This window comes from Agromyces sp. NPDC058136 (genome assembly GCF_042884375.1).
Lineage (GTDB): Bacteria > Actinomycetota > Actinomycetes > Actinomycetales > Microbacteriaceae > Agromyces.
In genome coordinates, this window is record NZ_JBHVUA010000001.1 from 115,344 (window position 1) to 170,454 (window position 55,111).

Annotated in this window: 53 protein-coding genes and 4 tRNA genes (2 of these 57 only partly in view); 30 read left to right on the forward strand and 27 right to left on the reverse strand. The window is 71.0% G+C overall.

Annotated elements, in window-relative coordinates; all coding sequences use genetic code 11:
- From acnA to dut, 4 genes are all read right to left on the reverse strand, one after another.
- Nucleotides 1–1,859, reverse strand: partial view of an aconitate hydratase AcnA gene (gene acnA, locus ACFVTX_RS00535; protein ID WP_386897126.1) — the 5' portion only. The gene continues 970 nt to the left of window position 1, outside the view; the window shows 1,859 of its 2,829 coding nt (coding positions 1–1,859); the start codon lies at nt 1,857–1,859; its stop codon lies off the left edge, out of view.
- A 156-nt stretch (nt 1,860–2,015) separates the two neighbouring features.
- A complete protein-coding gene (locus tag ACFVTX_RS00540) occupies nt 2,016–2,810 on the reverse strand; it encodes a DUF3159 domain-containing protein (RefSeq protein ID WP_386897128.1) in 795 nt (264 codons plus the stop codon).
- A 2-nt stretch (nt 2,811–2,812) separates the two neighbouring features.
- Complete coding sequence (locus tag ACFVTX_RS00545) at nt 2,813–3,433, reverse strand: DUF3710 domain-containing protein (protein ID WP_386897129.1); 621 nt, start codon at nt 3,431–3,433, stop codon at nt 2,813–2,815.
- Nucleotides 3,430–3,888, reverse strand: coding sequence for a dUTP diphosphatase (gene dut / locus ACFVTX_RS00550; protein WP_386897130.1), 459 nt, complete (start codon nt 3,886–3,888; stop codon nt 3,430–3,432). Before dut ends, ACFVTX_RS00545 begins: the two co-directional genes overlap by 4 nt.
- A 95-nt stretch (nt 3,889–3,983) precedes the next feature.
- On the opposite strand from dut, the gene ACFVTX_RS00555 reads away from it, so the two are divergent.
- Nucleotides 3,984–4,448 carry a DUF3093 domain-containing protein gene (locus tag ACFVTX_RS00555; protein ID WP_386897132.1) on the forward strand — a complete coding sequence of 155 codons (465 nt, stop codon included), beginning with the start codon at nt 3,984–3,986 and terminating at the stop codon, nt 4,446–4,448.
- Here the strand turns inward: ACFVTX_RS00555 and ACFVTX_RS00560 are convergent.
- On the reverse strand, nt 4,445–4,738 hold the full coding sequence (locus ACFVTX_RS00560; RefSeq protein ID WP_386897134.1) for a DUF4193 domain-containing protein: 294 nt from the start codon (nt 4,736–4,738) through the stop codon (nt 4,445–4,447). The two genes, ACFVTX_RS00555 and ACFVTX_RS00560, sit on opposite strands and share 4 nt — an antisense overlap.
- Nucleotides 4,739–4,934: 196 nt before the next feature.
- Here ACFVTX_RS00560 and sepH point away from each other — a divergent pair, with 196 nt between their 5' ends.
- Complete coding sequence (sepH, locus tag ACFVTX_RS00565) at nt 4,935–6,068, forward strand: septation protein SepH (protein WP_386897135.1); 1,134 nt, start codon at nt 4,935–4,937, stop codon at nt 6,066–6,068.
- Nucleotides 6,069–6,244: 176 nt separating this feature from the next.
- Complete coding sequence (locus tag ACFVTX_RS00570) at nt 6,245–6,550, forward strand: DUF6504 family protein (RefSeq protein WP_386897137.1); 306 nt, start codon at nt 6,245–6,247, stop codon at nt 6,548–6,550.
- On the opposite strand, the gene ACFVTX_RS00575 is transcribed toward ACFVTX_RS00570, so the two are convergent.
- The 8 genes from ACFVTX_RS00575 to ACFVTX_RS00610 all read right to left on the reverse strand — a co-directional run bounded on the left by ACFVTX_RS00575 (nt 6,547) and on the right by ACFVTX_RS00610 (nt 13,448).
- Nucleotides 6,547–7,764, reverse strand: coding sequence for a benzoate/H(+) symporter BenE family transporter (locus tag ACFVTX_RS00575; RefSeq protein WP_386898720.1), 1,218 nt, complete (start codon nt 7,762–7,764; stop codon nt 6,547–6,549). The two genes, ACFVTX_RS00570 and ACFVTX_RS00575, sit on opposite strands and share 4 nt — an antisense overlap.
- A gap of 15 nt (nt 7,765–7,779) precedes the next feature.
- Nucleotides 7,780–9,057, reverse strand: coding sequence for an ATP-dependent Clp protease ATP-binding subunit ClpX (gene clpX, locus ACFVTX_RS00580; protein ID WP_386897138.1), 1,278 nt, complete (start codon nt 9,055–9,057; stop codon nt 7,780–7,782).
- 116 nt (nt 9,058–9,173) lie between these two features.
- Complete coding sequence (locus ACFVTX_RS00585; protein WP_386897140.1) at nt 9,174–9,932, reverse strand: AAA family ATPase; 759 nt, start codon at nt 9,930–9,932, stop codon at nt 9,174–9,176.
- Nucleotides 9,933–9,942: 10 nt separating this feature from the next.
- Entirely contained in the window at nt 9,943–10,611 is a 669-nt protein-coding gene (locus tag ACFVTX_RS00590) for an ATP-dependent Clp protease proteolytic subunit (RefSeq protein WP_386897142.1), read from the reverse strand.
- 26 nt (nt 10,612–10,637) lie between these two features.
- Nucleotides 10,638–11,222, reverse strand: a complete 585-nt coding sequence (locus tag ACFVTX_RS00595; protein ID WP_386897144.1) for an ATP-dependent Clp protease proteolytic subunit — start codon at nt 11,220–11,222, stop codon at nt 10,638–10,640.
- A 73-nt stretch (nt 11,223–11,295) separates the two neighbouring features.
- Nucleotides 11,296–11,802, reverse strand: a complete 507-nt coding sequence (locus ACFVTX_RS00600) for a tetratricopeptide repeat protein (protein ID WP_386897146.1) — start codon at nt 11,800–11,802, stop codon at nt 11,296–11,298.
- A gap of 77 nt (nt 11,803–11,879) precedes the next feature.
- Nucleotides 11,880–13,325, reverse strand: coding sequence for a trigger factor (tig, locus tag ACFVTX_RS00605; RefSeq protein ID WP_386897147.1), 1,446 nt, complete (start codon nt 13,323–13,325; stop codon nt 11,880–11,882).
- 49 nt (nt 13,326–13,374) lie between these two features.
- A tRNA-Pro gene (locus tag ACFVTX_RS00610) sits at nt 13,375–13,448 on the reverse strand.
- 181 nt (nt 13,449–13,629) lie between these two features.
- On the opposite strand from ACFVTX_RS00610, the gene ACFVTX_RS00615 reads away from it, so the two are divergent.
- The 3 genes from ACFVTX_RS00615 (at nt 13,630) to ACFVTX_RS00625 (ending at nt 18,679) form a co-directional block, all read left to right on the forward strand.
- Nucleotides 13,630–17,352: an SCO7613 C-terminal domain-containing membrane protein gene (locus ACFVTX_RS00615; RefSeq protein WP_386897149.1), complete on the forward strand. Its 3,723-nt coding sequence runs from the start codon at nt 13,630–13,632 to the stop codon at nt 17,350–17,352.
- 89 nt (nt 17,353–17,441) lie between these two features.
- Nucleotides 17,442–17,515, forward strand: a tRNA-Gly gene (locus ACFVTX_RS00620).
- A 519-nt stretch (nt 17,516–18,034) separates the two neighbouring features.
- Nucleotides 18,035–18,679, forward strand: a complete 645-nt coding sequence (locus tag ACFVTX_RS00625; RefSeq protein WP_386897151.1) for a hypothetical protein — start codon at nt 18,035–18,037, stop codon at nt 18,677–18,679.
- A gap of 163 nt (nt 18,680–18,842) precedes the next feature.
- On the opposite strand, the gene ACFVTX_RS00630 is transcribed toward ACFVTX_RS00625, so the two are convergent.
- Nucleotides 18,843–19,238 carry a PLDc N-terminal domain-containing protein gene (locus ACFVTX_RS00630; RefSeq protein WP_386897152.1) on the reverse strand — a complete coding sequence of 132 codons (396 nt, stop codon included), beginning with the start codon at nt 19,236–19,238 and terminating at the stop codon, nt 18,843–18,845.
- A gap of 171 nt (nt 19,239–19,409) precedes the next feature.
- On the opposite strand from ACFVTX_RS00630, the gene ACFVTX_RS00635 reads away from it, so the two are divergent.
- Genes ACFVTX_RS00635 through ACFVTX_RS00645 form a run of 3 tightly spaced genes read left to right on the forward strand, consistent with a single transcriptional unit; the run spans nt 19,410 to nt 21,624 of the window.
- On the forward strand, nt 19,410–19,898 hold the full coding sequence (locus ACFVTX_RS00635; protein ID WP_386897153.1) for a Dps family protein: 489 nt from the start codon (nt 19,410–19,412) through the stop codon (nt 19,896–19,898).
- A gap of 44 nt (nt 19,899–19,942) precedes the next feature.
- A complete protein-coding gene (locus ACFVTX_RS00640; RefSeq protein ID WP_386897154.1) occupies nt 19,943–20,887 on the forward strand; it encodes an alpha/beta fold hydrolase in 945 nt (314 codons plus the stop codon).
- Between the two features lie 38 nt (nt 20,888–20,925).
- Nucleotides 20,926–21,624, forward strand: a complete 699-nt coding sequence (locus tag ACFVTX_RS00645) for a hypothetical protein (protein WP_386897155.1) — start codon at nt 20,926–20,928, stop codon at nt 21,622–21,624.
- Nucleotides 21,625–21,628: 4 nt separating this feature from the next.
- Here the strand turns inward: ACFVTX_RS00645 and ACFVTX_RS00650 are convergent, their stop codons facing one another.
- The 6 genes from ACFVTX_RS00650 to ACFVTX_RS00675 all read right to left on the reverse strand — a co-directional run bounded on the left by ACFVTX_RS00650 (nt 21,629) and on the right by ACFVTX_RS00675 (nt 27,956).
- Entirely contained in the window at nt 21,629–22,288 is a 660-nt protein-coding gene (locus ACFVTX_RS00650; protein ID WP_386897157.1) for a response regulator, read from the reverse strand.
- A gap of 54 nt (nt 22,289–22,342) precedes the next feature.
- Nucleotides 22,343–23,728 carry a sensor histidine kinase gene (locus ACFVTX_RS00655; RefSeq protein WP_386897159.1) on the reverse strand — a complete coding sequence of 462 codons (1,386 nt, stop codon included), beginning with the start codon at nt 23,726–23,728 and terminating at the stop codon, nt 22,343–22,345.
- 172 nt (nt 23,729–23,900) lie between these two features.
- The gene (locus tag ACFVTX_RS00660; RefSeq protein WP_386897161.1) at nt 23,901–25,430 is read right to left on the reverse strand and encodes an amidohydrolase; all 1,530 of its coding nucleotides are present in this window, start codon (nt 25,428–25,430) and stop codon (nt 23,901–23,903) included.
- Nucleotides 25,409–26,413, reverse strand: coding sequence for an Fpg/Nei family DNA glycosylase (locus ACFVTX_RS00665; RefSeq protein ID WP_386897163.1), 1,005 nt, complete (start codon nt 26,411–26,413; stop codon nt 25,409–25,411). Before ACFVTX_RS00665 ends, ACFVTX_RS00660 begins: the two co-directional genes overlap by 22 nt.
- Nucleotides 26,414–26,420: 7 nt before the next feature.
- Nucleotides 26,421–26,945 (reverse strand): ribose-5-phosphate isomerase, encoded by a 525-nt coding sequence (locus tag ACFVTX_RS00670; RefSeq protein WP_386897165.1) that lies wholly within the window; start codon nt 26,943–26,945, stop codon nt 26,421–26,423.
- A 9-nt stretch (nt 26,946–26,954) separates the two neighbouring features.
- Nucleotides 26,955–27,956 (reverse strand): DUF2332 domain-containing protein, encoded by a 1,002-nt coding sequence (locus ACFVTX_RS00675; RefSeq protein ID WP_386897167.1) that lies wholly within the window; start codon nt 27,954–27,956, stop codon nt 26,955–26,957.
- 56 nt (nt 27,957–28,012) lie between these two features.
- On the opposite strand from ACFVTX_RS00675, the gene ACFVTX_RS00680 reads away from it, so the two are divergent.
- The gene (locus ACFVTX_RS00680) at nt 28,013–29,497 is read left to right on the forward strand and encodes an SDR family NAD(P)-dependent oxidoreductase (RefSeq protein ID WP_386897168.1); all 1,485 of its coding nucleotides are present in this window, start codon (nt 28,013–28,015) and stop codon (nt 29,495–29,497) included.
- 60 nt (nt 29,498–29,557) lie between these two features.
- Here ACFVTX_RS00680 and ACFVTX_RS00685 read toward each other — a convergent pair whose 3' ends face one another.
- Nucleotides 29,558–30,499 (reverse strand): LuxR C-terminal-related transcriptional regulator, encoded by a 942-nt coding sequence (locus ACFVTX_RS00685; RefSeq protein ID WP_386897170.1) that lies wholly within the window; start codon nt 30,497–30,499, stop codon nt 29,558–29,560.
- Nucleotides 30,500–30,675: 176 nt separating this feature from the next.
- On the opposite strand from ACFVTX_RS00685, the gene pepN (ACFVTX_RS00690) reads away from it, so the two are divergent.
- The 9 genes from pepN (ACFVTX_RS00690) (at nt 30,676) to ACFVTX_RS00730 (ending at nt 43,163) form a co-directional block, all read left to right on the forward strand.
- Nucleotides 30,676–33,246: an aminopeptidase N gene (gene pepN, locus ACFVTX_RS00690; protein WP_386897172.1), complete on the forward strand. Its 2,571-nt coding sequence runs from the start codon at nt 30,676–30,678 to the stop codon at nt 33,244–33,246.
- A 117-nt stretch (nt 33,247–33,363) separates the two neighbouring features.
- Complete coding sequence (locus tag ACFVTX_RS00695; RefSeq protein WP_386897173.1) at nt 33,364–34,275, forward strand: ABC transporter ATP-binding protein; 912 nt, start codon at nt 33,364–33,366, stop codon at nt 34,273–34,275.
- Nucleotides 34,272–35,138, forward strand: a complete 867-nt coding sequence (locus ACFVTX_RS00700; protein ID WP_386897174.1) for an ABC transporter permease — start codon at nt 34,272–34,274, stop codon at nt 35,136–35,138. The genes ACFVTX_RS00695 and ACFVTX_RS00700 overlap by 4 nt, the downstream gene beginning before the upstream one ends.
- Nucleotides 35,139–35,148: 10 nt before the next feature.
- Nucleotides 35,149–36,471, forward strand: coding sequence for a sensor histidine kinase (locus ACFVTX_RS00705; RefSeq protein ID WP_386897176.1), 1,323 nt, complete (start codon nt 35,149–35,151; stop codon nt 36,469–36,471).
- Nucleotides 36,468–37,196, forward strand: a complete 729-nt coding sequence (locus tag ACFVTX_RS00710) for a response regulator (RefSeq protein ID WP_386897178.1) — start codon at nt 36,468–36,470, stop codon at nt 37,194–37,196. The genes ACFVTX_RS00705 and ACFVTX_RS00710 overlap by 4 nt, the downstream gene beginning before the upstream one ends.
- A 36-nt stretch (nt 37,197–37,232) precedes the next feature.
- Nucleotides 37,233–39,815, forward strand: coding sequence for an aminopeptidase N (gene pepN, locus ACFVTX_RS00715; protein ID WP_386897180.1), 2,583 nt, complete (start codon nt 37,233–37,235; stop codon nt 39,813–39,815).
- Between the two features lie 11 nt (nt 39,816–39,826).
- Nucleotides 39,827–41,083, forward strand: coding sequence for a mechanosensitive ion channel family protein (locus ACFVTX_RS00720; protein WP_386897182.1), 1,257 nt, complete (start codon nt 39,827–39,829; stop codon nt 41,081–41,083).
- A complete protein-coding gene (locus ACFVTX_RS00725; protein WP_386897184.1) occupies nt 41,080–41,466 on the forward strand; it encodes a globin in 387 nt (128 codons plus the stop codon). The genes ACFVTX_RS00720 and ACFVTX_RS00725 overlap by 4 nt, the downstream gene beginning before the upstream one ends.
- Before the next feature lie 38 nt (nt 41,467–41,504).
- Nucleotides 41,505–43,163: an FAD-binding dehydrogenase gene (locus ACFVTX_RS00730; RefSeq protein WP_386897185.1), complete on the forward strand. Its 1,659-nt coding sequence runs from the start codon at nt 41,505–41,507 to the stop codon at nt 43,161–43,163.
- 3 nt (nt 43,164–43,166) lie between these two features.
- Here ACFVTX_RS00730 and ACFVTX_RS00735 read toward each other — a convergent pair whose 3' ends face one another.
- Entirely contained in the window at nt 43,167–43,847 is a 681-nt protein-coding gene (locus ACFVTX_RS00735) for a hypothetical protein (RefSeq protein WP_386897187.1), read from the reverse strand.
- Between the two features lie 90 nt (nt 43,848–43,937).
- Between ACFVTX_RS00735 and ACFVTX_RS00740 the strand changes: the two genes are divergently transcribed.
- The 3 genes from ACFVTX_RS00740 to ACFVTX_RS00750 all read left to right on the forward strand — a co-directional run bounded on the left by ACFVTX_RS00740 (nt 43,938) and on the right by ACFVTX_RS00750 (nt 45,975).
- On the forward strand, nt 43,938–44,813 hold the full coding sequence (locus ACFVTX_RS00740) for an acyl-CoA thioesterase (protein WP_386897189.1): 876 nt from the start codon (nt 43,938–43,940) through the stop codon (nt 44,811–44,813).
- Between the two features lie 95 nt (nt 44,814–44,908).
- A complete protein-coding gene (locus ACFVTX_RS00745; RefSeq protein WP_386897190.1) occupies nt 44,909–45,397 on the forward strand; it encodes a Rieske (2Fe-2S) protein in 489 nt (162 codons plus the stop codon).
- Between the two features lie 14 nt (nt 45,398–45,411).
- Nucleotides 45,412–45,975, forward strand: a complete 564-nt coding sequence (locus ACFVTX_RS00750) for a hypothetical protein (protein ID WP_386897192.1) — start codon at nt 45,412–45,414, stop codon at nt 45,973–45,975.
- Between the two features lie 33 nt (nt 45,976–46,008).
- Here ACFVTX_RS00750 and ACFVTX_RS00755 read toward each other — a convergent pair whose 3' ends face one another.
- From ACFVTX_RS00755 to ACFVTX_RS00770, 4 genes are all read right to left on the reverse strand, one after another.
- The gene (locus ACFVTX_RS00755; RefSeq protein ID WP_386897194.1) at nt 46,009–46,488 is read right to left on the reverse strand and encodes an acyl-CoA thioesterase; all 480 of its coding nucleotides are present in this window, start codon (nt 46,486–46,488) and stop codon (nt 46,009–46,011) included.
- A gap of 1 nt (nt 46,489) precedes the next feature.
- The gene (gene ettA / locus ACFVTX_RS00760; RefSeq protein WP_386897195.1) at nt 46,490–48,172 is read right to left on the reverse strand and encodes an energy-dependent translational throttle protein EttA; all 1,683 of its coding nucleotides are present in this window, start codon (nt 48,170–48,172) and stop codon (nt 46,490–46,492) included.
- A 53-nt stretch (nt 48,173–48,225) separates the two neighbouring features.
- The gene (locus ACFVTX_RS00765; RefSeq protein ID WP_386897196.1) at nt 48,226–48,723 is read right to left on the reverse strand and encodes a DUF6993 domain-containing protein; all 498 of its coding nucleotides are present in this window, start codon (nt 48,721–48,723) and stop codon (nt 48,226–48,228) included.
- Between the two features lie 86 nt (nt 48,724–48,809).
- Nucleotides 48,810–49,361 carry a single-stranded DNA-binding protein gene (locus ACFVTX_RS00770; protein ID WP_386897198.1) on the reverse strand — a complete coding sequence of 184 codons (552 nt, stop codon included), beginning with the start codon at nt 49,359–49,361 and terminating at the stop codon, nt 48,810–48,812.
- Between the two features lie 198 nt (nt 49,362–49,559).
- Here ACFVTX_RS00770 and ACFVTX_RS00775 point away from each other — a divergent pair, with 198 nt between their 5' ends.
- The 3 genes from ACFVTX_RS00775 to ACFVTX_RS00785 all read left to right on the forward strand — a co-directional run bounded on the left by ACFVTX_RS00775 (nt 49,560) and on the right by ACFVTX_RS00785 (nt 51,718).
- Nucleotides 49,560–50,567 carry an aldo/keto reductase gene (locus ACFVTX_RS00775; RefSeq protein WP_386897200.1) on the forward strand — a complete coding sequence of 336 codons (1,008 nt, stop codon included), beginning with the start codon at nt 49,560–49,562 and terminating at the stop codon, nt 50,565–50,567.
- Nucleotides 50,568–50,703: 136 nt separating this feature from the next.
- Nucleotides 50,704–50,958, forward strand: coding sequence for a hypothetical protein (locus tag ACFVTX_RS00780; protein WP_386897201.1), 255 nt, complete (start codon nt 50,704–50,706; stop codon nt 50,956–50,958).
- 76 nt (nt 50,959–51,034) lie between these two features.
- Nucleotides 51,035–51,718, forward strand: a complete 684-nt coding sequence (locus ACFVTX_RS00785) for a hypothetical protein (RefSeq protein WP_386897202.1) — start codon at nt 51,035–51,037, stop codon at nt 51,716–51,718.
- Between the two features lie 100 nt (nt 51,719–51,818).
- On the opposite strand, the gene nadE is transcribed toward ACFVTX_RS00785, so the two are convergent.
- Nucleotides 51,819–52,640, reverse strand: a complete 822-nt coding sequence (gene nadE, locus ACFVTX_RS00790; RefSeq protein WP_386897204.1) for an ammonia-dependent NAD(+) synthetase — start codon at nt 52,638–52,640, stop codon at nt 51,819–51,821.
- 90 nt (nt 52,641–52,730) lie between these two features.
- Here nadE and ACFVTX_RS00795 point away from each other — a divergent pair, with 90 nt between their 5' ends.
- The 5 genes from ACFVTX_RS00795 to ACFVTX_RS00815 form a co-directional block, all read left to right on the forward strand.
- Complete coding sequence (locus ACFVTX_RS00795; protein ID WP_386897206.1) at nt 52,731–53,948, forward strand: cation:proton antiporter; 1,218 nt, start codon at nt 52,731–52,733, stop codon at nt 53,946–53,948.
- 26 nt (nt 53,949–53,974) lie between these two features.
- A tRNA-Arg gene (locus tag ACFVTX_RS00800) sits at nt 53,975–54,050 on the forward strand.
- 60 nt (nt 54,051–54,110) lie between these two features.
- Complete coding sequence (gene orn, locus ACFVTX_RS00805; protein ID WP_386897208.1) at nt 54,111–54,737, forward strand: oligoribonuclease; 627 nt, start codon at nt 54,111–54,113, stop codon at nt 54,735–54,737.
- Nucleotides 54,738–54,781: 44 nt separating this feature from the next.
- Nucleotides 54,782–54,857: transfer RNA gene (locus ACFVTX_RS00810), tRNA-His, on the forward strand.
- Between the two features lie 102 nt (nt 54,858–54,959).
- Nucleotides 54,960–55,111 carry the 5' portion of a metallopeptidase family protein gene (locus ACFVTX_RS00815; RefSeq protein WP_386897209.1) on the forward strand. It continues 196 nt past the right edge of the window, so only the first 152 of its 348 coding nucleotides appear in the window; it begins with the start codon at nt 54,960–54,962; its stop codon lies beyond the right edge, outside the window.

Consider the following 55,111-nt stretch of genomic DNA (forward strand, 5'->3'; position numbering starts at 1 on the left):
TTCAGGAAGACGTCGTTGCCCTCGCCGTCCTTGCCGAGCGGGTCGGTCTCGAAGTCGAAGTTCATCGAACCGGCCAGCGCGTAGGCGACGACGAGCGGCGGCGACGCGAGGTAGTTCATCTTCACGTCGGGGCTGATGCGGCCCTCGAAGTTGCGGTTGCCCGAGAGCACCGCGGTGACGGCAAGGTCGTTGTCGTTGATCGCGGCCGAGACCTCTTCGATCAGCGGACCCGAGTTGCCGATGCAGATCGTGCAGCCGTAGCCGACGGTGTAGAAGCCGAGGCCCTCGAGCGACTTGTCGAGGCCCGACTTCTCGTAGTAGTCGGTGACGACCTTCGAGCCCGGGCCGAGCGTGGTCTTCACCCACGGCTTGGTCTTCAGGCCCTTCTCGAGCGCCTTGCGGGCGAGCACGCCCGCCGCGATCATGACCGACGGGTTCGAGGTGTTCGTGCATGAGGTGATCGCCGCGAGGGCGACCGAACCGTGGTTCAGCGTGAACGACGCGCCACCGGCGACCGTCACCGGCGTCGGCTTCGAGACCGTCTTCGGCGCGTGCGAGTGGTGGTGGTGCTCGTGGTGGTTCGACTCGTCTTCGGGGGTGAAGCCGGGCGGGTCGGAGGCCGGGAACGACTCGGAGATCGTCAGGTCGACGAGGTCGTGGTCGACGTCGGCGTAGTTCGTGAGGTCGAGCTCGAACTGCTCCTTCGAGCGCGACAGCAGGATGCGGTCCTGGGGGCGCTTCGGGCCGGCGATCGACGGGACGACGGTCGAGAGGTCGAGCTCCATGTACTCGCTGAACGCGGGCTCGTTGTCGGCGTCGTGCCAGAGCTTCTGCACCTTGGCGTACTGCTCGACGAGCGCGACCGCAGCCTCGTCGCGGCCGGTGAGGCGCAGGTAGTCGAGGGTCACGTCGTCGATCGGGAACATGGCCGCGGTCGAACCGAACTCGGGGCTCATGTTGCCGATGGTGGCGCGGTTCGCGAGGGGAACCGAGGCGACGCCGGCGCCGTAGAACTCGACGAACTTGCCGACGACGCCGTGCTTGCGCAGCAGGTCGGTGATCGTGAGCACGACGTCGGTCGCGGTCACGCCCGCGGGGATCTCACCCGTGAGCTTGAAGCCGACGACGCGCGGGATGAGCATCGAGACGGGCTGGCCGAGCATGGCCGCCTCGGCCTCGATGCCGCCGACGCCCCAGCCGAGCACGCCGAGGCCGTTGACCATCGTCGTGTGCGAGTCGGTGCCGACGCAGGTGTCGGGGTACGCGCGGAGCACGCCGCCGACGGTGCGGTCGTAGACGACCTTCGCGAGGTGCTCGATGTTGACCTGGTGCACGATGCCGGTGCCCGGGGGCACCACCTTGAAGTCGTTGAACGCCGTCTGGCCCCAGCGGAGGAACTGGTAGCGCTCGCCGTTGCGCTCGTACTCGATCTCGACGTTGCGCTCGAGGGCGTTCTCGGTGCCGAAGAGGTCGGCGATGACCGAGTGGTCGATGACCATCTCGGCCGGCGAGAGCGGGTTGATCTTGCTGGGGTCGCCGCCGAGGGCGGTGACCGCCTCGCGCATGGTGGCGAGGTCGACGATGCACGGCACGCCCGTGAAGTCCTGCATCACGACGCGCGCGGGCGTGAACTGGATCTCGGTGTCGGGCTCGGCCTGGGGATCCCACGAGCCGAGGGCCTCGATCTGCTCCTTGGTGACGTTCGCGCCGTCCTCGGTGCGGAGCAGGTTCTCGAGCAGCACCTTCAGGCTGAACGGAAGCTTCTCATGACCCGGCACGGTGTCGAGCCGGAAGATCTCATAGGACTCATCACCGACGCGGAGCGTGTCCTTCGCCCCGAAACTGTTCACTGCAGACACGATGTCCTCTCCTTCGCGGATGCCGGCGACGACGCGCACGACATTCCATCTTCTCCGTCAGACATGGGGCGGTACCAGCAAGGGTAACCTAAGCCGATCGCCCGCCGACAGGCCTCGCACCTCGTGCGAATTTATCTTGACGTCGAGATAACTCTATCACTCGGCCGAGCGCGCCGACGACGGATAGACGGCGCGTACGACGAGCCACGAGAAGACGAGCACGAGGGCGTAGAGCGGCACGCCCATGAGCAGGCGCATCGCGCCGAGCGCCTCGACGTTGTTCACGAGGTAGAACGGCACCTGCACGGCCAGGCGCGCCACGAAGAGCCCGATCCACACCAGGGTGAGGAACTGCGCCGCACGGTACTTGCGACGATCCTGCTTCCACGCCACGCCGTCGCCCATCAGGAATCCGACGATGAGCCCGATCGCGGGCCATCGCACGAACAGGGAGATGAGCAGCGCGAGCGCGTACGCCGCGTTCGTGATGAACCCGAGCACGTAGTTGTCGCGCGCGTCACCCGACCAGAGCGCGAGCGCCGCGGAGGCGAGCACGCCGACGAGGCCGGCGATCGCCTGCGTCGGCTGCCCCTTCACCACGACCCGCGCGATCGTGAACACCACCGCGAGGCCGACCGACGCCACGAGCGCCGGCACCAGCGCCGACTGCGCGTCCACGTCGCCGAAGCTCGTCAGCGAGCTGTAGACGACGAGGAACACGAGGCCCGGCAGCAGCGCCTCGAGGATGCCTCGCACACCGCCGACCGCGACGAGCAGGTCGCGACCGCTGAGCTTCTCATCGCGCGCGAGCGCACCGAGACCGCTCTTCTCGGCGGCGGCGGCGAGCTGACGCCCGAAGTCCGCCGCGTCGGGGGCCGGGCTCTCCGAGGCATCCCGGCTCTCGACGCCCTCATCGCCTTCGGGACGCTCGCCGCCCGCCGTCGAGGACACTGCTACGCCGTCGGCGCGCCCGCGGAGGACGCGGGCATGCGGAGCGGGATGAGGTCGCGCGGCGGCATCGGCGTCGCGCCGCGCACCACCACGATCGAACGGAACAGATCTTCGATCTGGGCCGCCGCGGCCGGATCGACCGCCGCCTGCCCGGCGATGACACCGCGGAGGAACCAGCGCGGACCGTCGACGCCGACGAAACGCGCCAGACGCATCTGGCCCTGCTGACCCTCACCGGCCGCAACCGGGATCTGGGCGAGCAGTTCGGGACCGAACGCACCCTCGCGGACCGTCGTCGTACCGCCCTGACGGGCGATCTGCTCGGCGATCTGCGCACGGATCTCGTGCCACAGCCCGCTCGACCGGGGCGCCGCGAACGGCTGCACCTGCAGCGTCGAGTTCGCATAGTCGAGCCCGATCGCCACGACGCGCTTCGTGCCCTCCTCGACTTCGAGACGGAGGTGGAGGCCCTCGCGCGGCAGCACCTTCACGCCGCCGAGGTCGACGTAGGGGCGGACCGGGTTGGCCTCCGACTCGTCGAAGGGACCTGCGCTCGACCGGTCGTCGGGTGCGGACTTGGGCTGGTCGACGGGCGTGCCGTCGGTGTTCTCGATGTCGCTCACGCGTTCACTCCTGACTTGTGCTCCCCGAATCCGGTGGAGCCGAATCCCCCGTCGCCGCGCAGGCTGCCCGGCAATTGCTCGACCTCGACGAAACGCGCCCGCACGACGGGCATGATGACGAGCTGCGCGATGCGGTCGCCGGCCTCGATCGTGTACGCCTCGCGCGCGTCGGTGTTGAGCAGTGCGACCTTGATCTCGCCGCGGTACCCCGCGTCGACCGTGCCCGGCGCATTCACGATCGTGATGCCGTGCTTGAACGCGAGCCCCGATCGGGGCACCACGAACGCGACATGCCCCGCGGGCAGCGCGATCGAGACGCCCGTGCCGACGGTCGCCCGCTCACCGGGCTCGAGCACGATCGACTCGGTGGCATGGAGGTCGGCCCCGGCGTCGCCCTCATGGGCGTAGCTCGGGACGCGTTCGGCAGCGATCAGCACGTCGACGGAATCGGTCACCGTTCGAGGATAGTGCCGAAGTCCCGAAGACCGAACGCACAGGTCACCGACCCACCCGATCAGCGGAGAGTGCCGAAGTCTGGTGGGATGGAGCCATGCCCGAATACCACGAGAGACTGTGGCCCACGCCGTGGATCTACATCGCCAGCCTGCTGCTCATCCCCGCGAGCATCCTCGTCCTGGCCCCCGTCTCGCTCCCCGCCGGCATCGCGACCGGCGTCATCCTCTATCTCGCCGCCGTCGGCGCGCTGACGCTCACCGCACCGACCGTCGAAGTCCGCGACGGCCGATTCCGTGCCGGCCGCGCCGAGATCGCAGCCGACCAGCTCGGCGAGGCCGTCGCGGCCGACGAGACCGCAGCGCGCATCGAGCGCGGCACCGGGCTCGACGCGCGCGCGTTCCTCGTGATCCGCGGCTGGGTCCGACCGGTCGTGCGGGTGCCGATCCTCGACCCCGCCGACCCGACCCCGTACTGGCTCGTCTCGAGCCGCCGGCCAAAAGAACTGGCCGCCGCGATCAACGGATCACGACGGCCTGAAAGTGGGGAGCGCGGCGACTAGGCGGCGCACTCCAGGCAGATCGGCCCGAGCTTCGTCTCGTGGTCGATCTGCGAGCGGTGCTTCACCAGGAAGCAGTTCACACAGGTGAACTCGTCGGCCTGGGGCGGAAGCACCACGACATCGAGCTCGACGTCGGAGAGGTCGGCGCCGGAGAGATCGAACCCTCCGGGGTTGTCGGCATCGTCGACATCCACCACTCCCGACATCTTGTCGGGGACGCGTTCCTTGAGGGCCTCGATCGACTCCGAGTCGTCTTCGGTCTTCCGCGGGGCGTCGTAATCCGTTGCCATTCCCATCCATTTCCTCATGCGCCGAAGATTCGGCGGCCATAGTCTGCATCAAATCCCGTACGTAAGCAAACCCTTTGCACGCCCGTTCTCCCGATGCACGCTGTTCAACTTCCGCCGCGCCCGCGCTATTCCCGCGGGCACCGTCGGCGACGTGGCATCCTTGGGCGGAGACAAAAGCACGGAAGGGCTTGTCGCGATGCAGGAACTCAAGGTAATCGGAGTCGAGAACGGCGCGTTGCTGGCCGCGTCCGACGATGGCGCACGCTTCCGGATCGAGATCGACGAGGTCCTCCAGTCGCGCATCCGTCAGGCACAGCCCGAACAGCACACCGGCCCGAAACCCTCGCCCCGCGAGGTGCAGGCGCACATCCGTGCAGGCATGTCCGCCGAGGAGGTCGCCCAGGTCACGGGCGCCGCCGTCGACTACATCCGTCGCTTCGAGGGGCCGGTGCTCGCGGAGCGCGACCACATCGTCACCTCGGCGCTCGCGGTCCCCGTCAACCTCGGCATCGAGGCCGACCCGTCCGACGAGCCCGCGACGTTCGGCGGCGTGATCCGCGACCGACTCGCGAAGCTCGGCGCGCTGGGCGAACGCTGGGCGAGCTGGAAGGACGAGGAGCGCGGCTGGATCGTCAAGCTCGAGTTCACCGCCGACACGATCGACCACGACGCACGATGGACCTTCGAGCCCAAGAAGCAGTCGCTGCAGCCGCTCAACTCCGAAGCCGTCACCCTCTCGCAGCAGGGTGAGCTCAAGGGCGGGCTCATTCCCCGCCTGCGCGCCGTCGGGCCCGACTCCGACGAGTCGCGGTTCGACAGCGGCGCGTTCACCTTCGACGAGCTCGACCACGGCGACAACGACACGGCGCCTCACCTCGAGCCGCTGCCCTACGCCCGTACCTCGCAGACCTCGAGCCCCGCGGTCGCCCGCGCGGCGATCAAGCGCGCCGACGAGCCCAAGCAGTCGCTCGGCGAGACGGCCGACCTGCTCGAGGCGCTGCGCCGCCGACGCGGTGAGCGCGAGTCGGCCAACCTCGACGGCGAGTCGCTTCGGCCCACGGCCGGACCCACTCCGCTCGCCGAGACGCCGACGCCGATCGCGCCCGTCGCCCCCGTCGCGCCCGGTGCGACGGTCGACTCGCCTGAGCCGGCCACCGAGGAGAAGCCCGGCGCCGGCGCCCGCAGCATCTGGGGCAAGGTCTCGGCGCCGCCGAGCAACGGCTCGAGCAGCGGCTCGAACAACGGTCGCGCGCAGAAGAAGGGTCGCGCGTCGATGCCGAGCTGGGACGAGATCGTCTTCGGCGCCCGCACCGACGACGATCTGGCCTGATCGGCGCGCGAGCCGCGCGAGCCGCGCGAGCCGCTCTGCCGCACCGCCGAACGCACGCAATCGAAGCCGCCCGGTCCCGACCGGGCGGCTTCGCTCGTCCCGGGCGACCCGGCCGTCGCCCGACGACGGTGGTAGCATTCGAACATCTGTTCGAATGTATTGCGCCGGGAGGCACGATGTCGCAGCTGTGCGAACCCGCCGAACTCTGGACGGACGGCGACGGCACCCCGCTCCGGCTCGTGTGGCGCGCCCGCCGATTCCGGGTGAGCGACACCCCGACGGCGCTCGTCGGCGACTGCGGCTGGTGGCGGCCGTTCGCCGAGCACGACGTCTCCCCCGGCCGTCCGCCGCTCGAGATCAGCGGCTGGCGGTTCCAGGCGAGCGGTGACGACGGCGAGACGCACGTGTTCGACCTCGAACGCGAACCGATGCCGGGCGGCGCACGATCGGGCCGCTGGCACGTCGTGCGGGTCTTCGACTAACCGCGGTCGGGCGTCGGCGCGGGCATCGGCGCGGGCGAGCTTCGGGTCGACGGCGCCGGCGTTCCGGCACCGCCCTTCGGCCGCAGCCAGAGCATCAGCACCCCGCCGACCACGAGCCCCCAGAACGCCGAGCCGATGCCGGCCACGGCGACGCCCGACGCCGTCACGAGGAACGTGCCGATCGCCGTGATGCGGTGCTCGGGCGCCTCGAGTGCGCTCGTCATCGCCGTGACGAGCGCGCCGAGCAGGGCGAGCCCCGCGACGGCGGTGATGATGATCGGCGGCGACGCCTGCACCACCGCCGCGGCGAGACCGGCGCCCACACCGAGGAGCAGGTACACCACCCCTGAGGAGACGGTCGCGATCCACCGCTTACGGGGGTCGGGGGCCGCCTCGGGGCTCGCCATGATGGCCGCGGTGATCGCCGCGAGATTGATCGCGTGCCCGCCGGTGAGCGCCGCCGCCATCGAGGCCGCACCCGACGTGACGAGCACGGGCCGCGGCGGGAGCCGATAGCCGAAGGTCGACATGACGGCGAAGCCGGGCACGTTCTGCCCCGCCATCGTCACGATGAAGAGCGGCAGCCCGAGGCTCACGATCACGAACGGGTCGAACACGGGCGCGACGAACTCGAGCCGGGGCACGACCGCGTCGTTGCCGATGACGGCCGGGCCCGCGATGATCGCGATGCCGACGACCGCCACGAGCATCGCCGCGGGGACCGCCCACCGCGGGGCGAGCCGGGCGAGCAGCAGCCACACGAGCACCATCGGGATCGCGATCGCCGGTTGCTCGATCGCCGCGGTCACCGGCGCGATGCAGATCGGGAAGAGGATGCCGGCGAGCATCGCGCTGGCGATGGGCTTCGGGATGCTCGTGATCGCACGCCCGAGTGCCGGCCAGAGGCCCGAGAGCACGATCAGCGCACCGCACACGAGGAACGCCCCCGTCGCGGCCGCGAAGTCCTGCGTGGTGCTCGCCGCGGCGACGAGCAGGGCCGCGCCCGGGGTCGACCAGGCGAACGACACGGGAATGCGCATGACGATCGGCAGCACGATGCACGTGATGCCCGTCGCGAGGCACAGCGCGAAGAGACCCGACGCGGCCTGCGCGTCGGTCGCGCCGACGGCGACGAGCCCGGCGATGACGAGCGCGAACGAACTGGCGAACCCCGTGATGGCGGCGATGACGCCGGCGACGACGGTGTGGAAGATGGGCGGGGCTCTCGCCTAGGCCGACTTCTCGGCGCGACGCTGCTTGTGCGGCACGATCGTCGGGGCCGCGTTGTCGAGCACGGCGGCCTTCGTCACGACGACCCGGGCGACACCCGTCGCGGAGGGGACCTCGAACATGATCGGCCCGAGCACCTCCTCCATGATCGCGCGGAGACCGCGGGCGCCCGTCTGTCGCAGCACGGCGAGATCGGCGATGGCCTCGAGGGCGGCCTGCTCGAAGTCGAGCTCGACGCCGTCGAGCTCGAACATGCGCTGGTACTGCTTGACGAGCGCGTTCTTCGGCTCGGTGAGGATCTCCATCAGGGCCTCCTGATCGAGCGGCGTCACCGTCGCCACGACCGGGAGCCGGCCGATGAACTCGGGGATGAGTCCGAACTTGTGGAGGTCTTCAGGAAGCACCTCGCTGAAGATGTCGGCCTCGTCCTCCTTGTTGTGGAGCGGCGCACCGAAGCCGATGCCGCGCTTGCCCGCACGCGAGGAGATGATGTCCTCGAGCCCGGCGAACGCGCCGGCCACGATGAACAGCACGTTCGTCGTGTCGATCTGGATGAACTCCTGGTGCGGGTGCTTGCGCCCGCCCTGCGGCGGTACCGAGGCGACGGTGCCCTCGAGGATCTTCAGGAGCGCCTGCTGCACGCCCTCGCCCGAGACGTCCCGTGTGATCGAGGGGTTCTCGGCCTTGCGCGCGATCTTGTCGACCTCGTCGATGTAGATGATGCCGGTCTCGGCGCGCTTGACGTCGTAGTCGGCCGCCTGGATGAGCTTCAGGAGGATGTTCTCGACGTCTTCGCCGACGTAGCCCGCCTCGGTGAGGGCGGTCGCGTCGGCGACGGCGAACGGCACGTTGAGCTGCTTCGCCAGCGTCTGCGCGAGGTACGTCTTGCCGCACCCGGTCGGGCCGATCAGCAGGATGTTCGACTTCGCGATCTCGACGTCGTCGTGGGCGCGGTCGGCGGTCGTCAGCGTCGCCTTGGCACGCACTCGCTTGTAGTGGTTGTAGACGGCGACGGCGAGGGCCTTCTTCGCGGCCTCCTGGCCGATGACGTACTCCTCGAGGAAGCCGAAGATCTCCTTCGGCTTCGGAAGCTCGAAATCACCGGTCTCGGTCTCGCCGGCCTCGGCCAGACGCTCCTCGATGATCTCGTTGCAGAGCTCCACGCACTCGTCGCAGATGTAGACGCCAGGTCCGGCGATGAGCTGCTGGACCTGCTTCTGGCTCTTTCCGCAGAAGGAGCACTTCAGCAGATCGGCGCTCTCTCCGATGCGTGCCATCGAAACCCTCCCTATCGACGAGTCTGCTCCGAGCCTAGCCCGACTTTCGGCGCTCGCGGCGTAGCCGCGGCGATTCGACACGCGGGGCCGGTTCGCCCGCCGCGAACCGCCGGGCGTCAGTCGATGAGGTGACGCAGGTACCTCCGGGGGTCGTCGAGATACGAGCGCCAGTGGGCGACGAGTTCGAGGTCCTCCCACTCGGTCTCGCGGATGCCCCACTCCCCCAGTTCGAGGATGGTCGCCCCGGGGACCGAGGCGAGGATCGGGGAGTGCGTCGCGCAGATGACCTGCGTTCCCCGGGCGACCATGCGGTCGAGGCCGGCGATCCAGCTGAGGATCGACGCGAACGACAGCGCCGCCTCGGGTTCGTCGAGGCACACGAGCCCCGCGGTGAACTGCGGATGGTTGAGCTTGTTGTCGAGGAGGTCGTTGAACGACTCGCCATGGCTCAACGAGTGCAGGTGCCGATCGGGGCTGTCGGGCAGCTCCTCGAGGTAGCTGTAGTAGCCGTGCATCGTCTCGGCCCGGAGGAAGAACCCCCATCGCGGAGCGCGGGGACTGCGCTCGATGCGGAGCCACTCGCCGAGCGGCGACTCGCTGGGGCGGGAGGCCCGGCCGCCGTTGCTGCTTCCGCCCTCGGGCGGAAGCCCGTACGCGGTCGCGATGCCCTCGAGGAGCGTCGACTTCCCGCTGCCGTTCTCGCCGACGAGGAAGGTGAGGCCCGGCATGAAGTCGAGGCCGCGAAGCTCGATGAGCTCCGCGATCGCCGGGACCGTCGCGGGCCACGCCGTGAGATCGATCGAGGCATCCGTGGAAAGCGAAACGCGGCGGATGGCCCGGCTGTCGTCCAGCCGGTCATCCGCCGCGTTCGTCACGGTGGGAGGACTACCGGGTGATCGCCGGCAGGCTCTTGCGCGAGGTGAGCACCTGGTCGATGAGGCCGTACTCGAGCGCCTCGTTCGCCGACAGGATCTTGTCGCGGTCGATGTCGGTGTTGACCTGCTCGGGCGTGCGGTTCGAGTGGTTCGAGAGCGTGCTCTCGAGCCACGTGCGCATGCGCAGGATCTCGGCCGCCTGGATCTCGATGTCGCTCGCCTGGCCGTGCCCCGCCTCGCCCATCGCGGGCTGGTGGATGAGCACGCGGGCGTTCGGCAGCGCGAGGCGCTTGCCGGGCGTACCGGCCGCGGCGATGACCGCCGCCGCCGAGGCCGCCTGGCCGAGCACGACGGTCATGATCTCGGGACGGATGTACTGCATCGTGTCGTAGATCGCCGTCATCGCGGTGAACGAGCCACCGGGCGAGTTGATGTAGAGGATGATGTCGCGGTCGGGGTCCATCGACTCGAGCACCAGGAGCTGGGCCATGATGTCGTCGGCCGAGGCGTCGTCGACCTGCACGCCGAGGAAGATGATGCGATCCTCGAAGAGCTTCGCGTACGGGTCCTGGCGCTTGTAGCCGTAGGCCGTGCGCTCCTCGAAGCTCGGCAGGATGTAGCGCGAGCCCGGTGCCTGCACGCCGTTGAAGGCGGTGCCACCGAAAGCAGGGATGTTCATTCTGACGTTCTCTCTTCTCTCGATGCCTACGCCTGGGTTCCGCCGCCGCCGGCGACGTCGAGCGCCGACTCGCGGATGTGGTCGACGAAGCCGTACTCGAGCGCCTCCTGGGCGTTGAACCAGCGGTCGCGGTCGCCGTCGGCGTTGATCTGCTCGACGGTCTTGCCCGTCTGCGCTGCAGTGATCTCGGCGAGGCGGTTCTTCATCGAGACGATGAGCTGTGCCTGCGTCTGGATGTCGCTCGCGGTGCCGCCGAAGCCGCCGTGCGGCTGGTGCAGCAGCACGCGCGCGTTCGGGGTGATGTAGCGCTTGCCCTTGGTGCCGGCGGTGAGGAGGAGCTGCCCCATCGACGCGGCCATGCCGATGCCGACGGTGACGATGTCGTTCGGCACGAACTGCATCGTGTCGTAGATCGCCATGCCGGCCGTGATCGAGCCACCGGGCGAGTTGATGTAGAGGTAGATGTCCTTCTTGGGATCCTCCGCGGCGAGCAGCAGCAGCTTCGCCGCGATCTCATTGGCGTTCTCGTCGCGCACCTCGGAGCCAAGCCAGATGATGCGGTCCTTCAGCAGTCGATCGAAAACACCGGTGCCTGGTGTCGGTTCGGCCATGTGTCGCTCCGTTTCGGTTGTCGCGTTGATTCGAATCTATCCGGTGCAACGCGCGCGAACGGGGCTGTTCGCCCTAGGCGGATGCCGCGAGTTCCGCGGCGTAAGCGGCGAGCGAGATGCGGTACCGCGGCAGATGCGGCGCGAGCGCGCCGAGAGCGTCGGATGCCGCGCGGCGGGCGTCGCCCGCGTCGACCCGTGCGAGGGCGCGGAACGCGACGACCGCGTCGCGCAGCTCGCCCGACTCTGTCTCGATCTCGTCGAGCAGCGCGATGGACTCGAGGGGCCGCCCGAGGTTTCGGATCGTCGAGGCGAGCTGGATGTGCGCCTGCACCCGCTCGGAGCCGCTGAGCCCGCCGTCGATGGCGCGCCGGTAGAGCGGCTCGGCCTCGGTCTCGAGGCCGGCGGAGTCACGGGCGCCCGCGCGTTCGAAGAGTGCGAGCGGGTCGTCGCCCGGGCGTTCGGCGGCGAGGGCGTCGATGCGTCGCACCACCTCGAGCTCGCCGAGTTCGTCGGCCGCGGCCCAGACCGCGTCGACGCGCGCCTGCCAGTCGCCGGTCGGCCCCGTGGCATCCGTGCCCATCTTCACCCTCGTCGTTCTTCTGGAGACGACGAAGGGGTCGAGCGGAACCGCTCGACCCCTTCGCACACCAAGCGGAATTACTCCGCGTCGGCCTTCTTCGGCGCGCGCTTGCGAGCCGGCTTCTTCTCCTCCGCGGGAGCCTCGGCGGCCTCCTCGGCCGGCGCCTCGGCGGCGGCCTTCTTCGGAGCGCGCTTCTTCGCGGCGGGCTTCTTCTCCTCCGCGGGAGCCTCGGCGGCCTCGTCGTCACCGACGGCGGTGAACTCGGAGAGGTCGACGGGGTTGCCCGCTGCGTCCTTCACGGTGACCTTGCCGAGCGCGATCGCGAGCGCCTTGTTGCGCGCGACCTCGCCGACCATGGCGGGGATCTGGCCCTGCTGGCTCAGGATCTGGACGAACTCGTTCGGGTCCATGCCGTACTGGGCCGCGCCCTGCACGAGGTACTGCGTGAGCTCCTCCTGGCTGACCTGGACCTTCTCGGCCTCGGCGATCGCGTCGAGCAGGATCTGCGTCTTGAACGCCTTCTCGCTCGACTCGGCGACCTCGGCGCGGTGCACGTCGTCTTCGAGACGGCCTTCGCCCTCGAGGTGACGGTGCACCTCGTCGTCGATGACGCCCTGCGCGACGGGCACGTCGGCGAGCTCGAGGAGCTTGTCGACGAGGAGGTCGCGGGCCTGGTTGCCCTGGCCGAAGACGCCGTTGCGGCCGGCCTGCTCCTTGAGCGACGCCGTCAGCTCGGCGAGGGTGTCGAACTCGCTCGCGATCTGCGCGAAGTCGTCGTCGGCCTCGGGGAGCTCGCGCTCCTTCACGGCACCGACGGTGACGGTGATCTCGGCGGTCTCGCCCTCGTGCTCGCCGCCGAGCAGCTTCGAGGCGAAGGTCGTGGTCTCACCGGCGGAGAGCGTGTCGAGCGCCTCGTCGATGCCCTCGAGCAGTTCGCCCGAGCCGAGCTCGTACGAGATGCCGCTCGCGGTGTCGACCTCGGTGCCGTCGATCGCGGCGACGAGGTCGAGGGTGACGAAGTCGCCCGACTTGGCGGGACGGTCGACGGTGACGAGCGTGCCGAAGCGGCTGCGCAGACGGTCGAGCTCGGCGTTGACCTCGTCGTCGCCGACCTCGATCGTGTCGACGGTCAGCTCGATGCCGTCGAGCGCGGGCACCTCGATCTCGGGGCGCACGTCGACCTCGATGGCGAGCAGCAGGTCGCCGGAGAAGTCCTTCTCGCTGGGCCACTCGACGATGTCGGCCTCGGGGCGGCCCATCGGGCGCAGTTCGTGCTCGGCGACGGCGGCACGGTAGAAGCCGTCGAGGCCCTCGTTGACCGCGTGCTCGAGCACGGCGGCCTTGCCGACGCGCTGGTCGATGATGGGGGGCGGCACCTTGCCCTTGCGGAAGCCGGGCACGTTGACCTGCTCGGCGATGTGCTCGTACGCGTGGGCGATGCTGGGCTTCAGCTCATCGGGCGTCACCGAGATGGTGAGCTTGGCGCGAGTGGGGCTCAGCTTCTCAACCGAAGTGGTCGGCATGGGGAAGATCTCCTGTTGTGTGGAAGTTCGTGTCGAGTCGAGGAACTCGTCGGGGCGACAGGATTCGAACCTGCGACTTCCCGCTCCCAAAGCGGGCGCTCTACCAAGCTGAGCTACGCCCCGAGTCGCCGACTCAACTCGTCGATTCACCCACGCGGGCGTGACGAAGCACGCGTCGGGCGGGTGGACCTCGGAAAGTCTACTGCACACGCGACCGCCGTCGCTGAGCGGAGCGGCGAAGCGCGCGCGGCGCGTCTGTGGATGGATCCGCAGGTCAGCGCCCCGCGGCTGGCAGAGTGTCGCCATGACCGACCGACCGACCGCCGCACCCGACGGCGTGCTGCGCTGGCCCGCGGACCCCGCACTCTTCGTCGACACGACGCGCTGCCCGGCCTGCTTCGCACCGCTGCCCTCGACGCGCTGCGCCGCGTGCGGCCTCGACCTCGGCGTGGCCGCCTCGGCGGAGCTCCTCGCGATCGGCACGCGCCTCCACGCCGAGAGCGCGACGCGCGCGCAGTTCATCGCGAGGATGCGCGAGGCGCAGGCCGCGGATGCCATGGCCGCGGCTCCAGTACGGGCCCCCGTCGCACCGCCCGCGGCTGCGCCTGCGGCGCAGGTCGCCACGCCCGAACCCGCGGCGGTCGTCGCACCGGTGCCCGTGGCATCCGCAGCGCCGATCGCGGTGCCGCCCGCCGTCGAACCGGCCGCGGCACCGCGACCGCGCCGCTCGGGCGTGCAGGTCTTCCTGCTCGGGCTCGGCGTCGTGCTCCTCTCGATCACGGCGATCGTCTTCCTCTTCTACGCCTACCTCGTGACGAGCCTCGAGGTGCGTTCGGTCATCACCGCCGGGTTGAGCGTCGCCGTGCTCGGCATCGCGTGGCTGCTCCGGGCGCGACGGCTGCCCGGCACCGCCGAGGGCGTCGCGGCGGTCGCGGTCGTGCTGCTGCTCCTCGACGTCTGGATCGTGCGCGCCAACGACCTCTTCGGCACCGGGGCGCTCGACGCAGTCGGGTACACGGGCGGCGCGCTGCTCGTCGTCGCGGCGCTGCTCGCCGGAACGCGACGGGTCACCGGCATCCGGACGACGGGCTTCGCGGCGGCGACACTTCTGCCGGTCGCGGTGGGCCTGCTCGCCTCGCAGCTCGCACCCGAGGGCGACTGGATCACCGGCCTGTGGGCCGGCGCCCTCGCCGTCGCCGTGCTCGGTGCGGCGTCGCTCCTCCTTCCCCCGCTGCCCGAGCGCACGATCCTCCTCTCCGCGGGCTTCGCGGGGGGCGGGATCGCGCTCCTCAGCGGCGCCTTCGCGATGCCCGATCTCGAGTGGAGCTCGCTGTGGGCGCTGCTCGCGGCGGCGGGTGCCTGGCTGCTGCTCGTCGTCGCGCTCGGCCTTCGTCGCGGCACCGTCGCTCCGACGTGGCGGCCGGTCGCCGCGACGCTCTTCGGCTTCAGCGCGACGCTCGCACCGGCGGTCTCGATCGCCGTCGAACTGGAGTCGAGCCTCGCGATGTGGCTCGCGCCCGCGGTCGCGGGGGCCGTGGTCTGCCTGCTCGCGTTCGCCCTGCGCCGCGCCGGCCTGCACCGCGGCGCTGAGCTCGGCGCCTTCGTCGCCGGTGCGGTCGTCGCCGCCGGGTCGGCGGCGCCCGGCGCAGTGCTCGGGCTCGCTTCGGCGGCCGCCCGCGTGTACCTCGGCTCCGACGGCGGCGTCTGGCGCACGGCGTCCGCCTCCATGCCCGAGGCCGACCTCAGGCTGGCCATGGTGCTCACCCCCGTCGTCATCGCCGTGGGCGCCGCGGCCGTGCTCGCCGTGCTCGGGCGACTCGCGCGGTCCGCCGCGATCCCCGTCGGCGCTGCGCTCGCGGCGGCGATCGTCGCCGGCGCCGTCGTCGACTCGGTCTGGGCCACCGCGGCGATCTGGCTCGCCGTCGCGCTGGGGGCGCTCGCGTGGGCGGGCTTCGCCCGACGCACCGCCTCCTCGTTGCTGGCGGTCGCCGTCATCGCCGGAGTGTCGGCCGCGATCCTCGCCTGGTGCCTCGGCTTCACCACGCCCGACGTGTGGGCGCTCACGAGCCTCGGTGTCCTCCTCGCCGCCGTCGGCGGGCGGGCCCTCGCGACCCGCATCTGGGGCGGCAACGCGAAGGCCGTCGGTCTCGCCCATGTCGTGATCGCATCGGTGCTCGTCGTCGCGATCCTCGCCGCGCTCGTCTGGTGGCTCGAGCTGCAGGGCGTCCGCTTCGACGAGCCGGGGGCCGCACCGTGGCTCGTGCTCGGCTCGGGTTCGGCCCTCCTCGTGGGCGTCGCGGGCCTCGTGCGCGTCGGCACCGCCGGCGACCGCATCGCGTTCACGGTGCCGCTCCTCGCGAGCGCCGTGGTCGGCACGGCCGGCGTCGTCATCGAGGCGCCGGATGCCACGTGGTCCTGGCTGCCCGCGACCCTCCTCGCCGCGGCGACCGTGCCGTGGCTGCTGCCCGCAGCCCCCGCGGGCCTCCGCATCGCCGCCGCGACGATCGCACCGCTCGCCCTCGGCGCCGCGACGTGGCTGCTCACCCTCGACCTCGACGCGCGTGACGCGCTCGGGTATGCGCTCGCAGGTGCCGCTCTCGCGAGCGCGGGGCTCGCCCACCTCGTCTCCCGCGGGCGCGGCGACGCCGCGATGATCGGCTGGTCGGCCGCGGTGGGCTTGGTCGGTCTGGTCGCGCTCACCTGGTCGCTCTCGGGCACCGGCGGTTCGTTCGCCGGATCGAACGAGCCGTGGCTCGTCTTCGCGATCCTCTCCCCAGTGCCGATCGTGCTCGCAGCCCTCGCGGGCGATCCGATCGGCGGCGACAGCCCCGTGCGCCACTTCGCCTGGCTGAGCGCGGCCCTCGCCGTGTTCTCCGTCTGGAGCTGGTTCCTCGGCGACGGCGTCGACGAGGTCGAGGCCTTCACCCTGCCGCTCGCCGTCGCCCTGGTCGTGTGCGGGCTGCTCATCACGTGGCGGCGCGAGCCGGCCGGCGACGGCGCGAGCTCGCGCGGCCGCACGGCGCTGTTCGCCGTCGCCGCCGGGGTCGCGGTGCTCCCGAGCGCCGCCTCCGCCGGCGACTCGGAACTGCGCACGCTCGTGCTCGTCGCCGCGGGTGCCGTCCTCGCGCTCGCCGCCGGGTTCGCGCCGCAGCGCGTGCGCGGCGTGCCGGCGAGGTTGCTCGTCGCCGCGACCGGGTGGACGGCGTTCACCGCCGCGGCCCTCGTGCGCGGCCTCGCCGTCGCGCAGGGCGCAGACAGCGTGCTGCCGATCGAGTTCTGGCCGGCGATCGCCCTGATCGGCGGCATCCTCGTGACGGTCGTGTGGGCGCGGGCAGGTTCCCGGCCCACGCGGGTCGCCGAGGCGGGCTTCGCCGCATCGTTCGTCGCCGCCTCCCTGCCGACGCTGTACGCCGTCGTCACCGATCAGGAGCCGTCGCTGCGCGCCGCACTGCTGTTCTCGATCGTGGGCGTCGCACACGTCGTCGGCGTCGCGCTGCCCGCCCGCCCGATCGCCGGGCCGATCTTCGCGTGGACGAGCCGTGGCATCCTCGTGATCGGCGGTCTGATCGCGCTCTCGGTCGCGACCGTCGACCCGTTCGATCTCGTCACCGTGCCCGTCGCGCTCGCCTTCATCGCCGCCGGTGCGATCGCGATGCGCCGCTCCCCCGAACTCGGCAGCTGGCCGGCGCTCGGCGCGGGCCTCGCGATCCTGCTCCTGCCCGCCCTGCTGGCCGACTTCCTCGAGCCCGAGATGTGGCGCCTCGTGGCCCTCGGCGTCGTCGCGCTCGCGGTGCTGCTCGTCGGCGTGTTCCGGCGCCTGCAGGCGCCGTTCGTGCTCGGCGGCGGCGTGCTGCTCGTGCACGCGGTCGTGCAGCTCTGGCCCGCGATCACCTGGCTCTACGAGGCCGTGTGGTGGTGGCTGTGGCTCGGCATCGCCGGCATGCTGCTCGTCGTGCTCGCGGCGACGTACGAGCGGCAGCTGCGGCTCGCGCGCACGACGATCAGCTCGATCGCCGCCCTGCGGTAGACCCGACCACCGGGCGGAACGCCGGGCGCGCGTGCACGAACACGACCACCGCGTGTACTACGATGATCCAGTGCCCGCGAGCGGGTCACGGGGATGTAGCTCAATGGTAGAGCCTCAGTCTTCCAAACTGATTACGCGGGTTCGATTCCCGTCATCCCCTCCACAGAAGCCTGATCTACCGGCTGCTTCTCGAACCTCGGCGGTTCGCTCCCATCGTGAGTGCAGCCGATGGTGAACCGTCGACGGCACGCCGTTTCGGCTCCGGTACGACGCATCAGCCCACAGAGGCGATGCGAGCGCACGGGGCGTCTCTGATGCTCGCGCAGCGTACTGATGGGCGTGGGCCCGTTCGCGCGGTGGGCGCACAACTCCTGATCGGCAAGACCGACCGCCGCTGTCCCACCCGCTTCGTTATGCAGTCGAAATCCTGTGGGCGATGCCAGTCGGATAGTTTCGGGTCACCCGAACTCTCGAAAGGACCACGCCACTCGTGATCAATCGCCGCTTCGTCGCGCCTTCGTTTGCCCTTGGCCTCGCTGCCATCATCAGCTTCGGCGCCTTCGGCGCTTCCGCTTCGGCGGAGGAACTTGTTCCCGATTCCTCCGGAGTCCCCGGAGTCCCTGGATTCCCAGGTTTCCCGTCGGAGCCGCCGACGGCGCCGGCCGAAGAGACGAAGACGCTCGTGCTCTCGCCGAGCAATGCCGTCGTCGAGCCCGGCACGCCGGTCACGTTCGAGGTGACCGTCCTGGCGAGCGAGGGAGGTGCTCCGCTCGACCCTCAGCCTGAACTGACGTACACCCTCGGCACGGATGCAGGTGACGACATCGTCGACGGACTCACGGTGACCGCGACCTCCTCCGGCCCCCGCGCCGTCTTCGTCCGATCTGGCAGCCAGTACGGCTCAACGTCGCTCACCGTCATCGGCGAGCCCGTCGCAATGCAGGTCACGCCGAGCGCGCCGAGCGTCGCGCAGGGCGGCTCACTCACCTTCACGGTCACGGGCACCGACAAGTGGGGCACGCCGATCGACGGGAGCGCGGCGGTGCTCACCAGTTCGGTGGCCACCGACGTCATCGATGGTCTGAAGGTGACGTTCCCCACGGCGAGCCCGCACACGATCACGGCGACGATCGGCGGGGTGACCGCTTCGGTCACCGTCGAGGTCGTCGGGGCACCGGTGAACTCCGCCGCGCCCGCCGCGCCCGCAGGACTCGCCGAGACCGGCGCAGCGCCGCTCGGTGCCGGCCTGGTCGCGGCGACGCTGCTCCTCGCCGGTGCGGCCATTTCGGTGCTCACCATGGCACGTCGTCGCAGCCTGCATGGGTAGTCCGCGACTGACCGCATAACGCCCTCCGCGGTCGCGATGCACGGAACGGATCCGAGAGTTCGCGGCCCGATTGACCCAGCCTCCACATTTGAGAAACGGCCCGCGGCAGCGCCGCGGGCCGTTTCGCATTCCGGCGGGCCGTGACGAGCACGGCGAGCGGGGCTCAGAACTTCGCGCCGAGCGCCTTCGCCTTGAGGGCGTCGAACTCGCCCTGGGTGATGGTGCCGTCGTCGAGCATCGCCTTCGCCTTCGCGATCTCGTCGGTCGGGCTCGCGAACGACACCGACCTGATGTAGTCGTCGCTGTACTCCTCGTACTCCTGCTGCTTCCGTGCGGAGCGTTGTGCCATGCCGTCGCCGCGGGCGATGAGGTAGACGAGCGCCGTGATGAACGGTACGAAGACCAGGAAGATCACCCACACCGCCTTGAGCCACCCGTTGAGCGAGTGGTCGCGGAACACGTCGATGATGATGAAGATCAACGCGAACAGGTAGGCGACGTAGACGAACGCCCAGAACAGGAACCAGAACCAGTCCCAGAGGCTGTTGAGGAAGAACATGCGGCAAGACCCCTCTCCATCGGATTGAGCACAAACTATCGTCTGGGCAGGAGCGGGCGGAAGAGCGACGCGCGGAAGTCGAGCCCCGATCAGGCTCGCCTTCCCTTCCTTGAAATACGCGGGCATCTGCGTAGCGTTGAAGAAGACATCACTCCAGGGAAGGTGGACCAGATGACCGACATCCAGACCGCACCGAAGACCGGTTCGAACGCCGACGTGGCCGCAGGCGTCGCCCAGTACCTCACTCCCATCGTGCACGAGCTCGTCGCCCTCGCCGTCAACGGCAAGCAGGCGCACTGGCATGTTCGCGGGGCGAACTTCATCGCGGTGCACGAGCTGCTCGACGAGGTCGTGGCGCACGCGCAGGACTGGTCGGACCTCGCCGCCGAACGCGTCGTCGCCCTGGGCCTGCCGATCGACGGCCGCCTCGGCACGGTCGCCGCGAAGAGCGGCGCGAAGGACCCGAAGCTCGGGTTCCTCCCCTACGACGAGGCCATCGCCGATGTCGTGACGCAGATCGACGTCGCGACCGAGAAGGTGAACGCGGCGATCGAGGGCCTCGGCGAACTCGACCCCGCCAGCCAGGACGTCGCCATCGAGATCCGCCGCGGCCTCGACAAGGACCGCTGGTTCCTCTTCTCGCACATCGCCGTCAAGTAGACGAAACGATGGCGTCCTGACGGGCCCGGGTGCAGAATGCCGGTATGACGGCGGATGCATCCGGGCCCGCGCCGTTGGACGGTGGCGCGTCGGTCGAAGCGACGACGAGCCGGCATCGCGAGCGCAAGACGCCGCGACGCCCGCAGTCGGCGCTCGCCGAGCGCTGGACGACCGTCGACGGTCTCGACGTGTTCTACCGCGAGTCGCCCTCGCCACCGGCGGGCGCTCCAGTCGTGATGCACGTGCACGGCTTCGGGCTCTCGGGGCACTATCTGCTGCCGACGGCCGAACTCCTCGCCGACGACTTCCACACGCTCGTGCCCGACCTGCCGGGGTTCGGCCGCAGTGCGCGGCGATCGCGCAAGGAGTTGACCCTCGTCTCGCTCGCCGAAGCGGCCGCCCGGTTCCTCGATGCGCGCGGCATCGAGAAGGCCTCGCTCCTCGGCAACTCGATGGGATGCCCCGTCATCTGCGAGTTCGGTCACCACTTCCCCGACCGTCTCGAACGGGCGATGCTCGTCTCCCCGGCCGGCGGCCTGCACAATCAGCCGCTCGCCCGGGCGATGGTCCAGCTCGCGCGCGACGGCGGCCGTGAACCCACGCGCATGGTCCGGGTCGCCGCACCCGACTATCTGAAGTTCGGCGTCGCCAGCACGGTCAAGATGTTCGGTGCGCTCACCCGGTATCCGACCCTCGAGCGGCTGCTCGCTCTGCCGGTGCCGATCCTCGCCGTCCTCGGCGACCGCGACCCGCTCATGCCCGACGCCGAACGGGTGCACGAGGTCGTGGCGCACGTCGACGCCGACGTCACCGTCGTCGTGATCGAGGGCGCGGCGCACGCCATCAACTTCAGTCACCCCGGCGAGCTGGCGCACGTCATCCGTCAGTTCATGGCCGACGAGCCGATCACCGACGATCCCGGCTCCCCCGGTGCGGCGCACGTCATCGAGGTCCATCACGGACCGGGCCACGGCCCCTCCGCCGACTGAGCATGGCGGGCCGCGCGCCCCGGGTGCAGAATGCGGGTATGACGGCGGATGCTCCGCGGCCCGCGCCGTCCGACGGCGACGACGCCGCACCGCTCAGCGATGCGCAGAAGTCGCTGCGCGCCCAGATGCTCGCGACCGAGCACTGGAGCCTGCTCGCCTCCCGTTCGACGACGCAGAGCGAGGTGCTCACGCGCATCGCGATCTTCCTCACGCTCGTCTCCGCCGGGCTCGTCACCCTCGGTGTACTCGGCAACGCGACCGGGTTCAGGGGATGGTTCGGGGTCGCCGCCCTCGCCGTTCTGGCGCTCCTCGTGCTGCTCGGCGCGATCACGCAGCTGCGGGTGTTCAACACGGCGACGGAGGACCTCGCCTACGTGCTCGCGATGAACCGTCTCCGGGGCGCCTACCTCGATCTCGATCCCGGCATCGAGCGGTACCTCCTGATGGGCACGAGCGACGACGAGACCGGGATCGGCATCACCTACTACCCGTTCGCGATGCGTGATCGGTCTCAGGTGTTCGCGAGCTCGGCGATGGTCATGCTCGTCGTGAACACCGCCCTCATCGGCCTCTTCGTCGGCGCGATCGTGTCGGCGTTCGGCGGATCGCTCGCCTGGTCGATCGTGGTCGGCGCGATCGTCGCGCTCGTGCACTTCGTGCTGTGGATGCTCAAGGGGTACCGCAGCTACCGGCACATCCTCGGCGTCCACGTGCCGCTCCGGCGCGCCGCCGACTGACGGGTCAGCGCTGCAGCCAGGTGAGGACGGCGAGCACCCTGCGGTGGTCGGTGCCCGAGTCCTCGAGGGCGAGCTTCTGGAAGATGGAGGTCACGTTCTTCTCGACGGCGCCGACGCCGATGAAGAGCTGCTTCGCGATGCCCGCGTTGGTGCGGCCCTCGGCCATCAGCCCCATGACCTCGCGTTCGCGAGGCGTGAGGGAGTCGAGCGGGTCGCTTCGCCGCGAGAGCAGCTCGCGCACGACCTGCGGATCGAGCACCGTGCCGCCCTGGCTCACCCGTTCGACGGCGTCCTCGAGTTCGTCGAGCGACGCCACCCGGTCTTTCAGCAGGTACCCCATGCCACCCTCGCCCGAAGAAAGCAGCTCGTGGGCGTAGGTGCCCTCGACGTACTGGCTGAGCAGCAGCACGCCGAGCTTCGGCCGGCGCCGCCGCAGCTCGATCGCCGCGCGCACCCCCTCGTCGCGGAACGTCGGCGGCATGCGAACGTCGAGCACGGCGAGGTCGGGGTTCGTCTCGTCGATCTCCGCGAGCAGCGAGTCGGCCTCGCCGTAGGCGGCGACCGTCTCGAAGCCGGCTTCGTCGAAGAGCCGAACGAGTCCTTCGCGGAGCAGGACCGAGTCTTCGGCGAGCACGATGCGGAGCGGGCGGGCCTCGTCGGTCATGCGGTCAAGACTAGCGAGCGGGCTCCGGTGGTCGCTCGACCACCGGAGCGGTCGCTACCCGACCGGCACGTACGGGATGTGCGCGCCGACCGTCGTCGGCCCTCCTTCGGGGCTGTCGACGATGAAGATCCCCTGCAGGCCCTGCACGCGATCGGCGAGCCCCGCGAGCCCGTGCCCGGGCCGCGCCGATGCACCGCCGCGCCCGTTGTCGATCACCCAGAGATCGAGCCAGTGCCCCGTCTCGCCGGTGTCGCGCGTCGAGGCGACGAGACGGATGCCCGTCGCCTCGGCATGCTTCACCGCGTTGGTGAGGAGCTCGGCGACCACGAAGTACGCGTTCCGTTCGATCGGCGAGGGCAGCGAGGCATCCGGCAGCGCGATCTCGACCTCGACGGGGACGGGGCTGCGCGTCGCGAGCGAGCGGAGCCCGACGGCGAGTCCTCGGTCCTGCAGGATGGGCGGGGCGAAGCCCCGGGAGAGCGCCCGCAGTTCGTCGAGGGTCTCGCGGGCCTGGTCGCGCGCCTCGCCGAGGAGTTCGCGGGCGGCGTCGGGATCGCGTTCGAGCTTGCGTTCGATCGCGGCGAGATCCATCTGCAGGCGCACGAGGCGTTGCTGCGGGCCGTCGTGGATGTCGCGTTCGAGGCGTCGGAGCGAGGCATCCTCGGCCTGCACGGCCGCGCCCCGCGAGGCCGAGAGCTGCGCGACCTCGCGTTCGAGCGCCTCGGAGCGCCACGCGCCGAGGATGCCGCGGGCGATCACCTCGTGCAGCTTCGTGAGGCCGCGGAACACCAGCGGCAGCGTCGCGAGGAAGACCAGTCCGAGGATGAACTCGAACACGGCCTCCCCCGTGCGGTGGTCGATCGCCCACGTGTTGCCCGGGAAGAGGAAGTCGAGGACGACGTCGTACAGCCAGAACGCGTCCTCGTCCCGCCCGCCGGGGATGTAGCGCTGCCAGATCCAGCCGGTGAGTCCGGCGAGGGAACCCGACACCCATGTGATCGTGATACTCCACGTGAAGACGCTCACGATCGGGTTCACGACCATGCCGTGCAGCAGGTACAGCCAGTAGTGGCCGTCGACGTACGGGCCGAACACGCCGCGCCAGAAGCCGCCCTCGCCGGTGCGCTGCCACGCTGGCTGGGCGATCTCGGGGCGCCCGGCCCAGCGCAGGCGCACGAGCTCGAGCACGCCGAAGCCGCGCGCCGCGAACAGCGAGGCGGTGACGATGAAGATGCCGACGAAGACCGTGACGAGGCCGAGCCCCGTGAAGAACGCGGTCGAGAGCACGACGAGCCCCGTGATCGCGATCGGCATGGTGAGGATGAGGAAGCCGAGCTCGCGCGGCGTGCTCGCCCACATCGACCAGTAGCCGCGACGGCGCGGCGGTGCGGCGGCGGGCGCGGCGGCCTGCGGCAGGGGGGCGGTCAGCTCAGTGCTCATGGTGGGATCCTCCCGTCATCGTGGCAGACCTGGCGGGGTCGGCGGCGGTGAACCGCGGGGCGTGGTGGCGGCGCAGTGGTCGAAGCATGCCTCCAGCCTCGCGAATCGTTCGGGCGCTCCCCAGCGGGCGCGCGCCCCGATCGCGGCGGGGGTTATCCCCCGGTGGACGCCGCTACAGGGCCGAGTGCGTGACGCGTCCGCCCACGAAGGTCGCGGCGACGGGCATCGCACGGAGCTCGTCGGGCGACGCGGCGAACGGGTCGAGCTCGACGACGGCGAGGTCGGCCGGCTGCCCGGCGCGCACGTGCACCCCGGCCCCGTTCGTCGAGGCGGCGAGGGCGACGCGCGCATCGATCGACTGCTCGGGATGCCACGGGGCGCGCCCGTCCCGTGCGCGCCCGACGGCGGCGGCGATCGCGACCCACGGGTCGAGCGGGGCGACGGGTGCATCGGAGCCGAGCGCGAGCTCGACGCCGGCCGCCGCGAGTTCGGCGAGCATGAACGCACGCTCGGTGCGGCCCGCCCAGTAGCGGTCGGCGACGTCGCGGTCGTCCATCGCATGTTCGGGCTGCACGCTCGCGACGATGCCGAGACGCGCGAAGCGCGCGACGTCCTCGTGCCGCAGCAGCTGTGCGTGCTCGATCGATCCTGACCCGTGCCAGCCGGTACCGTCGACCGCTTCGAAGGCGTCGAGCACCCGGGCGTTCGCCCGGTCGCCGATCGCGTGCACCGCGGCCGCGATGCCGTGCTCGCGGGCGCGACGGAGGTGCGGGACGAGCTCCTCGTACGGCACGGTCGCGAGCCCGTAGGGGTGTTCGTCGAGCCCCGGGTACGGGTCGAAGCACCAGGCGGTGCGCGTGTTGAGCGAGCCGTCGGTGATGACCTTCGCAGCGCCCACCGTGACGAGCCCGCCCGTGCCCGCGACGGGGTCGCCGGTGCGGAGGCCCTCCGCGATCGCCCGGTCGAGGTGCTGCGGGTAGATCCCGAACGAGACCCGCAGCGGGAACCCGCCGCCCGCGGCGCGACGCGCCCAGTCGTCGCGGTTCCAGCGCATCTCGAAGTCGACGACGCCGACGACCCCTCGCGCGGCCGCGGCACGGGCCGCATCGGCGACCCACTCGTCGAGCGTCGCATCGGCGACGTCGTCGAGTTCGCGCACGAGTGCGAAGCACGCCGCCTCACGGAGGATGCCGTCGGCGGGGAGCTCGACGCCGCGTCGACGGGCCGCGGCCGAGTTGAGCCAGCAGGCGTGCAGGTCGGCGGCGACGAGCACGACCGGCACCTCGCCCGCGACGGCGTCGAGCAGGAACGCCGACGGTGCGTCGGCCCAGAGTCCGTCGCGGTAGCCGAAGCCCGCGACCTCGACCGCCCCGGCGGCGACGGCGCCGGCGACGAGTGCTGCGGCTTCGGCCGCGCTCGTCGCGCCCGACAGTTCGAGGCGACGCGCGACCATCGCCCACTGCGAGAGGTGCACGTGCCGGTCGTGCAGGCCGGGGACGACGAAGCGGCCCTCGAGGTCGATGCGCCGCGCGGCGGAGGCCGACCCCGTGGCATCCGGGGCACCGACGGCCCGCACCTCGGCGACCCGACCGCCCGCGACGAGCAGTTCGACCTGGCCGTCGACCCCGGGCAGCCGTGCGCCCGCGAGCAGCAGCGGCTCCGCGGCCTCCGCCTCGATCGTCAGGCCTGGCACTTCGGGCACCAGTAGAGCTTGCGAGCGCCCATCTCCTCGAGGACGATGTGCGTGCCGCACACCCGGCAGGGCAGACCTTCGCGCTTGTACACCCAGTGCCGGTCGTCGCGGCTCGCCATCGCCGCGCGGTACGCCTCGGGGTCGAGGTCGTCCATCGTCATCATCTGGCCCGTCTCGACACCGATGCGCAGCAGCTTCGCCCAGTCCTTCCAGAGCCCGCGCACGAGCTCCTCGGGCACGAGCTTTCCGGGCGTGTGCGGGTTCAGCCGGGAACGGAACAGCAATTCGGCGCGGTACACGTTGCCGATGCCGGCGACGACGTTCTGGTCCATCAGCAGCAGGCCGATGGGCGTGGGCTTCCGACGGACGACGCTCGTGAAGCGCTCTTCGGCGTCGGGGCCGGGGTCGAGCAGCGGGTCGGGCCCGAGCTTGGCCACCGTCTGCTCGACCTGCACGGGGTCGAGCACCTCGCACGCCGTCGGCCCCCGGAGGTCGGCGACGATCGTGTCGGTGAGCAGGCGCACCCGCACCTGCCCGATCGGCTCGGGCGGGAACGTCTCGATCCGCGCCCCCTCCTTCTCGGACTCGGCCATGCGCAGCCGCGTCCTGCGGGGCGCGCCGATCGAGGTGAGCGAGTTCTCGCCTGCGTCGTCGAAGACGACCGCGTCGGGGTTCGGTGCGTCGAGGAAGGTCCCTCGTTGGTTCGTCTGGCCCATGCGCCCGTTCGCGGAGGCGATCGTGGCATCCATGCGGATCTCACCGGCGAAGTCCCACGCGCCGTACATGCCGAGGTGCACTCGCAGCCACACGTCGCCCTCGAAGCCGAGGAACATCTGCTTGCCGACCGCGCGGGCGTCGGTCATGCGGCGCCCGTCGATCTCGGCCGCGCCCACGGCGAAACGCCCCTGCGGGCTCGACGCGTGCACGACGTGACCGACGAAGTTGCGTTCGAACTGCCGGGTGATGCGATGGACGGAGTGACCCTCGGGCATCGCTCGACTACGCGCCCGTCGGTGCGCCGGTGCCGGATGCGGGCGCGACGTCGACGCCCTTGCCCGCGATGTCGCCCGTCGTCTCGTACTCGCCGAGCTGCGCGATCCGGCGCACGTGGCGCTCGTCGCCCGAGAACGGTTCGGCGATGAACGCGTCGATGTAGCGGATCGCCTCTTCGACGGTGTGCTGGCGGGCGCCGATCGAGATGACGTTCGCGTCGTTGTGCTCGCGCGCGAGGATCGCGGTGTCCATGCTCCACACGAGCGCCGCACGGATGCCGGGCACCTTGTTCGCGGCGATCTGCTCGCCGTTGCCCGAACCGCCGAACACCACGCCGAGCGCCTTCGTGCCCGCCGCCTGGTCGCGGGCGACCCCGAGTGCTGCGTTGATGCAGAACGCCGGGTAGTCGTCGAGCGCGTCGTACTCGACCGGGCCGTGGTCGATCACCTCGTGACCGGCGTTCGTCAGGTGGGCCTGCAGGGTCCGGCTGAATTCGAGGCCGGCGTGGTCGGTCGCGATGTGGATGCGCATACGACGATTCTAGGGATTCGGCACCCACGTGAGCGCCCGCCCGTGGGGCTGCGCCCACGCCCGCTGCACGCCGTCGAGCGCGAGCACGAAGTCGACGGGCTCGTTCGGCACCTCCTCGCGCACCGCGATGCCGGGCACCACCCCGCGGCCCTCGACCGAGAGCCAGTGCCCGGGCAGCGCACGCACCGTCTCGACGAAGCGCGCCCGGGCCGGGCTGTCGAGGTACGCGATGACCGCCGTGTGCAGCACGACGAGCGTCGCCCCGGCCGGCGCTTCCGCGGCGAGCGCGGTCAGACGTTCGTTGAGGTCGCCCGCGACGAGCAGCGGCGGGTCGGATGCCACGATCGCCGCCGCGGCCCGCAGGCGTTCCCGCCGGTCGTGGTGCTCGGGCCAGATGAGCGCGTCGAGCCAGGCGAGGTCGTCGGGATTCGTGACGTCGAGCGGGTTCAGGTCGATGCCGGCGCGCCAGACGATATCGGGGAGGCGGTCGGGCACCGGGACGTGCGCGGTGCCCGGCGTCTCGCGCGTCTCGCACTCGAGGACGACCCGGCTCGCACCGTCGGCCGGGTCGAGCTGCGGGCGCCCGGGGTACCGATAGCCGTACCGGTCGGGGTAGAGGCAGAGCCCGGCCGACGCTCCCACCTCGAGGAGCGCGAGCGGGCCGGGGATCTCGGCGAGCGCGGGCAGGTGCAGGGCGCAGCGCCCCGCCTCGTTGGTCTGCGTGGCGTGCGTCTCCGCGGTCGCCCGCACGGCGGGCCAGTGCGCGTGCAGCCACTCGCGGAACGCCGGGTACGGGCCTGGGTCGGCCCCGTGGAACCGCGCCGCGGAGAACACGAGGTTCGGCTGCCGCTTCGCGGGCGGGAGTCCGTCGATCAGCGCCACGGTCGCGGGGTCGTCGGCGACGCCGAGCGCCCAAGCGTCGTACGTCGCCGACATCCCGCGCGCCTCGACCTCTGCGAACGCCCGGTAGCGGTCGGCGGTCGGCGCGGTCTCGTCGGTCGTGGTGCGCATGGGGTCAGGCTACGACGTACAGGCGATCCACGGCCCCGGTCTCGTAGAATTCCCGGATGCCCTCCGCCGTCACCGAACCTTCCAGCGCGCCCAAGATCGACGCGGCCGACCTGGCGGCGACGCTCAGGGTGCTCGCCGCGCTCAGCGAGCTCGATCAGAACGACCCCGACTTCGAGACGGTACGCCACGCGACCGCGAAGATGTTCAAGGCCGTGAAGGTCGCCCGCCGGCTCGAGAAGCGCAAGGTCGTGCAGGAGGCCGACCGCGCGGTCATCGCGGCCACGGCGACCGGAGCGCCGACGCGCATCGACGACGAGACCCGCGGCGCCGACCTCGTGAGCGGCACCGATGCCCGCACGGCGGGCGAGCTGCGGGTGGCCCGCCCCTGCTACATCTGCAAGCAGCGGTACACCCACGTCGACGCGTTCTACCACCAGCTGTGCCCCGCGTGCGCGGCCATGAGCCACGCCAAGCGCGATGCCCGCACCGACCTCACCGGCAAGCGCGCCCTGCTCACGGGCGGTCGCGCGAAGATCGGCATGTACATCGCGTTGCGACTGCTGCGCGACGGCGCCCACACGACCATCACGACGCGGTTCCCGCGCGACGCCGCCCGCCGGTTCGCGGCGATGCCCGACGCCGACGACTGGCTGCACCGCCTGCGGATCGTCGGCATCGACCTCCGCGACCCCGCCCAGGTCGTCGCCCTCGCCGACGACGTCGCCGCGCAGGGGCCGCTCGACATCCTCATCAACAACGCGGCGCAGACGGTGCGCCGCTCCCCCGGTTCGTACGCGCCCCTCGTCGAGGCGGAGTCGTCGCCACTGCCCGAGGGGGCGATGCCCGAGCTCGTGAGCTTCGGCCACACGAACGACGCGCACCCGCTCGCGATCGCCGATGCGGTCTCGAGCCACCCGGTGCTCTCCTCCGGGCTCTTCGCCGGGACGATGACCGCCGACGACCTCACCGCGCTCGCGCTCGCGCCGGGGTCGAGCTCGCTCGCGAAGCTCGCCGACCGCACCGCCATCGACGCGGGCGGCCTCGTGCCCGATCTGCACCACGAGAACAGCTGGAGCGCGGTCGTGCAGGACGTCGACCCGCTCGAGATGCTCGAGGTGCAGCTCTGCAACACGACGGCGCCGTTCATCCTCGTGAGCCGCCTGCGCGCATCGCTCGCCGCCTCCCCCGCGCGCCGGACGTACATCGTGAACGTCTCGGCCATGGAGGGCGTGTTCAGTCGCGGCTACAAGGGCCCGGGGCATCCGCACACGAACATGGCGAAGGCGGCGGTGAACATGCTCACCCGCACGAGCGCGAAGGAGATGCTGTCCGACGGCATCCTCATGACGAGCGTCGACACCGGCTGGATCACCGACGAGCGTCCCCACCCGACGAAGGTGCGGCTCGCAGAGGAGGGCTTCCACGCCCCGCTCGACCTCGTCGACGGCGCCGCCCGCGTGTACGACCCGATCGTGCGCGGCGAAGCCGGCGAAGACCTCACCGGCGTGTTCCTGAAGGACTATTCGCGCGCCGACTGGTGACCCGCACGGGCCTCCGGGACGCGGGTCCGTCGCCGGACCGGCCACGCGGCATCCGCCCCGCTAACCCCAGCCGTGCTCGCGCGCGTGCCAGCCGAGCTGCACCCGGCTCGTCACCTCCGCGCGCGCCATGAGCGCGCTGATGCGGCGCTGCACGGTGCGCGGCGAGGTCTCGAGCTGCGTCGCGACGGCCGCGTCGGTGAACCCGGCGAGGAGGAGCTGCATGATGCGGCTGTCGTCGGCGTCGAGCTCCTCGCTCGTGGTGCCGAACGGGCGCGAGTTCGCCCACACGGCGTCGAAGAGGCCCTGCGCGAGCTGCGCCGGGCCGCCGCGCAGCACGAGGCTCGGATCGACGCCCGTGCCGCGCCCGGCGAGCGGCAGCATCGCGAAACGGCCGTCGACGACGATGAGCTTCAGCGGCACCTGCGCCGTCGTGCGCACCCCGACCCCTGCGCCGAGCGACTGCTCCGCGTCGCGCACCGCGTCGGGCTCGGAGAGGAAGTCGCGGTCGATGATGGCACGGGTGCGGATGCCGCGGGCGAGGGCCGCCGCCTCCTCCGTGTTGTCGTTGTTGACGACCTGCGGATGCCCGGTGACGAAGACGTCGATGCGTTCGCGCGCGGAGTGCTGCAGCTGCAGGAAGCGGCGGGCGACGGCATCGGGGCCTTCGACGACCTCGATCAGTTCGCGCTCGCTGCTGCCGAGCGTGCTCGCGCGATAGGTGCCGACGAGCTCCGCGAGCGCGAGTTCGGCCTGGTTGAGCCGATCGCGTCGTTCGGCGAGCTGGGCGGCGAGCGCGAGGTCGGGCGGGGTCACGGCGAAGCGGTGGCCGTCGCCGGGCACGGCGAGACCCCGGTCGACGAGCCCGTCGACGGCGATGCGGACCCGGCCGGGCGGGAGCGCGACGGCGTCGGCGAGTTCGAGGAGATGGGCGCCGGGGCGCGACATGAGGGCGCGATAGACGGCTTCTTCATCGGCGGTGACGCCGAGGTACTCCAAGGCCATGGTTCCCCTGAGGTGCGTGATCGGTGCTCCCTGCATTCTCACGCATGAAGGGCGGGGCACGGACCACGAGTCGGAATCACGACGCGTCGCGGATGCCCCGGCGCGGGTCCGCGAGGCTAGGCTGGAAGGCGTTGCCTGCGGCCACGAGCCGCGTCGATACTTGCGAAGGAGCGCACGTGCCCGGAGAGAACCTCACCAGAATCGAAGCCGAGGAGCGCGCTGCGCTCGTGACGGTGCACGACTACGACGTCGTGCTCGACGTCACGGTCGGCCCCGAGGTCTTCACGACCACCACGACCGTGCGCTTCGACGCCGCCACCCCCGGCGCGTCGACGTTCATCGACGCGATCACCGCGAAGGTGCACTCGGTCACCCTCAACGGCGTCGCGCTCGACCCCGCCGAGGTGAGCGACGGCGTGCGCATCCAGTTGCCGAACCTCGAAGCCCAGAACGTGCTCGTCGTCGAGGCCGACGGCCGCTACATGAACACGGGCGAGGGCCTGCACCGCTTCGTCGACCCCGCCGACGGCGAGGTGTACCTGTACACCCAGTTCGAGGTGCCCGACTCGCGTCGCATGTTCGCCGTGTTCGAGCAGCCCGACCTCAAGGCCGCGTTCAAGTTCACGGTGACCGCGCCCTCGCACTGGCAGGTCGTGTCCAACCAGCCGACGCCCGAGCCCGAGCTGCACCCGTCGGGTCGCCGCGCCGACGACGTGTCGACGGCGACGTGGGCGTTCGAGCCGACGCCGCGCATGTCGAGCTACATCACCGCGCTCGTCGCCGGCCCGTACGACGTCGTGCGCGACGAGCTCACCTCGAGCGACGGCCGCACGATCCCGCTCGGCGTGTTCAGCCGCAAGAGCCTGTCGCAGTACCTCGACGCCGACTACATCTTCGAGAAGACGAAGCAGGGCTTCGAGTACTTCGAGGACAAGTTCGACGTGCCGTACCCGTTCGACAAGTACGACCAGCTCTTCGTGCCCGAGTACAACGCCGGCGCGATGGAGAACGCCGGCTGCGTGACCTTCACCGAGACGTACGTCTTCCGCTCGAAGGTGACCGACGCCATCAAGGAGCGTCGCGTCGTCACGATCCTGCACGAGCTGGCGCACATGTGGTTCGGCGACCTCGTCACCATGAAGTGGTGGAACGACCTGTGGCTCAACGAGTCGTTCGCCGAGTGGGCGTCGACCATCGCGACCGCCGAGGCCACCGAGTGGAAGCACGCCTGGACCACCTTCAACTCGATGGAGAAGGCGTGGGCGTACCGGCAGGACCAGCTGCCCTCGACGCACCCCATCTCCGCCGAGATCCGCGACCTGGAGGACGTGCTCGTCAACTTCGACGGCATCACCTACGCGAAGGGCGGCTCGGTCCTCAAGCAGCTCGCCGCCTGGGTCGGCATCGAGGCGTTCTTCGCGGGCGTCTCCGCCTACTTCAAGAAGCACGCGTGGGGCAACACCACGCTCGCCGACCTCCTCGGCGAGCTCGAGACCGCCTCGGGCCGCGACCTGTCGGGCTGGTCGGGCCAGTGGCTCGAGACCGCGGGCGTCAACACCCTCCGCCCCGAGATCGCCACGGATGCCTCCGGCGCGATCACCTCGTTCGCCGTCCTGCAGTCGGCCCACCCCGACTACCCCACCATCCGGGCCCACCGCCTCGCGATCGGCTTCTACAACCTGGTCGACGGCAAGCTCGTCCGCGAGCACCGCGTCGAGCTCGACGTCGACGGCGAGCGCACCGACGTCGCCGAGCTTGCAGGTGTCGCACGCCCCGACCTCGTGCTCCTCAACGACGACGACCTCGCGTACGCGAAGATCCGACTCGACGAGCAGTCGCAGGCCGTCGCGATCGCGAACCTCTCGAAGATCGAGGACCCGCTGGCCCGCGCCCTCGTCTGGTCGAGCGTCTGGGATGCCACGCGCGACGCCGAGACGAGCGCGAGCGACTACCTCGACCTCGTCCTCGGCAACGTCGCGAGCGAGACCGAGTCGACGACGCTGCGCATCATCCTCGCGAACGCGCAGCTCGCCGCGAGCTCCTACGTCGCGCCCGAGCGTCGCGCCGACGCGCGTCGCACCCTCGCCGACGGCTTCTGGCAGCTTGCGCAGGAGGCCGCGGCCGGCAGCGACGCCCAGTTCCAGTTCGTGAAGGCGTTCGCCTCGCTCGCCGAGGCCGGCACGCAGCTCGACGCGCTGGCGGGCCTCTTCGCCGGTGAGATCGCGCTCGAGGGTCTCGACATCGACACCGACCTCGGCTGGGAGCTGCTCATCGCGCTCGTCGCCGCGGGTCGCGCAGGCGACGCCGAGATCGACGCACGCCTCGCCACAGACAAGACCGCGACCGGCCAGGAGTCCGCGGCGCACGCCCGCGCCGCGACGCCGACCGCCGAGGGCAAGCAGCGCGCCTGGGACTCGATCGTCGTCGCCGACACCGCGACGAACTCGGTCGTGCGCACCACGGCCGCGGGCTTCGTGCGCGCCGACGAGCAGGCGCTGCTCGCGCCGTTCGTCGAGCGCTACTTCGCCATGATCGGCGAGGTCTGGAAGACCCGCAGCTACGCGATCGCCGAGAAGCTCGTCGAGCTGCTCTACCCCGCCACGCTCGCGAACCGCGAACTCGTCGACGCGAGCCACGCCTGGCTCGCCGCGAACGCCGACGCGGCACCGGCGCTCCGCCGACTCGTGATCGAGAACGTCGCCGGCGTCGAGCGCGCGCTCGCCGCGCAGGCGCGCGACGCGCAGTAGTCGCACCGCGGTCTCTTCGGGGCGGCGGCGGGTGGTACTCCGGTACCACTCGCCGCCGCCCCGAACCATTCCCGCGACGGACGCGCCGGAGGCCGCGGCATCCGTAACGTCGAAGACATGATCACCGCAACCGCGCTCACCAAGCGCTACGGCCAGAAGACGGCCGTCAACGACATCACGTTCAGCGTGCGACCTGGTCAGGTGACCGGGTTCCTCGGGCCGAACGGCGCCGGCAAGTCGACCACGATGCGCATGATCGTCGGCCTCGACCGCCCGACCGCAGGTTCAGTCACCGTCGGCGGCAAGCCGTACGCCGAGCACCGCGCGCCCCTCCACGAGGTCGGCGCCCTGCTCGACGCGAAGGCCGTGCACACGGGCCGCACCGCCGAGAACCACCTCCTCGCCATGGCCGCCACCCACGGCATCGGCAAGCGCCGGGTGCGCGAGGTCATCGAGCTCACCGGCCTCGAGTCGGTCGCCCGCAAGCGCGTCGGCGGCTTCTCGCTCGGCATGGGCCAGCGGCTCGGCATCGCCGCCGCGATGCTCGGCGACCCGCAGACGCTCATCCTCGACGAGCCCGTCAACGGTCTCGACCCCGAGGGCGTGCTCTGGGTGCGCCAGTTCGTGCGGCACCTCGCGAGCGAGGGTCGCACCGTGTTCCTCTCCTCGCACCTCATGAGCGAGATGGCGCAGACCGCCGATCACCTCATCGTCCTGGGCCGCGGCGAGATCATCGCCGACGCCCCGGTCGCCGACATCGTCGCGGGCGGCACCCAGACCCGGGTGCGCGTGCGTTCGCCGCACGCCTCCCGCCTCGCGGAGCTCCTCGCCGCACCCGACATCGCCGTGATCCGCTCGGAGGCGGGCCTGCTCGAGGTGACGGGCGTCGAAGCCGCCGGCATCGGCGACCTGGCCGCGGCCAACGGTCTCGCCATCCACGAACTCACCCCGCTCACCGCGTCGCTCGAGGAGGCCTACATGGCCCTCACCTCCGACGCCGTCGAATACCGTACGGAGGCCGTCCGATGACCACCATCGCCCCCACCCCGGCGCAGCCCGCCCAGGCGGCGCGCCCCGCGCCCACCACCCGGCTGAGCTTCGGCGGCGTGCTCGCCTCCGAGTGGGTGAAGCTCCGCAGCCTCCGCTCGACGGTGTGGTCGTACCTCATCGTCATCGCCATCTCGCTCGGCATGGCGTTCCTGATGTCGTTCAGCTTCGCCTACGGCATGGACGGCGGCATGGACGGGGCGAATGTGCCCGCCGCCGAGCAGACCTCGTTCGTCGTGCAGTCGGCGCTGTTCGGCATCTACTTCGGCCAGCTCGTCGTCGGCGTGCTCGGCGTCCTCGTCATCAGCGGCGAGTACACGACGGGCATGATCCGTTCGACGCTCACGGCCGTGCCGAAGCGTCTGCCGGCCCTCGCGGGCAAGGCGGTCGTGCTCTTCGTCGCGACCTTCGTCGTCGGCATCGTCACGAACCTCGCCGCGTTCCTCACCTCGTCCCTCGTGTTCGCGGGGGTGGATGTCTCGACGAGCCTGTTCGAGGCCGACACCCTCCTCGCACTCGCCGGCGGCGCGCTCTACCTGGCCCTCGTCGCCGTCTTCGCCCTCGGCGTCGGCACGATGCTCCGCTCGAGCGCCGGCGGCATCGCCGCGGTGCTCGGACTCGTGCTCCTCGTTCCGACGATCCTCCAGCTCATCCCTGCCGACTGGGCGCACGACATGATCCCCTACCTGCTCTCCAGCGCGGGCATGACGATGTTCACCGCCATCGGCGCGGACTCCGCGGACATCGTCGGTCCGAACGCATGGCAGAGCCTCCTGGTCGTGCTGGCGTGGGTGGGGGTCTCCCTCGTCGGCGCATCCGTGCTCCTCAAGCGTCGGGACGCGTAGAGTCCTGCCTATGACGGAAGCACCGTTCTCCCCCGACCGCCCGGCTTCGGCGGTCGGGGGAGAATTGCGTCTGCCGAATCCGCCTGGCGTCATCCGCCAGTTCTGGGCGCGGCATCCCCGGCTCACCGACGCCCTCATCGCGGCGATCTACCTGCTGCCGGCGCTCCTCGGCTACGTGCTCCTGGCGAACGACGCCCTGCAGCCGCGGATCTGGGAGACCGTGCGGCAGCTCGTCGCCGTCGCCCTCGGCACGGGCGTCCTCGTGCTGTTCCGCCGTTCGCGGCCGTGGCTCGTCATGGTCGTCGCGTGGGTGCTCGGCCTCACCGTGTACCCGTACGGCACGAGCGACGTCTACCTCATGCTCTTCGCGCTCTACGGGCTCGGCGTGTACCGCTCGACGAAGGCGGCGTGGATCGGCTTCGCCGGCTCGGTCGCCGTCTCGACCGCGGCCTCGTACCTCGCGCCGTGGGTCGCGAAGCTCTCGGCGATCCCGAGCGCCGACACCGGGTTCAGCGCGACCGCGGCCGCCTCCCAGTACGCGGTGCTCCTGCTCGTCGCGACCCTCATCGGCGTCACCGTCGGCAACCGGCGCCGCTACCTCGTCGCCCTCATCGCCCGTGCGCACGACCTCGCCCGCGAACGCGACCAGCAGGCGCAGCTCGCCGCCGTCGCCGAACGCGCGCGCATCGCCCGCGAACTCCACGACATCGTCTCGCACGGCCTCACCGTCATGGTGACCCTCGCCGAAGGATCGGCTGCAACGGTCGCCCGCGACCCCGACCGCGCCGCCGAGGTCATGCGCAGCGTCGCCGAGACCGGTCGCGACGCGCTCGGCGAGATGCGCCGCATGCTCGGCGTGCTCACCGGCCCCGATGCCGAACCCGCAGAGCTCGCGCCGCAACCGGGCCTCGACGCCCTGCCCGAGCTCGTCGAGGGGTTCCGCGAGACGGGGCTGCCGGTCACGCTGACGACCGTCGGCGCCCCCGTCGACGACGCGGCCTCGGGGCTCGCCGTCTACCGCATCGTGCAGGAGGGGCTCACGAACGCCCTCCGCCACGGCGAGCGCGCGCACCGCGTCGAGGTACGGGTCGAGCACCAGGGCGACCGGGTCGAGATCACGATCGACGACGACGCTCCGCACGCCGGCGCGGGCGACGTCCCCGGATCGTCGACCCGCGGCGCCGGCCGCGGGCTCGCGGGCCTCCGCGAGCGCGCGGCGCTCTACGGGGGCACCCTCGAAGCCGGGCCCCGAGCGGGCCGCGGCTGGCGCCTGCACGCCGTGCTGCGGCATCCCGCGCGCGCACCCCACGAGACCACGGAAGACACCGAATGAACAGCACCCTGCACGAATCCCCCGCCGTTCCCATCAGGGTCGGCCTCGTCGACGATCAGGCGCTCGTGCGCACCGGGTTCCGGCTCGTGCTCGAAGCGGAGGCCGGCATCGAGGTCGTCGGTGAGGCCGCCGACGGGCGCGCGGCCCTCGAGCTCGTCGACACCGCGGCGATCGACGTGCTGCTCATGGACGTGCGGATGCCCGGCATGGACGGCATCGCGGCGACGGCCGAGGTGAGCGCGAGGCATCCCGAGACCCGCGTGATCGTGCTCACGACCTTCGACCTCGACGAGTACGCCTTCTCGGCGATCCGGTCTGGTGCGAGCGGGTTCCTCCTGAAGGACGTCCGACCGCACGAGCTCGTGAGCGCGATCCGCACGGTGCACGCCGGCGAGGCGTCGCTGTCGCCGCGCGTGACCCGGCGCATGCTCGAGCTCTTCGCCGAGGAGCTGCCGGCGAGCCCGGCGGATGCCGGTGGCGCTCCAGGGGGGCCCGGCGCATCGGCAGCTGCGCCGAACCCGCTCGACGCACTCACCGCCCGCGAACGCGAGATCCTCGAGGCGATCGCCGAGGGCCTCAACAACACCGAGCTCGCCGAACGCTTCTTCCTCTCCGAGTCGACGGTGAAGACCCACGTGGGCCGGGTGCTGCAGAAGCTCGACGCGCGCGACCGGGTGCAGCTCGTCATCATCGCCTACCGGCACGGGGTGCGGCCCGATCGCTAGGCTCTACTGAGCGCCATCGCCACGAAAGGGACGTCAATGCCTGCTGCCAATCTCACCCGCGTCGAAGCCGAGGAGCGGGCGGCGATCGTCGGCTCCCCGAGCTACGAGGTCGTGCTCGACCTGACCGGCGACGGCGAGACGTTCCGCAGCGAGACGACGGCCCGCTTCACGGGCGTCGAGGGCGCGTCGACCTTCATCGAGGCGTGCACCGAGCGGGTGCACGAGGTCGTGCTGAACGGTACCGCGCTCGACCCCGCCGTGGTGAGCGACGGCACCCGCATCAGGCTCGACGGGCTCGCCGCCTCGAACGAGCTGCGGGTCGTCGCCGACGCCCGCTACACGAACAGCGGCGAGGGCCTGCACCGCTTCGTCGACCCCGTCGACGGCGAGGCGTACCTGTACACCGAGTTCGCCGTCGCCGAGGCGAACCGCGTGTACGCCGTCTTCGACCAGCCCGACCTGAAGGCGGGCGTGCGCTTCACGATCACGGCGCCCGCGCACTGGAGCGTGCTGTCGAACGCGCCCTCGCCCGAGCCGGTCGCCGGCCCCGAGGCATCCGGCCGCGCCACCTGGGCCTTCGAGACCGGCCCGGTCATCTCGAGCTACATCGTCGCGATCATCGCCGGCCCCTACGCGAGCTGGCACGGCACCGCGTCGAGCGTCGACGGCCGCGAGGTGCCTCTGGGCCTCTTCACCCGCGCCTCGCTCGCCGAGTACGCCGACCCCGAGATGATGTTCGGCACGGTCCAGGCGGGCCTCGCGTTCTACGAGAACGCCTTCGGCGTGCCGTACCCCTACGGCAAGTACGACCAGATCTTCGTGCCCGAGTACAACTGGGGCGCGATGGAGAACGTCGGCGCGGTGACCTTCAACGAGGGCTACCTGTTCCGCTCCCGCGTCTCGGACGCCCGCCGCGAGCAGCGCGCGATCGTCGTGCTGCACGAGCTCAGCCACATGTGGTTCGGCAACTCGGTGACGATGAAGTGGTGGAACGACCTGTGGCTCAACGAGTCGTTCGCGACGTGGGCGTCGACCCTCGCGACCTCGCAGGTGACCGAGTTCACCGGCGTCTGGGCGACGTTCGCCAACGACGAGAAGACGCACGCCGCCGAACAGGACCAGCTGCCCTCGACGCACCCCATCGTCGCCGAGATCCGCGACCTGGAAGACGTCGAGGTGAACTTCGACGCCATCACCTACGACAAGGGCGCCTCCGTGCTGAAGCAGCTCGTCGCGTGGGTGGGGCTCGACGCGTTCCAGCGCGGCGTGGGCGCGTACCTCGCGGCGAACTCGGGCGGCAACGCGACGCTCCGCGACCTGCTCGGCGAGCTCGAGCGGGCGAGCGGCCGCGAACTGACCCGCTGGTCCGAGCTCTGGCTCGAGACGGCCGGGGTCAACACGCTGCGCGCGATCGTCGATGTGAATGCGTCGGGCACGATCACGGCGGCGCACCTCGAGCAGACGGCGGCTCCGGCCCATCCGACCCTGCGCCCGCACCGTCTCGCGATCGGCGGCTACTCGCGCGGGGAGGCCGGCCTCGAGCGCGTCTTCCGCTTCGAGCTCGACGTCGACGGCGCCCGCACCGAGCTCCCCGAGCTCGTCGGGCTCGCGATGCCCGATCTCCTCCTCGTGAACGACGACGACCTCACGTACGCCAAGGTGCGCCTCGACGAGCGCTCCTTCGCGACCGCTGTGGAGCACCTCGCCGAGCTCCCCGATCCCGTCGCACGTGCCGTCGTGCTCGGCTCCGCCTGGGACGCGGTGCGCGATGCCGAGCTTCCGGCCGCCGCCTTCGTGCGCCTCGTGCTCGGCTCCATCGGGCACGAGACGCAGTCCTCGGCGCGCGGGCTCGCGCTCGGCCGCCTCGAGCTCGCGCTCGGCCGCTACCTCGCCGACGAGCACCGCGAACACCTCGCCGCCGAGGCGGGCGACGCGATCTGGGCGCTCGCCGAGCTCGCCCCGGCCGGGTCCGACGGGCAGCTGCAGTTCGTGAAGGCCTTCACACGCCTCGCGACGACGCCCGCGCACGGCGACGTGCTCGGCAGCCTCCTCGAGGGCACGATCGCGCTCGACGGGCTCGAGGTCGACCTCGACCTGCGCTGGGAGCTCGTGATCGCCCGTGCGGCGCTCGGCGCGGCCGACGAGGCCGACATCGAGACCGAGATCGCTGCGGCCCTCGCCGACGACGACACCGCGAAGGGCCGGCAGCTCGCCGAGACGGCGCGAGCTGCGCGCCCCGACCAGGCGGTGAAGGATGCCGCGTGGCGGCGCGCCATGACCGACACGGGTCTCTCGAACGACCTGGCGAGGGCGATCGCCGAGGGCTGGCGCCGCACGAACGACCCGGCGCTGCTCGCGAGCGTCGCGGGCGAGTACCTCGCGGCGATGCCGGGCGTCTGGGCCGAGCGCTCGTACAACATGGCGGCGATCCTCTCGACGAGGCTCTTCCCGACGCCGGTCGTCGACGCAGAGCTCGCCGAGACCACGCGCACCTGGCTCGCGAGCCACCCCGAGCCCGCGTCGATGCACCGCATCGTCTCGGAGCACCTCGCCGAGCTCGACCGTGCGCTCGCGGCACGCGAACGCGATGCCAGCGAGCTCTCGGGTGGGGCTCAGTAAACTTGCGCAGCATGTTCGGTTTTGAGGAGACGCCCCCACCCGAGGACGCGGACAACCCGGTCACCCCTGATTTCTGGACGGGCATCGCCACGTACTGGTCCGACAACTGGGACGTCATGCTCGGCAAGCTGATCTCGATCGTCATGATCATCGCGATCGCCCTGCTGATCCGATGGGTGCTGCACTTCGTCATCGAGCGGGTCGTCAAGCAGATCGTCACGGGCGTCAAGAAGAAGCAGGACGTCACCGACACCCAGGCCCTGCAGGCCTCGCCGCTCGCGGCCGTGCGCGTCGTGCAGCGCACCCGCACGCTCGGCACGGTGCTCACGAACATCGTCAACGTGACGCTCTTCGTGGTCGTCGTGCTGCTCATCGTCACGACCATCAACGACCAGATCCTCGGGTCCTTCGCGCTCCTGACCGCCGCCGTCGGCGCCGGCCTCGGTTTCGGTGCCCAGAACATCGTCAAGGACGCGCTCAACGGCCTGTTCATGGTCGTGGAGGACCAGCTCGGCGTCGGCGACGTCGTCGACCTCGGCCCTGCGACGGGCATCGTCGAGGAGGTCCGCATCCGCATCACGACGGTGCGCGACGTCAACGGCACGCTCTGGTTCGTGCGCAACGGCGAGATCCTCCGGGTCGGCAACATGTCGCAGGGCTGGGCGCGGGTCATCATCGACCTCGCGGTGCCCTACGACGCCGACGTCGAGACCGTCGAGACCGAGCTCCTGCGCACCGCGACCGAGATGGCGCATTCGAGCAAGTGGCGTTCGCGCGTGATCGAGAAGCCCGAGGTCTGGGGCCTCGAGTCGATCTCCGCCGACGCCATGGTGCTGCGGGTCGTGATGAAGGTGCGCTCCTCCGCGAAGGACGACGTGGCCCGCGAACTGCGCATGCGCCTCAAGCACGCGCTCGACGCCATGGACCTCAAGCTTCCGAGCCTCGCGAGCGTCGTGCTCTCGGGCTTCGACGGCGCCACCCGCGTCAAGGGCGCGAAGCCGCCGCGAACCTCGCCGAACACGGTCGTTCCCGGTTCGGACGCGGCCATCGCGAACGCCGCAGCCAAGAAGTCGAAGAACCGGGCGCCGCGCGCGCCGCGCACCACCGGCGCGACGATCGAGGCGAACCCGACCGCGAAGCTGCCGACCGCCCAGAAGCCGCAGACGACTCCCCCGGCGGCTCCCCCGACGACTCCCCCGACGTCGAAGCCGAAGACGCAGCAGAAGACGCAGAAGCCGCCGACCACGCCCGACGGAGGCGACGCATGACCGAGATCCAGTCGTTCTACGAGCAGGTCGGCGGCAGCGCGACCTTCGAGAAGCTCACGGCGGAGTTCTACCGCGGCGTCGCCGACGACCCCGTGCTGAAGCCGATGTACCCCGAGGAGGACCTGGAGCCGGCCGCGCGTCGCCTGCAGCTGTTCCTCGAGCAGTACTGGGGCGGCCCCACGACGTACGGCGAGGAGCGCGGCCACCCGCGCCTGCGTCTGCGCCACCAGCCGTTCAAGGTGAACCCCGACGCGCGCGACCGTTGGCTCGCGCACATGCGCACCGCGGTCGATTCGCTCGAACTTCCTCCCCTCGCGGAGGAGACTCTGTGGGATTATCTCCAGCGGGCCGCGTTCGCGATGGTGAACACCTTCGACGACTGACCCGGAGCGCCACCACCCGAAGCGACGAAGGAGTCCCTGTGGCAGTTGCAGCACCCACCCCCGATGCGATCATCGTCGGCGCCGGCCTCGCCGGCCTCGTCGCAGCGTCCGAACTCGTCGAGGCGGGCCGCAGGGTCGTCATCGTCGAACAGGAGCCCGAGGCGAGCCTCGGCGGCCAGGCGCACTGGTCGTTCGGCGGACTCTTCCTCGTCGACTCGCCCGAACAGCGCCGCATGGGCGTGAAGGACTCGCTCGAGCTCGCCCGTCAGGACTGGGAGGGCACCGCGGGCTTCGACCGCGACGAGGACGAGTGGGGCAGGCGCTGGGCCGAGGCGTACCTCGAGTTCGCCGCCGGTGAGAAGCGGGCCTGGCTCCGCGAGAAGGGCGTGCGCTTCTTCCCCGTCGTGGGGTGGGCCGAACGCGGGGCGGGCAAGGCGATGGGGCACGGCAACTCGGTGCCCCGCTTCCACATCACCTGGGGCACCGGCCCGGGCGTGCTGGCCCCGTTCATCGCCCGCGTCAAGGCGGGTGAGGCGGCCGGGCTCGTCGAGTTCCGCCACCGCCACCGCGTCGACGAGCTCATCGTCGAGCAGGGTGCGGTGGTCGGCGTGCGCGGGGCCGTGCTCGCCCCCGACGACGCCGGGCGCGGCGAGGCCTCGAACCGCGAGGAGGTCGGCGACTTCGAGCTCCGGGCGCCCGCCGTGGTCGTCGCCTCGGGCGGCATCGGCGGCAACCACGAGCTCGTGCGCGCGGCCTGGCCCGAACGGCTCGGCACCCCGCCCGCAGAGATGCTCTCGGGCGTGCCCGCGCACGTCGACGGGCGGATGCTCGGCATCGCCGAAGCATCCGGAGCCCGTCTCGTGAACGGCGACCGCATGTGGCACTACACCGAGGGCATCACGAACTGGAGCCCGGTGTGGCCGCTGCACGGCATCCGGATCCTGCCGGGGCCGTCGTCGCTGTGGTTCGACGCCGAGGGCCGACGGCTGCCGGCCCCGCTGTTCCCCGGGTTCGACACGCTCGGCACCCTCGAGCACCTCATGGCGACCGGGCACGGTCACTCGTGGTTCGTGCTCACGCAGAAGATCATCGAGAAGGAGTTCGCACTCTCGGGCAGCGAGCAGAACCCCGACCTCACCGGCAAGGACCTGAAGCTCCTCGCGCAGCGCGTGCGGCCCGGTGCACCGGCCCCGGTCGAGGCGTTCAAGGAGCACGGCGTCGACTTCATCGTCGCCGACTCGCTCGACGAACTCCTCGAACGGATGCGCGCCCTCTCCCCCGAGGCCCCGCTCGACACCGCGAACATCGAACGCGAGATCATCGCCCGCGACCGCGAGATCGACAACGAGTTCTCGAAAGACCTCCAGGTCACGGCCGTCCGCGGTGCCCGGAACTACCGCGGCGACAAGCTCATCCGGGTGGCGACGCCGCACCGCATCCTCGACGAGGCGGCGGGGCCGCTCATCGCGGTGAAGCTGCACATCCTCACCCGCAAGAGCCTCGGCGGAATCCAGACCGACCTCGACTCGCGCGCCCTCGGCGCCGACGGCGCGCCCGTCCCCGGGCTCTACGCCGTCGGCGAGGCGTCGGGCTTCGGGGGCGGCGGCGTACACGGGTATCGCGCGCTCGAGGGCACCTTCCTCGGCGGATGCCTCTTCACGGGCCGTGCGGCGGGGCGGGCGATCGCCCGGGGCTGAACGCTAGGCCTTGAGCGTCCAGGGCTTGCGCCGCACGAGCACGTGCCCGCGGCGCGAGCTCAGCCGCGTCCACGGGCCGGTCTCGAACAGCTGCACGGGGTCGTCGCCCAGGAACCCCAGGCTGAACGCGGCGAACGCAGCGCCGGTCGGCACGTACTCGACGCCCTCGACGCCGCGGCCCCACACCTCGGAGCGCACGCGCTGCACGAGCTGCTCGCCCGTGCCCGCGGGGATCGCCTCGGCGACCTCGTCGATGCCGGTCCTGGCCGCGGACTCGAGCAGCGAGGCATCCGCCTCACCGAGCGGGCGCCAGCCGCCTCGCGGCGGCGAGATGCCCGCCCAGGTGACGGTGTTCACCTCGGGCGGGCGCGACATCGAGACCGGCCGCGAATCCTCCCCCTCGCCGAGCTCGCCGCGGGCGCGCACGATGCGCTCGACGAGCGAGCGCATCGGGACGACCGAGTCGAACTCCTCGGTGTCGGCCAGCGCGAAGGTGCGGAGGCCGAGCACCGTGGGGCTCTCGTCGAGGATGCCGCGGGGGTAGAGGATCGCCGTGTACACGGCGAGGATTCCGGAGCCCGCGATGAGACGCACGGCCCCGTCTTCGACTCGGGCGGCGCGTTGCAGATACGTGTGCAGGTCGCCGAGCGACAGGCTGTCGGCGAGCGTGATTTGCTGAACCATCTGCTGTCTAAACTACCAAGTGGGCGGGGATGTTCCGGCTGACCCGCGTTCCCGGGCGCCGGCTGCGACCGCCACCGACACGGAGGAACGATGAACGGACCGATCGACGGCCTGCTGAGCACCCTGAATCTCACCGACACCGGCGCCCGCACCACGGAGGACATCTTCACCGGGCCCTCGCAGTGGATGCCGCTCGGCCGCGTCTTCGGCGGGCAGGTGCTCGCCCAGTCGATCGTCGCCGCGCTCCACACCGTGCCCGAGGATCGCAATATCCACTCGATGCACGGCTACTTCCTGCGGCCGGGCGACGTCAAGCACCCCATCACGTTCTCCGTCGACCGCATCCACGACGGCCGCTCGTTCTCGACCCGTCGCACGCAGGCGTACCAGCACGGCGAGCCGATCCTCTCCCTCATCGCGTCGTTCCAGACCGAGGACGACGGCGTCGAGCACCAGCTCGCGATGCCCGAAGGGCTCCCCGACCCCGAGTCGCTGCCGTCCACGGCCGACGTGCTCGGCAAGTTCGACCACGACGTCGCCCGCTACTGGTCGAACGAGCGCGCCTTCGACGTGCGCCACGTCCCCTCCCCCATCTACCTCTCGGTCGACGGCGAACGCTCGCCGCACCAGGCGGTCTGGATGAAGGCGTTCGGCCGCCTCCCCGACGACCCCAAGCAGCACCGCGCCGCCCTCGCCTACGCGAGCGACTACTCGATCCTCGAGCCGGTGCTCCGCGCCCACGGCATCGCCTGGGCGACGCCCGGCCTCAAGGTCGCGAGCCTCGACCACGCCATGTGGTGGCACCGCGACGCCCGCGTCGACGAGTGGCTCCTCTACGTGCAGGAGTCGCCGTCGGCGAGCGGCGGCCGCGGGCTCTCGCTCGGCCGCATCTACACGCGCGACGGCGTGCTCGTCGCGAGCGTCGCCCAGGAGGGCATGGTGCGGGTGCCCGCACCGCGCGACTGAACGAATCCTGTGCAATGCGGGTGCTGCGCGCGCCCGTGCCCCACAATGGGGGCAGTGGGCGCACCACGGCGCCTCCGGGGGCAAGGAGTTCGGCGATGACGGAACCCAGCGATCTCACGCGACGCGCACTGCTCACCATCGGTTCGGTCGGTGCGGTCGGCAGCGCACTCACCCTGGCCGCCTGCGCCGCGGATGACCCGGGCGGCAGTGCGAGCCCGAGCATCACGCCGACCGTGGAGCCCGACGACGCCACCTCCGCGGCGACGCCCGCTCCTGACGCCCCCGCCCTCGGCGGCGACGTCGGCGCACTCGCCGACGTGCCCGTCGGCGGCAGCATCGACGCGACGATCGACGGCGAACCGGCCCTCATCGCGCAGCCGACGGCAGGTCAGGTGGTCGCGTTCAGTGCGATCTGCACCCACCAGCAGTGCGTGGTCGCCGCCGCCGGTGCCGAGTTCCACTGCCCGTGTCACGGATCGATCTTCGAAGCCGCCACCGGCGAGGTCCTGAACGGACCGGCGCTCGACCCGCTGACTCCCATCGCCGTCGCCGTCTCGGGCGACCGGATCGTGACGGCCTCCTGAGCCCGGCGCTGGAGATGGACTACAGCTTCGCGGGACTCCCGCTGCACGTGCTCCTCGTGCACGCCCTCATCGTGCTGACCCCGCTCGTGGCCACGCTGCTGGTCGTGCTCGCCGTCTGGCCGGCCGCGCGTCGCGTGCTCTGGCTGCCCGCGCTCATCGGGGCGGCGCTCCTCGTGCCGCTCGGCCTCGTCACCGTCGAGGCCGGCGAGTGGCTCAAGGAGCGCGTACCCGAGGCTCCCCTCATCGAGGAGCACACTGGGATGGGCGACGAGCTCACGCCCTGGCTCATCGCGATCGTCGTGGTCGCGGTACTCATCGCGGTGTGGGCGCTGTACGAGCGCGCGCTCGCGCGGCGAGGCACGCGAGCAGCGTCAGGCGACCATTCCGAGGCCGCGACGTCCGACGGCGAGGCGCCGCCTCCGTCGTCGCGCGGACTCCGGATCGGCGTCGCGGCGCTCCTCACCGTCGCGGCGCTCGGGGTCGCGGTCGGTTCGACCTGGACCCTCGTGCGCATCGGCGAGGCCGGGACTCGCGCCGTGTGGGAGGGCTCGTTCAGCGAGACACCGCTCGACGACTGAGCACGGCGACGCGAGCAGCGTCGACGTCGACGCTCAGCTCCGACGGAACCGGATCGGGTCCTCGACGTACGGCGTCCAGGCGTCGCGCTCGGCGTCGTTCATGCGGCGGGGCCGGTTCGTCGCGGCGTCGACGAGCACGATCGTGGTGCTCGCCCGCGTGTAGCGCACGCGCGGGTCGACGCCCGCGGGCGAGAACACCTCGTAGCAGACCTCGAGGCTCGCACCGCCCATGTGCCCGATCCACAGCTCGATGTCGAGCGGCAGACGCTGGTACGGAATCGGTGCGAGGTACTCGATCTCCTGGCGGGCGATCAGCGTGATCGTCGTGGAGCCCGGGTTCGCGTCGATGACCGCCGTCGACGCGCCGACCGCGTGCTCGGCGGTGCCGTCGTCGTTCACCCAGAACGCCTGGATGCGAGCCTCCTCGAGGAGGCTCAGCATCCGGGCGTTGTTCACGTGCCCGTAGGCGTCGAGGTCGCTCCACCGGAGCGGGGTGGGCACGTGCAGGCGCATGTCAGTCTCGCGTGAGCTTGCGGTAGGTCGAGCGGTGCGGCTTCGCGGCGTCGGCGCCGAGGCGCTCGACCTTGTTCGCCTCGTAGGCCTCGAAGTTGCCCTCGAACCAGTGCCAGTTCGACGGGTTCTCCTCGGTGCCCTCGTAGGCGAGGATGTGGGTCGCGATCCGGTCGAGGAACCACCGGTCGTGGGTGATCACCACGGCGCAGCCGGGGAACTCGAGCAGCGCGTTCTCGAGGCTCGAGAGGGTCTCGACGTCGAGGTCGTTGGTGGGCTCGTCGAGGAGCAGCAGGTTGCCGCCCTGCTTGAGGGTGAGCGCGAGGTTCAGACGGTTGCGCTCACCGCCCGACAGGATGCCGGCGCGCTTCTGCTGGTCGGGACCCTTGAAGCCGAAGGTCGAGACGTAGGCGCGGCTCGGCACCTCCGTCTTGCCGACCTGGATGTAGTCGAGCCCGTCGGACACGACCTCCCAGAGCGACTTGTTCGGGTCGATGCCGCCGCGGGTCTGGTCGACGTAGGAGATCTGCACGGTCTCGCCGATCTTCACCGAGCCGCCGTCGCTCGGCTCGAGGCCGACGATGGTCTTGAACAGCGTCGTCTTGCCGACGCCGTTCGGGCCGATGATGCCGACGATGCCGTTGCGGGGCAGCGAGAAGCTGAGCCCGTCGATGAGCACGCGGTCGCCGAAGCCCTTCTTGAGGTTCTTGACCTCGAGCACGATGTCGCCGAGGCGCGGACCCGCGGGGATCTGGATCTCCTCGAAGTCGAGCTTGCGCGTGCGCTCGGCCTCCGACGCCATCTCCTCGTAGCGGGCGAGACGTGCCTTCGACTTCGCCTGGCGGCCCTTCGCGTTCGAGCGGACCCACTCGAGCTCTTCCTTCAGGCGCTTCGCGAGCTTCGCGTCCTTCTTGCCCTGGACGGTGAGTCGCTCCTGCTTCTTCTCGAGGTAGGTCGAGTAGTTGCCCTCGTAGGGGTAGAGGCGACCGCGGTCGACCTCGCAGATCCACTCGGCGACGTGGTCGAGGAAGTACCGGTCGTGGGTGACGGCGAGCACGGCGCCGGGGTACTTGGCGAGGTGCTGCTCGAGCCAGAGCACGCTCTCGGCGTCGAGGTGGTTGGTGGGCTCGTCGAGGAGCAGGAGGTCGGGCTTCTGCAGCAGCAGCTTGCAGAGCGCGACTCGGCGCTTCTCACCGCCCGAGAGGACGGAGACCTGCTCGTCGCCCGGGGGGCAGCGCAGTGCGTCCATCGCCTGCTCGAGCTGCGAGTCGAGGTCCCACGCGTCGGCCGCGTCGATCTCCTCCTGCAGCGTGCCCATCTCCGCGAGGAGCGCGTCGAAGTCGGCGTCGGGCTCGGCCATCAGCATCGAGATCTCGTTGAAGCGGTCGAGCTTGGCCTTGATCGGCCCCACGCCCTCCTGCACGTTCTCGAGGACGGTCTTCGACTCGTCGAGCACGGGCTCCTGCATGAGGATGCCGACCGAGTAGCCGGGAGTGAGCTTCGCCTCGCCGTTCGACGGCTGGTCGAGGCCCGCCATGATCTTCAGGATCGTCGACTTGCCGGCGCCGTTCGGGCCGACGACGCCGATCTTCGCGCCCGGCAGGAACGCCATCGTCACGTCGTCGAGGATGACCTTGTCGCCCACGGCCTTGCGCGCGCGAACCATCGAGTAAATGTAATCAGCCAAGATTTTCCCTAGAACCCCATGCGGAAGCGGCCGGACGCGGCCTGCGGTATCGCCTACCAGTCTATGGGGCGCGTCTCGCCGACGAGACAGTCGCCCGTGCCGAGCAGCGGTCGGACCGCGCCGTGGTACCCGCCCGACGCAGGGCCATACTGGCCGACGAGGCACTCGTCCTGGAATCGCACCGCGAACTGCACCGAGTCGGCGGCCTTGCCCTCGGTCGTCAGGTCGGAGCTCACCTCCATCGTCGCCTTGTCGAAACCCGCGGCGACGAGCGCGTCGATGAAGGCACGTCCCCCTGCCTCGGCGTTCGCGGCGACGACCGCGGCGTTCACCGAATCGAAGAAGGCGAGGTTCTCGGACGCCGACAGCTCGGGTCGAAGCTCGAGCGATGCGGCCGGCGCCGTCGGCGCAGGAGTGTCGCTCGCCGACGGATCACCCGAAGCCGAGGGATCGGGCGCTCCCCCGCCGAACAGGCTGCACCCGGCGAGCCCGAGGGTGAGGGCCGCTGCGGCGAGCGCGAGCGCCGCCGTGGACCTGTGCCGCCGTGCCATGCTTCCCCTCACCGCGGTGTCGACCGCCCGAGCCGAGTCTAGGCGTTCGACGCCCCTCGGATCGGGCGATCGAGCCCGCCCGGCGGTCAGAATCGGGCGGCGAGCGCGAGGCCGGATGCCTCGTGCAGGGCGTCGACCGCTTCGTCGCCGGCGTGCTCGGCGTCGACCTCGGACGCTGCCTCGGCCCAGGAGGGCATCACGGCCTCGCCGTCGCCCGCGAAGCCGTCGGATCCGCTCGTCGCAGGCTCGCCCTCGACCTCGCCCTGCTGCCCGGGCTTCTGCGACTGCACGCGCGCGTAGGTGCTCACGCACCACGCGAGGTCGTGACCGATCGCGTCCGCCTCGATGTCCACCGAGGTGCCCGACTTCGTCGCCGTCTCCCACGCCCGCTGCCTGAGGCGCCCCTGCACGATGACGCGCTGCCCCTTGCGGATCGAGAGACTCGCGTTGCGGGCGAGCTGGCGGAACGCCGAGACGCCGTACCAGTTCGTCTCGCCGTCGGCCCACTCGCCCTTGGCCCGGTCGAAGTAGCGCCTCGTCGACGCGACGCGGAAGGACGTGATGACGAGTCCGTCGCCCGTCACGTGCTGCTGGGGGTCGGTGCCGACGACGCCGGTCACGGTGATGGTGTCGCTCATGTGGATCTCCTCGCTCGTGCGCCGCCGCGGATCGGCGACTCGTGGCTCCGGGACGGCCTCGTGCCGGACACCGCCCCGGAACCACGTGCACCCATGGTCGGCTCGGGCGCGTGGCATCCGGCCCCCTGCGCGCCGAACTGTGGGAGCAGCTCGCGTTCGCCGCCCTGTCGAGGAGGAGTCGCGTCGTAGAGTGTCGGAATGCCGTACACCGCCGCCACCGACCGCTACGACCGCATGCGCTACAACCGAGTGGGCCGCAGCGGCCTCAAGCTGCCCGCCCTCTCGCTCGGGCTCTGGCACAACTTCGGACACGACCGCCCGCTCGACAGGCAGCGCGCGATCGTGCGCCGCGCCTTCGACCTCGGCATCACCCACTTCGACCTCGCGAACAACTACGGTCCGCCTCCGGGCTCGGCGGAGGAGAACTTCGGGCGGCTGCTCGCGAGCGACCTCGCGCCCTACCGCGACGAACTGATCGTCTCAACGAAGGCCGGCTACGACATGTGGCCCGGGCCGTACGGCGAGTGGGGATCGCGCAAGTACCTGCTCGCCTCGCTCGACCAGAGCCTCGGCAGGCTGGGCCTCGACTACGTGGACGTCTTCTACTCGCACCGCCCCGACCCCGAGACCCCCATCGAGGAGACGATGGGCGCGCTCGCGACGGCCGTCCGCCAGGGCAAGGCGCTCTACGTCGGCATCTCGAACTACGACCCCGACGAGACGCGCGCCGCGGCCGCAGCGCTCGCCGCCGAGGGGGTGCCGCTGCTCATCCACCAGCCGCGCTACTCGATGTTCGACCGTCGCATCGAGGACGGACTCTTCCCCGCGCTCGAAGAGGTCGGCGCGGCGAGCATCGTGTTCTCGCCGCTCGCGCAGGGGCTCCTGACCGACCGCTATCTCGGCGGCGAGGTGCCGGCAGGATCGCGCGCGGCGACGAGCCACTTCCTCCCGGCGGAGCGCATCAGCGCCGAGTACCTCGAACGGGCGCGCGCACTCGACGCGATCGCCCGCGAGCGCGGGCAGTCGCTCGCACAGCTCGCGCTGTCGTGGGTGCTGCGGCAGCCGCTCGTGGCGAGCGCCCTCATCGGCGCGTCGAGCGTCGCGCAGCTCGAGCAGAACGTCGCCGCGCTCGACGCCGCGCCGCTCACGAACGAGGAGATCGAGCGGATCGAGCCGTTCGCAGCGCACGGCACCGTGCTCGGCTGAGGCGCGGACGGGGCCGTGCTCGGCTGAGGCGCGCACGGCACCGTGCTCGGCTGAGGCGATCGCCGGGGATGTCGGTGGGCGCTCGTACGCTCGGAGGACATCCCGCAGGGCCGGCTGCGACGTCGAGAGGAGCACCATGACCACCGTCACGCCGCAGCCGCGCATCCGCGTGCCCTTCCCCGTCGAGGTGCCGGGTCTCGCGTTCACCCCGGCGGCTCCCGGCCTCTGGCGGGTCGCCCGGGCCGACGGCTCGGTCCTCGGCCACGTCGAGCACCGCGGCGAGGGCGCCGCCAGTCGATTCGCCGCGCGGCGCCTCACCGCGGGCACGCTCCGCTCGACCGAGATCGGTGAGTTCTGGTCGGCGCGCGAAGCGGCCGAGCTCTTCCGCTGAGCCGGTGCGCTCGCCGATCCGTGGCTCGCCGTCGTGGCGCGACCGCGCGCGCTTCGCTCGGGGGTAATCTGCGGCCATGCAGTGGTGGAACGATCTCATCTCCTGGCTCACCTCGAGCGAATCGCAGTCGACGGTGTTCGCCGCCGTGGTGCTCTTCTTCGCCGTGCTCGCGGCCGGGCTGCTCGCAGCCTGGATCTCGAGTTCCGCCGTGAAGCGCGTCGTGGCGCAGCGCGACCGCGAGGCCAAGGCCGCCGCCATCGCCGCGCTCGTCGACGCCGCCACCGAGGCCTCGGTGTGGAACTCGCTCACGCCCCAGGAGCAGGTGCTCGCCGACCGCGCCGTCGGCCAGGCCGACATCCTCGTGCGTCTGCTCCCGATCCGCGGCTCCGACATCGCCGCGAACTGGGCGGCGCACCAGCTGCACGAACTGAAGCGCGCCTCGGCGACCTTCGGCTACCAGCTCGACCCGGCCGTCGTCGAGTTCCGCGACCGCCTGCTCGAGTGGCAGCGCCGCCCCGGACGCACCAAACGGCAGTTCCAGAACGACCTCGAGCGGTGGCGCACGCAGCGCAACGAGACGCCCGAGCAGCCCACGATCGACGAGCAGGAGACCTGGGTCGCGCAGCAGCACCACGACCGCTACCGCGAGGCCGTGACCATCACCGACACCGCCGAGGCATCGACGGCGCCCACGCAGACCGTCGAGGTCGACGGCACGGGCACCGCGACCGTCGAACCCGCCGCAGAGGCGAAGCGCTAGGCCGTCGTCGGGCGGCGCACGGCGTCGCCCGACGATGCGAGGTCGCTCGTGCCGCCGGCACTGCTCGGCAGGCCGGGGCCGCTCGGGCTGTTGCGCCCGCTCAGCGCCACCAGGCGTCGAACATCGACACCGGCGCGGTGCGCTTGTGCCGGGTCTGGAGGAACCGCGCCTCGAGCTTCTCGGCGACCGTCTCGTCGATCTCCTCGCCCTCGAGATACGCGTCGATGTCGGCGTAGCTCAGCCCGAGGTTCGCTTCGTCGGACTGCCCCGGCTGCCCGTCGAGGAGGTCTGCGGTCGGCACCTTGAGGTACAGCCGCTCGGGCGCACCGAGCGCCTCGAGCAGCGCACGACCCTGACGCTTCGTGAGCCCGGTGAGCGGCAGCACGTCGGCACCCCCGTCGCCGAACTTCGTGAAGAAGCCGGTGATCGCCTCGGCGGCGTGGTCGGTGCCGACGACGAGGAGGCCGCCCTCGCCCGCGACCGCGTACTGCGCGACCATGCGCATCCGAGCCTTGACGTTGCCCTTGCCGAAGTCGCTGATCGGCGACCCGATCGCCTCCTCGAAGCCGGCGGCGAGGCCGTCGACCCCGCCCTTGATGTTGAAGACGACGGTCTCCTGGGGGTCGATGAACTGCAGGGCGAGCTGGGCGTCGTCCTCGTCGTGCTGCACCCCGTACGGCAGGCGGACGGCGACGAACCGCGCCTCGGTGCCCTCGCCGTCGAGCTCCTCGACCGCGATCCGGCAGAGTCGACCCGCGAGCGAGGAGTCCTGTCCGCCGCTGATGCCGAGCACGAAGCCCTTCGCCCCCGTGGCGCGGAGGTAGTCCTTCAGGAACTCGATGCGCGCACGCACCTCGGCCGAGGGGTCGATGGTCGGGCTGGCATTGAGCTCGGCGATGATTCGCGCCTGCAGGTCTCGCATGCCCCGACGATACCGCCGTCGTGTTTCGCGGAGGAAACGCGACGCGGGCGCACTAGCATCGGGCTGGGATCCGCCCACTCAGGAGGTCACGTGGAAGTCTCGATCGGCACCATGGTGCTCGTGCCGGCGATCGCGGTCGTCGCCCCGTTGCTCGTGCGCGGATTCGGGCGCTGGGTCGCGATCCCGCTCGTCGTCTTCGAGATCGTCCTCGGGCTCCTCCTCGGCCCCGCGATGCTCGGCTGGGTCGAGCCCGACGAGTTCATGACCCTCCTCGCCGACTTCGGCCTCGCGATGCTCTTCTTCCTCGCGGGCAACGAGATCGACTTCCGCGCCATCCGCGGGCGGCCGCTCAGCCGCGCCGCGATCGGCTGGATCATCTCGCTCGCCGCCGGCATCGGCATCGCCGCGCTCTTCGCCGCCGACCTGCCCGCCGCGGCGTTCATCGGCATCGCCCTCACCTCGACGGCGCTCGGCACGCTGTTGCCGATCCTCCGCGACTCCGGCGACCTCACGACCCCGTTCGGCATCTCGGTCCTCGCGCTCGGCGCGGTCGGGGAGTTCGGGCCGCTGCTCGCGATCTCGCTGTTCCTCAGCGGCCGCTCGCCGGTCGTCGCCGCGGTCGTGCTGCTCGTGTTCGCGGTGATCACCGGGCTCGCGATCTGGCTCGCGGCGAAGGGCGCCGGCAAGCGCCTGCACAAGGTGATCACGGCGACCCTGCACACCAGCGGGCAGTTCGCGGTGCGCCTCGTCATGTTCGTGCTGCTCGCCCTCGTCGCGCTCAGCATCGTGCTCGACCTCGATATGCTCCTCGGCGCATTCGCCGCCGGTGTGCTCTACCGCACCCTCATCACGGGCGCGCCGAAACACGACGCCGAGGCCATCGAATCGAAGCTCGAAGGCATCGGGTACGGGTTCCTCGTGCCGATCTTCTTCATCAACACGGGCATCACCTTCGACCTCGAGGCGCTCGTCGCCGACGTCCGCACCCTGGCGCTGCTGCCGTTCTTCGTCGTGCTGCTGCTCGTCGTGCGCGGACTGCCCTCGCTGCTCGTCGCGCCCTCGGGGGCGAGCGTTCGCGACCTCGTCGCGACCGGGCTGTTCGGCGCGACCGGGCTTCCCATCATCGTCGCCGTCACCGCGATCGGCGTGGACGCCGGAGATCTCGAGAGCGGTACCGCCGCGGCCCTCGTCGGCGCGGGCATGATCTCGGTGCTGCTGTTCCCCCTCATCGCGCTCGCCATTCGCGGTCGCGGCGCGAAGGGCCGGCGCACTCGCAGCGACGATGTGAGCGTGCCCGTCGAGGGGTGAGCGCGCCCGGTATGCTTGCCACGACCGCCCCCGTAGCTCAGCGGATAGAGCAGGAGCCTTCTAATCTCTTGGTCGCAGGTTCAATTCCTGCCGGGGGCACCACGTACGCGCCGGCCTGCCCGGCTCGACGGCCGTGTCGGCGCGCCCCGGTAGACTCGGCGCATGGCTTCTTCGAGCGACCGACTGGTCTGGATCGACTGCGAGATGACCGGGCTCGACCTCGAGGTCGATGAGCTCGTCGAGATCGCGGTCGTCATCACCGACTACGATCTCAACCCCGTCGATGCCGGGCTCAGCATCGTCATCAAGCCCGACGCGAGCGCGCTCGAGCAGATGGGCGAGTTCGTGCGCCGCATGCACACCGAGTCCGGCCTCATCGAAGAGATCCCCAACGGGGTGAGCCTCGCCGACGCCGAGTATCAGGTGCTCGAGTACGTGCTGCAGCACGTCCCCGACGAGCAGAAGGCGCCGCTCGCGGGCAACTCGATCGGCACCGACCGGGCGTTCCTGTCGAAGTTCATGCCGCGCCTCGACGCGCACCTGCACTACCGCAACGTCGACGTCTCGTCGATCAAAGAGCTGGCCAAGCGCTGGTTCCCGCGTGCGTACTTCAACGCTCCCGCGAAGAATGGCGGCCACCGCGCCCTCGCCGACATCCTCGAGTCGATCCGCGAACTGCACTACTACCGTCGTGCCGTGTTCGTCGCCGACCCGGGTCCTGCGAGCCACGAACTCCAGGCTCTCGCCGCCGAAGTGACCGCCGAATTCGAGCAGAAGCAGATCGTGTAGTACGATCTTCAAGTTGCCTGATCGCCACGGCGGTCAGAGACATGGTGGGTATAGCTCAGTTGGTAGAGCGCCTGGTTGTGGTCCAGGAGGTCGCGGGTTCAAGCCCCGTTACTCACCCCAAGTCCGAAGCGCGGGTCCAGAAATGGCCCGCGTTTCGTGCATCCGCCGGCGGTCGCCGGTCTGCATCGCCGGCTCAGTACGAATCATCCGAGGGGGCATCTCGTGGAACTCGACGCCGAAGCCTTCGAAGCGCTCGTGGTCGACGAGCTCGACCAGCTGCCCGACGACATGGTCGACGGGCTCGAGAACGTGGTGTTCGTCGTGGAGGACCGCCCCGAGGACGGCTCGCTCGACCTGCTCGGCCTGTACGACGG

Bases quoted from the DNA above. Each gene is read 5' to 3' on its own strand.
- ACFVTX_RS00670 (WP_386897165.1), bottom strand. From the start codon at position 26,945: ATGCGCATCCACATCGCGACCGACCACGCCGGCCTCGAATTCAGCCGG.
- ACFVTX_RS00555 (WP_386897132.1), top strand. From the start codon at position 3,984: ATGCCCGAATACCACGAGAGACTGTGGCCCACGCCGTGGATCTACATC.
- ACFVTX_RS00770 (WP_386897198.1), bottom strand. From the start codon at position 49,361: ATGAGCGACACCATCACCGTGACCGGCGTCGTCGGCACCGACCCCCAG.
- ACFVTX_RS00650 (WP_386897157.1), bottom strand. From the start codon at position 22,288: ATGACCGACGAGGCCCGCCCGCTCCGCATCGTGCTCGCCGAAGACTCG.
- ACFVTX_RS00600 (WP_386897146.1), bottom strand. From the start codon at position 11,802: ATGGGCACGGATGCCACGGGGCCGACCGGCGACTGGCAGGCGCGCGTC.
- ACFVTX_RS00635 (WP_386897153.1), top strand. From the start codon at position 19,410: ATGACCGACATCCAGACCGCACCGAAGACCGGTTCGAACGCCGACGTG.
- ACFVTX_RS00680 (WP_386897168.1), top strand. From the start codon at position 28,013: ATGCCCTCCGCCGTCACCGAACCTTCCAGCGCGCCCAAGATCGACGCG.
- ACFVTX_RS00775 (WP_386897200.1), top strand. From the start codon at position 49,560: ATGCCGTACACCGCCGCCACCGACCGCTACGACCGCATGCGCTACAAC.
- ACFVTX_RS00590 (WP_386897142.1), bottom strand. From the start codon at position 10,611: ATGAACATCCCTGCTTTCGGTGGCACCGCCTTCAACGGCGTGCAGGCA.
- pepN (WP_386897180.1), top strand. From the start codon at position 37,233: ATGCCTGCTGCCAATCTCACCCGCGTCGAAGCCGAGGAGCGGGCGGCG.
- ACFVTX_RS00695 (WP_386897173.1), top strand. From the start codon at position 33,364: ATGATCACCGCAACCGCGCTCACCAAGCGCTACGGCCAGAAGACGGCC.
- ACFVTX_RS00640 (WP_386897154.1), top strand. From the start codon at position 19,943: ATGACGGCGGATGCATCCGGGCCCGCGCCGTTGGACGGTGGCGCGTCG.
- ACFVTX_RS00750 (WP_386897192.1), top strand. From the start codon at position 45,412: ATGGACTACAGCTTCGCGGGACTCCCGCTGCACGTGCTCCTCGTGCAC.
- ACFVTX_RS00615 (WP_386897149.1), top strand. From the start codon at position 13,630: ATGACCGACCGACCGACCGCCGCACCCGACGGCGTGCTGCGCTGGCCC.
- orn (WP_386897208.1), top strand. From the start codon at position 54,111: ATGGCTTCTTCGAGCGACCGACTGGTCTGGATCGACTGCGAGATGACC.
- ACFVTX_RS00645 (WP_386897155.1), top strand. From the start codon at position 20,926: ATGACGGCGGATGCTCCGCGGCCCGCGCCGTCCGACGGCGACGACGCC.
- ACFVTX_RS00740 (WP_386897189.1), top strand. From the start codon at position 43,938: ATGAACGGACCGATCGACGGCCTGCTGAGCACCCTGAATCTCACCGAC.
- tig (WP_386897147.1), bottom strand. From the start codon at position 13,325: ATGCCGACCACTTCGGTTGAGAAGCTGAGCCCCACTCGCGCCAAGCTC.
- clpX (WP_386897138.1), bottom strand. From the start codon at position 9,057: ATGGCACGCATCGGAGAGAGCGCCGATCTGCTGAAGTGCTCCTTCTGC.
- ACFVTX_RS00725 (WP_386897184.1), top strand. From the start codon at position 41,080: ATGACCGAGATCCAGTCGTTCTACGAGCAGGTCGGCGGCAGCGCGACC.
- ACFVTX_RS00630 (WP_386897152.1), bottom strand. From the start codon at position 19,238: ATGTTCTTCCTCAACAGCCTCTGGGACTGGTTCTGGTTCCTGTTCTGG.
- sepH (WP_386897135.1), top strand. From the start codon at position 4,935: ATGCAGGAACTCAAGGTAATCGGAGTCGAGAACGGCGCGTTGCTGGCC.
- ACFVTX_RS00685 (WP_386897170.1), bottom strand. From the start codon at position 30,499: ATGGCCTTGGAGTACCTCGGCGTCACCGCCGATGAAGAAGCCGTCTAT.
- ACFVTX_RS00780 (WP_386897201.1), top strand. From the start codon at position 50,704: ATGACCACCGTCACGCCGCAGCCGCGCATCCGCGTGCCCTTCCCCGTC.
- nadE (WP_386897204.1), bottom strand. From the start codon at position 52,640: ATGCGAGACCTGCAGGCGCGAATCATCGCCGAGCTCAATGCCAGCCCG.
- ACFVTX_RS00755 (WP_386897194.1), bottom strand. From the start codon at position 46,488: ATGCGCCTGCACGTGCCCACCCCGCTCCGGTGGAGCGACCTCGACGCC.
- ACFVTX_RS00570 (WP_386897137.1), top strand. From the start codon at position 6,245: ATGTCGCAGCTGTGCGAACCCGCCGAACTCTGGACGGACGGCGACGGC.
- ACFVTX_RS00720 (WP_386897182.1), top strand. From the start codon at position 39,827: ATGTTCGGTTTTGAGGAGACGCCCCCACCCGAGGACGCGGACAACCCG.
- ACFVTX_RS00595 (WP_386897144.1), bottom strand. From the start codon at position 11,222: ATGGCCGAACCGACACCAGGCACCGGTGTTTTCGATCGACTGCTGAAG.
- ACFVTX_RS00700 (WP_386897174.1), top strand. From the start codon at position 34,272: ATGACCACCATCGCCCCCACCCCGGCGCAGCCCGCCCAGGCGGCGCGC.
- ACFVTX_RS00745 (WP_386897190.1), top strand. From the start codon at position 44,909: ATGACGGAACCCAGCGATCTCACGCGACGCGCACTGCTCACCATCGGT.
- ACFVTX_RS00765 (WP_386897196.1), bottom strand. From the start codon at position 48,723: ATGGCACGGCGGCACAGGTCCACGGCGGCGCTCGCGCTCGCCGCAGCG.
- ACFVTX_RS00675 (WP_386897167.1), bottom strand. From the start codon at position 27,956: ATGCGCACCACGACCGACGAGACCGCGCCGACCGCCGACCGCTACCGG.
- ACFVTX_RS00560 (WP_386897134.1), bottom strand. From the start codon at position 4,738: ATGGCAACGGATTACGACGCCCCGCGGAAGACCGAAGACGACTCGGAG.
- ACFVTX_RS00710 (WP_386897178.1), top strand. From the start codon at position 36,468: ATGAACAGCACCCTGCACGAATCCCCCGCCGTTCCCATCAGGGTCGGC.
- ACFVTX_RS00655 (WP_386897159.1), bottom strand. From the start codon at position 23,728: ATGAGCACTGAGCTGACCGCCCCCCTGCCGCAGGCCGCCGCGCCCGCC.
- ACFVTX_RS00735 (WP_386897187.1), bottom strand. From the start codon at position 43,847: ATGGTTCAGCAAATCACGCTCGCCGACAGCCTGTCGCTCGGCGACCTG.
- ACFVTX_RS00705 (WP_386897176.1), top strand. From the start codon at position 35,149: ATGACGGAAGCACCGTTCTCCCCCGACCGCCCGGCTTCGGCGGTCGGG.
- ACFVTX_RS00665 (WP_386897163.1), bottom strand. From the start codon at position 26,413: ATGCCCGAGGGTCACTCCGTCCATCGCATCACCCGGCAGTTCGAACGC.
- ACFVTX_RS00785 (WP_386897202.1), top strand. From the start codon at position 51,035: ATGCAGTGGTGGAACGATCTCATCTCCTGGCTCACCTCGAGCGAATCG.